The sequence below is a fragment of the Flavobacterium tagetis genome (assembly GCF_016735615.1).
Taxonomy (GTDB): Bacteria; Bacteroidota; Bacteroidia; order Flavobacteriales; family Flavobacteriaceae; genus Flavobacterium; species Flavobacterium tagetis.
Window position 1 is genome coordinate 115,344 of sequence record NZ_JAERSF010000004.1, and the last position, 57,671, is coordinate 173,014.

Annotated in this window: 56 protein-coding genes and 1 pseudogene (1 of these 57 only partly in view); 56 read left to right on the forward strand and 1 reads right to left on the reverse strand. The window is 29.3% G+C overall.

The window, feature by feature from the left end; genetic code table 11:
- Positions 1 to 2 precede the first annotated feature (2 nt).
- The 56 genes and pseudogenes from pseB to JI750_RS18545 all read left to right on the forward strand — a co-directional run bounded on the left by pseB (position 3) and on the right by JI750_RS18545 (position 57,354).
- On the forward strand, positions 3 to 1,013 hold the full coding sequence (pseB, locus tag JI750_RS18270) for a UDP-N-acetylglucosamine 4,6-dehydratase (inverting) (protein ID WP_202005568.1): 1,011 nt from the start codon (positions 3 to 5) through the stop codon (positions 1,011 to 1,013).
- A complete protein-coding gene (gene pseC / locus JI750_RS18275) occupies positions 997 to 2,211 on the forward strand; it encodes a UDP-4-amino-4,6-dideoxy-N-acetyl-beta-L-altrosamine transaminase (RefSeq protein WP_202005582.1) in 1,215 nt (404 codons plus the stop codon). Before pseB ends, pseC begins: the two co-directional genes overlap by 17 nt.
- The gene (locus JI750_RS18280) at positions 2,198 to 2,872 is read left to right on the forward strand and encodes a class I SAM-dependent methyltransferase (protein ID WP_202005584.1); all 675 of its coding nucleotides are present in this window, start codon (positions 2,198 to 2,200) and stop codon (positions 2,870 to 2,872) included. Before pseC ends, JI750_RS18280 begins: the two co-directional genes overlap by 14 nt.
- A 48-nt stretch (positions 2,873 to 2,920) precedes the next feature.
- Positions 2,921 to 3,787, forward strand: coding sequence for an aldo/keto reductase (locus JI750_RS18285; RefSeq protein WP_202005586.1), 867 nt, complete (start codon positions 2,921 to 2,923; stop codon positions 3,785 to 3,787).
- Positions 3,778 to 4,536, forward strand: a complete 759-nt coding sequence (locus JI750_RS18290) for a cytidylyltransferase domain-containing protein (RefSeq protein ID WP_202005589.1) — start codon at positions 3,778 to 3,780, stop codon at positions 4,534 to 4,536. Before JI750_RS18285 ends, JI750_RS18290 begins: the two co-directional genes overlap by 10 nt.
- 3 nt (positions 4,537 to 4,539) lie before the next feature.
- Positions 4,540 to 5,847: an aminotransferase class III-fold pyridoxal phosphate-dependent enzyme gene (locus tag JI750_RS18295; RefSeq protein WP_202005592.1), complete on the forward strand. Its 1,308-nt coding sequence runs from the start codon at positions 4,540 to 4,542 to the stop codon at positions 5,845 to 5,847.
- 3 nt (positions 5,848 to 5,850) lie between these two features.
- The gene (locus tag JI750_RS18300; protein ID WP_202005595.1) at positions 5,851 to 6,411 is read left to right on the forward strand and encodes a GNAT family N-acetyltransferase; all 561 of its coding nucleotides are present in this window, start codon (positions 5,851 to 5,853) and stop codon (positions 6,409 to 6,411) included.
- Positions 6,404 to 6,865 (forward strand): GNAT family N-acetyltransferase, encoded by a 462-nt coding sequence (locus JI750_RS18305; protein ID WP_202005598.1) that lies wholly within the window; start codon positions 6,404 to 6,406, stop codon positions 6,863 to 6,865. Before JI750_RS18300 ends, JI750_RS18305 begins: the two co-directional genes overlap by 8 nt.
- A 3-nt stretch (positions 6,866 to 6,868) precedes the next feature.
- A complete protein-coding gene (gene pseI / locus JI750_RS18310) occupies positions 6,869 to 7,903 on the forward strand; it encodes a pseudaminic acid synthase (RefSeq protein ID WP_202005601.1) in 1,035 nt (344 codons plus the stop codon).
- Positions 7,900 to 9,252, forward strand: a complete 1,353-nt coding sequence (locus tag JI750_RS18315) for a capsular polysaccharide export protein, LipB/KpsS family (protein ID WP_202005604.1) — start codon at positions 7,900 to 7,902, stop codon at positions 9,250 to 9,252. Before pseI ends, JI750_RS18315 begins: the two co-directional genes overlap by 4 nt.
- Before the next feature lie 388 nt (positions 9,253 to 9,640).
- Positions 9,641 to 9,796, forward strand: a pseudogene (locus JI750_RS22255) (chloramphenicol acetyltransferase); the annotation flags it as partial.
- A 430-nt stretch (positions 9,797 to 10,226) separates the two neighbouring features.
- The gene (locus JI750_RS18325) at positions 10,227 to 11,471 is read left to right on the forward strand and encodes an MATE family efflux transporter (RefSeq protein WP_202005610.1); all 1,245 of its coding nucleotides are present in this window, start codon (positions 10,227 to 10,229) and stop codon (positions 11,469 to 11,471) included.
- A complete protein-coding gene (locus tag JI750_RS18330; protein WP_202005613.1) occupies positions 11,461 to 12,351 on the forward strand; it encodes a phytanoyl-CoA dioxygenase family protein in 891 nt (296 codons plus the stop codon). Before JI750_RS18325 ends, JI750_RS18330 begins: the two co-directional genes overlap by 11 nt.
- A gap of 128 nt (positions 12,352 to 12,479) precedes the next feature.
- Positions 12,480 to 12,965: an acyltransferase gene (locus JI750_RS18335; protein WP_236673095.1), complete on the forward strand. Its 486-nt coding sequence runs from the start codon at positions 12,480 to 12,482 to the stop codon at positions 12,963 to 12,965.
- A 9-nt stretch (positions 12,966 to 12,974) separates the two neighbouring features.
- Positions 12,975 to 14,114 carry an NAD-dependent epimerase/dehydratase family protein gene (locus JI750_RS18340; protein ID WP_202005629.1) on the forward strand — a complete coding sequence of 380 codons (1,140 nt, stop codon included), beginning with the start codon at positions 12,975 to 12,977 and terminating at the stop codon, positions 14,112 to 14,114.
- A 6-nt stretch (positions 14,115 to 14,120) separates the two neighbouring features.
- Entirely contained in the window at positions 14,121 to 15,104 is a 984-nt protein-coding gene (locus tag JI750_RS18345) for a WaaS/CpsH family glycosyltransferase (protein ID WP_202005632.1), read from the forward strand.
- Positions 15,105 to 15,268: 164 nt separating this feature from the next.
- A complete protein-coding gene (locus JI750_RS18350; RefSeq protein WP_202005635.1) occupies positions 15,269 to 16,441 on the forward strand; it encodes a hypothetical protein in 1,173 nt (390 codons plus the stop codon).
- Positions 16,441 to 17,235 (forward strand): glycosyltransferase family 2 protein, encoded by a 795-nt coding sequence (locus JI750_RS18355; RefSeq protein WP_202005638.1) that lies wholly within the window; start codon positions 16,441 to 16,443, stop codon positions 17,233 to 17,235. Before JI750_RS18350 ends, JI750_RS18355 begins: the two co-directional genes overlap by 1 nt.
- A gap of 3 nt (positions 17,236 to 17,238) precedes the next feature.
- Positions 17,239 to 17,826, forward strand: a complete 588-nt coding sequence (locus JI750_RS18360) for an LbetaH domain-containing protein (protein WP_202005641.1) — start codon at positions 17,239 to 17,241, stop codon at positions 17,824 to 17,826.
- Between the two features lie 2 nt (positions 17,827 to 17,828).
- Positions 17,829 to 18,962, forward strand: a complete 1,134-nt coding sequence (locus tag JI750_RS18365) for an NAD-dependent epimerase/dehydratase family protein (protein ID WP_202005643.1) — start codon at positions 17,829 to 17,831, stop codon at positions 18,960 to 18,962.
- The gene (locus tag JI750_RS18370; protein WP_202005645.1) at positions 18,959 to 19,999 is read left to right on the forward strand and encodes a WaaS/CpsH family glycosyltransferase; all 1,041 of its coding nucleotides are present in this window, start codon (positions 18,959 to 18,961) and stop codon (positions 19,997 to 19,999) included. The genes JI750_RS18365 and JI750_RS18370 overlap by 4 nt, the downstream gene beginning before the upstream one ends.
- A gap of 2 nt (positions 20,000 to 20,001) precedes the next feature.
- Positions 20,002 to 20,973 carry an MraY family glycosyltransferase gene (locus JI750_RS18375; RefSeq protein ID WP_202005647.1) on the forward strand — a complete coding sequence of 324 codons (972 nt, stop codon included), beginning with the start codon at positions 20,002 to 20,004 and terminating at the stop codon, positions 20,971 to 20,973.
- Positions 20,963 to 21,385, forward strand: a complete 423-nt coding sequence (locus JI750_RS18380; protein WP_202005649.1) for a WxcM-like domain-containing protein — start codon at positions 20,963 to 20,965, stop codon at positions 21,383 to 21,385. Before JI750_RS18375 ends, JI750_RS18380 begins: the two co-directional genes overlap by 11 nt.
- Positions 21,385 to 22,512: a DegT/DnrJ/EryC1/StrS family aminotransferase gene (locus JI750_RS18385; protein ID WP_202005651.1), complete on the forward strand. Its 1,128-nt coding sequence runs from the start codon at positions 21,385 to 21,387 to the stop codon at positions 22,510 to 22,512. Before JI750_RS18380 ends, JI750_RS18385 begins: the two co-directional genes overlap by 1 nt.
- A 15-nt stretch (positions 22,513 to 22,527) precedes the next feature.
- Positions 22,528 to 23,076, forward strand: a complete 549-nt coding sequence (gene rfbC, locus JI750_RS18390; RefSeq protein ID WP_202005654.1) for a dTDP-4-dehydrorhamnose 3,5-epimerase — start codon at positions 22,528 to 22,530, stop codon at positions 23,074 to 23,076.
- Positions 23,076 to 23,921: a dTDP-4-dehydrorhamnose reductase gene (gene rfbD / locus JI750_RS18395; protein ID WP_202005657.1), complete on the forward strand. Its 846-nt coding sequence runs from the start codon at positions 23,076 to 23,078 to the stop codon at positions 23,919 to 23,921. The genes rfbC and rfbD overlap by 1 nt, the downstream gene beginning before the upstream one ends.
- Positions 23,922 to 23,968: 47 nt before the next feature.
- Positions 23,969 to 24,853, forward strand: coding sequence for a glucose-1-phosphate thymidylyltransferase RfbA (rfbA, locus tag JI750_RS18400; protein WP_202005660.1), 885 nt, complete (start codon positions 23,969 to 23,971; stop codon positions 24,851 to 24,853).
- An 84-nt stretch (positions 24,854 to 24,937) separates the two neighbouring features.
- Complete coding sequence (locus JI750_RS18405) at positions 24,938 to 26,905, forward strand: polysaccharide biosynthesis protein (protein ID WP_202005663.1); 1,968 nt, start codon at positions 24,938 to 24,940, stop codon at positions 26,903 to 26,905.
- Between the two features lie 128 nt (positions 26,906 to 27,033).
- Positions 27,034 to 27,897, forward strand: a complete 864-nt coding sequence (locus JI750_RS18410) for an ABC transporter permease (RefSeq protein WP_202005666.1) — start codon at positions 27,034 to 27,036, stop codon at positions 27,895 to 27,897.
- Positions 27,897 to 29,177: an ABC transporter ATP-binding protein gene (locus tag JI750_RS18415; RefSeq protein WP_202005674.1), complete on the forward strand. Its 1,281-nt coding sequence runs from the start codon at positions 27,897 to 27,899 to the stop codon at positions 29,175 to 29,177. Before JI750_RS18410 ends, JI750_RS18415 begins: the two co-directional genes overlap by 1 nt.
- A gap of 7 nt (positions 29,178 to 29,184) precedes the next feature.
- A complete protein-coding gene (locus JI750_RS18420) occupies positions 29,185 to 29,991 on the forward strand; it encodes a class I SAM-dependent methyltransferase (protein WP_202005676.1) in 807 nt (268 codons plus the stop codon).
- A 4-nt stretch (positions 29,992 to 29,995) separates the two neighbouring features.
- Positions 29,996 to 30,916 carry a glycosyltransferase family 2 protein gene (locus JI750_RS18425; RefSeq protein ID WP_202005678.1) on the forward strand — a complete coding sequence of 307 codons (921 nt, stop codon included), beginning with the start codon at positions 29,996 to 29,998 and terminating at the stop codon, positions 30,914 to 30,916.
- A gap of 24 nt (positions 30,917 to 30,940) precedes the next feature.
- Positions 30,941 to 31,906: a glycosyltransferase family 2 protein gene (locus JI750_RS18430; RefSeq protein ID WP_202005680.1), complete on the forward strand. Its 966-nt coding sequence runs from the start codon at positions 30,941 to 30,943 to the stop codon at positions 31,904 to 31,906.
- Positions 31,899 to 32,858, forward strand: a complete 960-nt coding sequence (locus JI750_RS18435; RefSeq protein ID WP_202005682.1) for a glycosyltransferase family 2 protein — start codon at positions 31,899 to 31,901, stop codon at positions 32,856 to 32,858. The genes JI750_RS18430 and JI750_RS18435 overlap by 8 nt, the downstream gene beginning before the upstream one ends.
- A 33-nt stretch (positions 32,859 to 32,891) precedes the next feature.
- The gene (locus JI750_RS18440) at positions 32,892 to 33,818 is read left to right on the forward strand and encodes an alpha-1,2-fucosyltransferase (RefSeq protein WP_202005684.1); all 927 of its coding nucleotides are present in this window, start codon (positions 32,892 to 32,894) and stop codon (positions 33,816 to 33,818) included.
- Positions 33,815 to 34,951 (forward strand): glycosyltransferase, encoded by a 1,137-nt coding sequence (locus JI750_RS18445; protein ID WP_202005693.1) that lies wholly within the window; start codon positions 33,815 to 33,817, stop codon positions 34,949 to 34,951. The genes JI750_RS18440 and JI750_RS18445 overlap by 4 nt, the downstream gene beginning before the upstream one ends.
- Positions 34,948 to 35,970, forward strand: coding sequence for a glycosyltransferase family A protein (locus JI750_RS18450; RefSeq protein WP_202005696.1), 1,023 nt, complete (start codon positions 34,948 to 34,950; stop codon positions 35,968 to 35,970). The genes JI750_RS18445 and JI750_RS18450 overlap by 4 nt, the downstream gene beginning before the upstream one ends.
- A complete protein-coding gene (locus JI750_RS18455) occupies positions 35,967 to 36,767 on the forward strand; it encodes a hypothetical protein (protein ID WP_202005699.1) in 801 nt (266 codons plus the stop codon). The genes JI750_RS18450 and JI750_RS18455 overlap by 4 nt, the downstream gene beginning before the upstream one ends.
- Entirely contained in the window at positions 36,764 to 37,840 is a 1,077-nt protein-coding gene (locus tag JI750_RS18460) for a glycosyltransferase family 2 protein (RefSeq protein ID WP_202005702.1), read from the forward strand. Before JI750_RS18455 ends, JI750_RS18460 begins: the two co-directional genes overlap by 4 nt.
- A 29-nt stretch (positions 37,841 to 37,869) precedes the next feature.
- On the forward strand, positions 37,870 to 38,964 hold the full coding sequence (locus JI750_RS18465) for a glycosyltransferase family 4 protein (protein WP_202005705.1): 1,095 nt from the start codon (positions 37,870 to 37,872) through the stop codon (positions 38,962 to 38,964).
- The gene (locus JI750_RS18470) at positions 38,964 to 39,635 is read left to right on the forward strand and encodes an acylneuraminate cytidylyltransferase family protein (RefSeq protein ID WP_202005708.1); all 672 of its coding nucleotides are present in this window, start codon (positions 38,964 to 38,966) and stop codon (positions 39,633 to 39,635) included. The genes JI750_RS18465 and JI750_RS18470 overlap by 1 nt, the downstream gene beginning before the upstream one ends.
- On the forward strand, positions 39,619 to 40,719 hold the full coding sequence (locus JI750_RS18475; protein ID WP_202005711.1) for an acyltransferase family protein: 1,101 nt from the start codon (positions 39,619 to 39,621) through the stop codon (positions 40,717 to 40,719). Before JI750_RS18470 ends, JI750_RS18475 begins: the two co-directional genes overlap by 17 nt.
- A gap of 24 nt (positions 40,720 to 40,743) precedes the next feature.
- Positions 40,744 to 41,784 carry an N-acetylneuraminate synthase gene (neuB, locus tag JI750_RS18480; RefSeq protein ID WP_202005714.1) on the forward strand — a complete coding sequence of 347 codons (1,041 nt, stop codon included), beginning with the start codon at positions 40,744 to 40,746 and terminating at the stop codon, positions 41,782 to 41,784.
- 4 nt (positions 41,785 to 41,788) lie between these two features.
- Positions 41,789 to 42,910 carry a UDP-N-acetylglucosamine 2-epimerase gene (gene neuC / locus JI750_RS18485; RefSeq protein WP_202005718.1) on the forward strand — a complete coding sequence of 374 codons (1,122 nt, stop codon included), beginning with the start codon at positions 41,789 to 41,791 and terminating at the stop codon, positions 42,908 to 42,910.
- Positions 42,910 to 44,307 carry a UDP-glycosyltransferase gene (locus JI750_RS18490; RefSeq protein WP_202005721.1) on the forward strand — a complete coding sequence of 466 codons (1,398 nt, stop codon included), beginning with the start codon at positions 42,910 to 42,912 and terminating at the stop codon, positions 44,305 to 44,307. Before neuC ends, JI750_RS18490 begins: the two co-directional genes overlap by 1 nt.
- Before the next feature lie 34 nt (positions 44,308 to 44,341).
- A complete protein-coding gene (locus tag JI750_RS18495) occupies positions 44,342 to 45,775 on the forward strand; it encodes an MBOAT family O-acyltransferase (RefSeq protein ID WP_202005724.1) in 1,434 nt (477 codons plus the stop codon).
- Positions 45,775 to 46,656: a hypothetical protein gene (locus JI750_RS18500; RefSeq protein WP_202005728.1), complete on the forward strand. Its 882-nt coding sequence runs from the start codon at positions 45,775 to 45,777 to the stop codon at positions 46,654 to 46,656. The genes JI750_RS18495 and JI750_RS18500 overlap by 1 nt, the downstream gene beginning before the upstream one ends.
- Before the next feature lie 2 nt (positions 46,657 to 46,658).
- Positions 46,659 to 47,822, forward strand: a complete 1,164-nt coding sequence (locus JI750_RS18505) for a glycosyltransferase family 4 protein (protein ID WP_202005731.1) — start codon at positions 46,659 to 46,661, stop codon at positions 47,820 to 47,822.
- Positions 47,819 to 49,363, forward strand: a complete 1,545-nt coding sequence (locus JI750_RS22235; RefSeq protein WP_202005733.1) for a glycosyltransferase family 2 protein — start codon at positions 47,819 to 47,821, stop codon at positions 49,361 to 49,363. Before JI750_RS18505 ends, JI750_RS22235 begins: the two co-directional genes overlap by 4 nt.
- Positions 49,360 to 50,364, forward strand: coding sequence for a glycosyltransferase family 2 protein (locus JI750_RS18515; RefSeq protein ID WP_202005735.1), 1,005 nt, complete (start codon positions 49,360 to 49,362; stop codon positions 50,362 to 50,364). Before JI750_RS22235 ends, JI750_RS18515 begins: the two co-directional genes overlap by 4 nt.
- Entirely contained in the window at positions 50,361 to 51,449 is a 1,089-nt protein-coding gene (locus JI750_RS18520; RefSeq protein ID WP_202005737.1) for a glycosyltransferase family 4 protein, read from the forward strand. Before JI750_RS18515 ends, JI750_RS18520 begins: the two co-directional genes overlap by 4 nt.
- Positions 51,442 to 52,368, forward strand: coding sequence for an FkbM family methyltransferase (locus JI750_RS18525; protein WP_202005739.1), 927 nt, complete (start codon positions 51,442 to 51,444; stop codon positions 52,366 to 52,368). Before JI750_RS18520 ends, JI750_RS18525 begins: the two co-directional genes overlap by 8 nt.
- A complete protein-coding gene (locus JI750_RS18530; protein ID WP_202005741.1) occupies positions 52,368 to 53,483 on the forward strand; it encodes a glycosyltransferase in 1,116 nt (371 codons plus the stop codon). The genes JI750_RS18525 and JI750_RS18530 overlap by 1 nt, the downstream gene beginning before the upstream one ends.
- Positions 53,480 to 54,553 carry a glycosyltransferase gene (locus JI750_RS18535; protein ID WP_202005743.1) on the forward strand — a complete coding sequence of 358 codons (1,074 nt, stop codon included), beginning with the start codon at positions 53,480 to 53,482 and terminating at the stop codon, positions 54,551 to 54,553. Before JI750_RS18530 ends, JI750_RS18535 begins: the two co-directional genes overlap by 4 nt.
- A gap of 1 nt (position 54,554) precedes the next feature.
- Positions 54,555 to 55,895 (forward strand): O-antigen ligase family protein, encoded by a 1,341-nt coding sequence (locus JI750_RS18540; RefSeq protein WP_202005745.1) that lies wholly within the window; start codon positions 54,555 to 54,557, stop codon positions 55,893 to 55,895.
- A gap of 64 nt (positions 55,896 to 55,959) precedes the next feature.
- A complete protein-coding gene (locus tag JI750_RS18545; RefSeq protein ID WP_202005747.1) occupies positions 55,960 to 57,354 on the forward strand; it encodes a sugar transferase in 1,395 nt (464 codons plus the stop codon).
- 3 nt (positions 57,355 to 57,357) lie between these two features.
- On the opposite strand, the gene JI750_RS18550 is transcribed toward JI750_RS18545, so the two are convergent.
- On the reverse strand, positions 57,358 to 57,671 hold the 3' portion of the coding sequence (locus JI750_RS18550) for a lipoprotein N-acyltransferase Lnb domain-containing protein (protein WP_202005749.1). It continues 823 nt past the right edge of the window; 314 of the gene's 1,137 nt are visible here — the last part of the coding sequence; its start codon lies beyond the right edge, outside the window; the stop codon is at positions 57,358 to 57,360.

Consider the following 57,671-nt stretch of genomic DNA (forward strand, 5'->3'; position numbering starts at 1 on the left):
ATATGACTTTTGAGAACAAAACAATATTAATTACTGGAGGTACCGGTTCTTTAGGTAAAGCACTGACTTCACATATTTTTTCTGAATACCCAAATATAAAAAAACTTGTAATTCTATCTAGAGATGAGCAAAAGCAATTTCAAATGGCTCAAGAATATCCAGAAAAAGATTACCCTCAAATTAGATTTTTTTTAGGAGATGTTCGTGATCAGGAAAGGCTAATAAGAGCATTTCAAGGAGTTGATATTGTGATTCATGCCGCAGCAATGAAACACGTTCATTTAGCTGAGTATAATCCGGATGAGTGTATTAAAACTAATATTGGAGGAGCTCAAAACGTTATTCATGCGGCTCTCGAAACTGGAGTTCAGGATGTTGTAGCTTTATCTACAGATAAAGCTTGTGCACCTATCAATTTGTATGGAGCAACAAAGTTAACTTCTGATAAATTATTTGTTGCTGCAAATAATATAAAAGGAAAAAATCCAATAAAATTTTCTGTTGTTAGGTATGGAAATGTTATGGGATCAAATGGTTCTGTAATTCCTTTTTTTATGAAGAAAAAAGAGCAAGGTATACTGCCTATAACAGATGTGGCTATGACAAGATTTAATATTTCACTTCAAGGAGGTGTTGATATGGTTATGCATGCGATTAAAAATGCTTGGGGTGGCGAGATATTTATACCAAAAATTCCATCATATAAAATTACTGATGTTGCAGAAGCTATTGCTCCTGAATGTGAATTAAATATTATAGGTATTAGGCCAGGAGAAAAAATTCATGAAGAAATGATAACTTCTTCTGATTCTTATCACACATTTGATCTAGGTAAATATTTTACAATTCTTCCCTCTATCCCTAATTTTGATTTGTCAAAATTTATTTCAAACTTTAATGCTGTTAAAGTGCCAGAAGGATTCAACTATAATTCAGGTACTAATACAGAATGGGAAACTGTTGATACTTTAAGAAAACTTATTAAAGAGCATGTAGATGGGACATTTAACTAAAATAGATAAACCAATAGCATATGGTAGGCAAAATATAACTCAAGAAGATATAAATTGTGTTATAGAAGCTTTACAATCTGACTACTTAACACAAGGGCCAAAAATTGCTGAATTTGAAAAGAATTTCGCAGAATATATTGGGGCTAAATATGCTGTAGCAGTATCTAATGGAACAGCTGCGCTGCATTTGTGTGCTTTAGCTTTAAATGTTGCAGAAGGAGATAAGGTTATTACTACTCCAATTACTTTTGCAGCGTCAGCAAATTGCATACGTTATTGTGGAGGTGATATAGTATTTTCGGATATAGATCCTCTAAGTTATCTTCTAGATATAAATAAAGTAAGAAATTTGCTTGAATCTTCACCAAGAGGAACTTATAAAGGTATTATACCTGTAGATTTTGCTGGAAGGGCTGTTGATCTTGAAGCTTTCAGAAAGCTTGCTGATGAATATGATCTTTGGATTATTGAAGATGCATGCCATGCACCTGGTGGATTTTTTCAAGATTCTTTAGGCAAATCACAAAAATGTGGCAATAGTAAATTTGCTGATTTAGCAATTTTTTCTTTTCATCCCGTTAAACATATAGCTTGTGGGGAAGGTGGTATGATAACAACTGATGATGAAAAATTGTATAAAAAACTCTTAGCATTGCGAACGCATGGTATCGTTAAGAATGAAAGCGAATATACAAATAGCATTGAGTTTGCTGCTGGTACTGATATAGCCCAAAACTATCCCGCTTGGTATATGGAAATGCAAACTCTTGGTTTTAATTATAGATTAACTGACTTTCAAGCGGCACTTGGTATATCTCAACTTGGAAGAGCTGATGAAGGAGTTGAAAAAAGAAAAAATATTGCTGAGATTTACAATACTGAATTTTCCGGTAAGAATTATATAAAAGGACAATCGGGATTGGTAGAAGGACATGCTTATCATTTGTATGTAATTGAAGTTGAAGATAGATTAGGGTTATACAATTATTTGAGAGAAAATAAAATCTTTGCGCAGATACATTATATTCCTTGTCATTTGATGCCTTATTATAAGCAGTATGGTTGGAAAGAAGGAGATATGCCAATAGCTGAAAGCTATTATAAAAACTGTATAAGTCTTCCTATGTATCCTACATTATCAAGTGTAGAACAGAATTATGTAATAGAATGTATTAATTCTTATTATGGAAGCAAATAATCAAAAAGGCTCTTTTCTTTCTTATGAAGCAAACGCATGGTTTGAGAGAAACAAATCAGTTATTGAAAATTACAGCCTAGAAAGAGATAGGGTAGTTACTCTTATAAAAGAGTACGATTTGAAGGCTGAAAGTATTTTAGAGATTGGTTGTTCTGCTGGTTATAGATTAAATGCTATAAAATCAATTTTTGCTGACAGTGAAGTGTTTGGTGTCGAGCCATCTGAGAAAGCTATTGAGTATGGAGAAAGTCATTTTCCTAGCGTAAATTTTATTCATGGAACGGCTGACAATCTAGAACAATTTGATAAGGAGTCCCTCGATATTGTTATAGTTGGATTTGTATTTTATGTGATTGATAGAAATATTTTGCTAAAAGTTGTTGCTGAAATTGATAGGGTATTAAGAAATGGTGGTATTTTAATTATCGTTGATTTTTTTTCAGAAAATTCCCTTAAAAATGTTTATGAACATATCCAGGAGTTTACAGCTTTTTCATTTAAACAAAATTATGACGAAGTATTTACAGCATCTAAGTTATATTATCTTTTAGATAAATCGACTTGGAATCATTCAGAAAAAAAACTTGATGCATCAAATAACTACTATGACAAATATAGTATTTCATTGTTAAAAAAAGATATTGAATCAAGTTACAAATAAATAATTGTATAATCAAGCTGGTTTTAATGTTGCAAAATTAAAATAAAATTGGAGAAGAAGTTAGTATTAGGTACGGTTCAGATGGGGCTTGATTATGGAATAAATAATAAGGCGGGTAAAATTCCAGTAGAGGAGAGTTTTAGGATTTTGAAAAAAGCTTTTGAATTAGGAATAAATACAATTGATACAGCCGAAGCTTATGGAAGTGCACATCAAGTAATTGGTAATTTTCATAGATTGAATTCGAATATTCAATATAAAATTATTACAAAATTCCCTCATGAAATTAAAAAGGATGAAGTTGAACAAAAGATAGTTTCGTATGTTGAGGAACTTAATGTAAATAATTTAGAGGTTTTAATGTTTCATTCCTTCGATTCTTATCAAAAGAACAAAGAGACTCTTCCTATACTAAATAATTTGAAAAGTAGGGGTTTAATAAAAAATATTGGTGTTTCTGTCTATACTAATTTTCAAATAGAAGTACTTCTTTCTGAGGATGAAGTTTCAGTAATTCAATTACCATTTAATTTACTGGACAATGAGTTTCAACGTGGCGATTTGTTAGAAAAAGCTAAATTAGCAAATAAAGAAATTCATACTCGATCTGCTTTTTTACAAGGTTTGTTTTTTAAGAATCAATTTAATGATGAAGTATCACTGCAATTAGAAGATCATCTCGTTAAGATTAATAATATTTCTGAAAAAGAAGGTATTAGTCTTACTGAACTTGCTTTAAGCTATTGTTTGGCTCAAAGAAATATTGATAAAGTGTTAATTGGTGTAGATTCTGAAAACCAACTTATTGAAAATGTATTGGCCGCTGATTATAAAATCAGTGATGATATTATCGGTAAAATAAAAAATATTAAAGTTAAGAATATAGATTTATTAAACCCATCTTTATGGAAGTAAAGACAATTTTAGTTACTCAGGCTAGAAGTGGCAGTACAAGATTACCTGGAAAAGTATTATTGGAAATAGAAGGGAAATCATTGCTTCAAATTCATCTGGGAAGATTGAAAAGAAGTAAAAAGGCTTCAGAAATAATTGTAGCTACAACTACCAACGAGATCGATGATGAACTATTTGATAAGGTTTGTGATTGGGGATATAACTGTTTTAGAGGTTCTGAAACTGATGTGCTTGATCGTTTTTATCAAGCTGTTAAAGATAAAAAACCCGAATGGATTGTGAGATTGACTTCAGATTGTCCCCTAATAGATCCGGAATTGGTTGATAATATAATAACTTTTGTTCAGGAAAATAATAAGGACTATGGCTCGAATACATTGATTGAGAATTTTCCTGATGGACAAGATATTGAAGTCTTTAAATTTTCTGTACTTGAAAGGGCGTGGAAAGAAGCTAAGCTTCTGTCTGAAAGGGAACACGTAACTCCTTATATTAGAAATAATTCAGATTTTAACGGAGGTGTATTATTTAGCTCTATTAATTTTCCATGCGAATTTGATTTCTCAAAAATAAGGATGACTGTTGATGAAGATAAAGATTTTAAATTAATAGAGACTCTTATAATGGCTTTGGGATTTAACAAAAATTGGATTGAATATACTAATTATATTATTGAAAACAATCTCGAACATATTAATAAAGATATTATTAGAAATGAAGGACTATTAAAGTCTTTAAAAAAAGATTAATAAATGGGAACAGGACAAGAATTGTATAAAAAAGCTAAAAGTTTAATTCCGGGAGGTACAATGTTGTTATCCAAAAGACCGGAAATGTTTTTGCCAGATCATTGGCCATCATATTTTTCTAAAGCAAAAGGATGTAAAGTTTGGGATCTGGATGGGAAAGAATTTTTGGATATGTCAATTATGGGCATTGGAACGAATACTCTAGGTTATGGAAATGATGAGGTAGATGCAGCTGTTTTAGAAACAGTAAAAAAAGGCAATATGAGTACTCTTAGTTGTCCTGAAGAAGTTTATCTCGCTGAAAGACTTATCGAAATGAATCCATGGGCCGATATGGTACGTTTCGCAAGAAGTGGAGGTGAAGCAAATGCTATAGCAATTAGGATTGCTAGAGCAGCATCTGGAAAAGATAAAGTTGCTATATGTGGATATCATGGCTGGCATGATTGGTATCTCTCTGCAAATCATAATGGAGGAGATGATCTTTCAGGGCATTTATTGGCAGGGTTAAATCCTGGAGGAGTGCCTAAAAGTTTAAAAGATACTGTATTACCATTTCACTATAATAATTATGAAGAACTAGTTGACCTTGTTGAGAATAATGATATAGGTGTAATTAAAATGGAAGTAGTCCGTAATTTTGGACCAGAAGATAACTTTTTGCATAAAGTAAGAGAATTGGCAACAAGAAAAAATATTGTGCTTATTTTTGATGAATGTACTTCAGGCTTTAGAGAAACTTTTGGAGGTATTTATAAGAAATATGGAGTTGAACCAGATGTTGCTATGTTTGGTAAAACAATTGGTAATGGATATGCGCTTACTGCGGTTGTTGGAAAAAAATCAGTTATGGAAGCAGCACAAAATACTTTCATAAGCAGTACTTTCTGGACAGAGAGGATCGGACCGACAGCGGCTTTAGAAACTTTGAAAGTAATGGAAAAAGTTAAATCATGGGAAGTAATCACTGAAATTGGATTAAACATGAAACAGGGATGGCAAAATCTTGCCAATCTGCATAAGTTAGATATTACTATTTCGGGAATACCAGCTCTATCTACTTATAGTTTTAATAGTGAAAATGCGTTGGCCTATAAAACATTAATTGCACAAGAAATGTTAAAAAAAGGTTTTTTGGCTAGTACTAATTTTTATGCTGCAACAACACATACAGAGAATGATCTTGATTTGTATTTTAATGCATTAAGTGAAGTCTATAAAACAATTGCTGACTGCGAAAATGAAGTGTTAAAAATTGAGAATCTTTTAGAAGGTCCAATTTGCCATGGTGGTTTTAAGAGATTAAATTAGATAGTGAAAAAATATAAATGTTTAATCCAATCTGAATGGATTTCTGATAATTTTAGTTTAATTCCTATAAGGAATGATGATAAATTAGCAATTCTAAAGATGAGAAATGAGCAGATTTATCATTTAAGGCAAGCAGAGTTATTAACACTAGAAATGCAAGAAGCTTATTTTGAAAATGTTGTAGCTAAATTATTTGACCAAAAAAATCCAAATCAAATTCTCTTCACTTTTCTTGAAAAAGGAGAATTTATAGGTTATGGAGGATTAGTTCATATAAATTGGATCGACAAGAATGCAGAAGTTTCTTTTATAATGCGTACAGAACTTGAAAAGGAAAAATTTTCCTATTACTGGGAAAATTACCTCTCGCTTCTTGAAAAAGTTGCATTCAAAGATTTAAATTTTCACAAAATTTTCACTTACGCTTTTGATTTGCGACCGCATTTATATTCTGTGTTAGAAAAATCTGGATTTCGCGAAGAGGCACGTCTTAAAGAGCATTGCTGTTTTCAAGGCAAATATTTGGATGTTGTGATAAACTCAAAATTAAATAGAAATGCTTAGTTTTAGAAAAGCGACGTTAGATGACTTGGATTTGTATTTTGACTGGGCAAATAATTATGAAGTTAGAGCACAGTCTTATAATTCAGATCCAATAGTTTTTGAAAATCATAAAAAATGGTTTGAAGCTGCTATTAAAAATAGCTTAATAGACATGTTTGTTTTTAAAAATTTAGATAATAATCTAATAGGTCAGGTGCGCATTCAAAAACAAAATGATAGAGAAGCTTTAATTGGAGTATCAGTTAGCCCTGATCAAAGGGGGAAAGGTTATGCGAAAGAAATGTTGTCATTGGCGACAGATTTTTTTTTACAATCTAATAATGGTTTTTTAATCAATGCATATATAAAAGAAAGTAATTTGATTTCTAAGTTTTCTTTCGAAAAAGCAGGATTTAAATTTAAAGAAATGGTTTCGTATGAAAACTTTATGAGTTTTCATTATATAAAACAATAGTAAATGAAAATAGATAATTTCAAGATAGATCAAGATAGTAGGGTTTTTATTATTGCAGAGCTTTCAGCTAATCATAATGGTAGTATCGAAACTGCTATTGAAACTATTCGTGCTGCAAAACGTGCAGGAGCTGATTGTATAAAATTTCAGACTTATACAGCTGATACGATAACAATAGATAGCAATAAAGAAGATTTCTTAATTAAAGGTACAATTTGGGAGGGAAAAAATCTTTATAAATTGTATCAAGAGGCTTATACTCCATGGGAGTGGCATAAAGAATTATTTAAAGTAGCAAAAGAAGAGGGGTTAGTCTATTTTTCTTCTCCATTCGACAAAACAGCTGTTGATTTTTTAGAAACATTGAATGTACCTGCTTATAAGATTGCTTCCTTTGAAATTACAGACATTCCCTTAATTGAATATGTAGCATCAAAAGGAAAACCAGTAATTATATCTACCGGTATAGCTGAATTAGAGGATATCGAATTAGCTTTAGATGCATGTCATAGAATGGGTAATAAAGATGTAGCATTGTTGAAATGTACATCTAGTTATCCTGCACCAATTGAAGAGGCCAATATGTGTATGATAAAGGATTTATCTGAACGTTACAATGTAATTAGTGGTCTTTCTGATCATACAATGGGATCGACTGTTCCAATTGTTGCAACTGTATTTGGAGCTAAAATTATTGAGAAACATTTTATATTAGATCGATCTATTGGTGGTCCAGATTCTTCTTTTTCAATGAATGAAGAAGAGTTTACTTCAATGGTAAAAGCAGTCCGTGAAGCAGAGAGTGCAATAGGTATAGTAGATTACACCTTGACAGAGAAACAAGTAAAAGGAAAAGATTTTTCGAGATCTCTTTATGTAGTTGAAGACATGATGGAAGGGGATATTATAACGGAAGAAAATGTTCGTTCTATTAGGCCAGGTTTTGGTTTGCACCCTAAGTATTATACTCAAATTTTGGGAAAAAAAGTAAATTTTGCCATAGAAAAGGGTACTGCTTTTAATGATAAAATGGTATGATACCAACAGTTTTATTTTTTGCGAGAGATTATCAATCCAAATTGTTCCCTCTACTATCTTCTAATCTTTATCATTCGGTATTTGCTGTTATAAGTAAAAAAGAAAAACAAATTGTTATTGATAACGGAGGAATTGAAGTGATTTGTTTTGAAGAAGAATTTGATAATTTAGAATATGAAGGTACATTAAATTCTTATTTGCAATATTCATATGGTTGCGATAGAAATTACATTGGTTTATCTCTTTTTGAAAGAGAAAAAATATTGCAAAAAACAATTATTTTTTGGAAAAATATTTTAGAACGTTATAGTCCTAAATTAATTATTAATGAAACGGTTGCAATTGAATTTGCGGAGGTCTTGGCAATTGAAGCAGAAAAGAAAGGAATTAAATATCTTTCCTGGATGAGTTTTCCTAAGAATAATACTTTTTATTGGCAGACAAGTCCTTTTCATAATTCTTTGAATGGAGTAATTAATGATGTTATCCCTTGTCAAAGTAATATTGATGAGGCGAAGGAGTTTATTAATGGTGTTAAACAAGGAGCTGAACGTCCTTTTTATGTTAGAAATACTACTTCTCGATATTCTTTAAAAAAATTTATAGGATACTTTAAGTTAATTCTACTTGAATTACGAATGTATTTCATAATGAATAAAATTAAAAGAAGGATTATATATGGTACTTCATTAAAACAAAATTTATGTCATATTAAACGCTATTTTTTATCTTTTTTTTATTCTAAAAGTTATTCTAGAATTGAAGATTTTACTGATTCAGACTTGGTTTTTTATCCATTGCATTATGAGCCTGAGGCAGTTTTATTCTATATGGCTTATTTTTTTGATAATCAGATTTATGTCATCGAAAATTTATTAAAATGTCTAAATCAAAACCAAATTCTAGTTGTTAAAGAACACCCACAGCAGCTTGGAGTGCTATTAGAGAAACGGTTTAGAGATATAAAAAAAAGATACCCTAATTTGATTTTTATTAAAGGAGAAGAGCCTACTGTAAAAATACTTAACAAATGCGATATTATCATCACTCTAGGTAGCACTGCAGGTTTTGAAGCTTTAGCTCTAAATAAAAAAGTTGTTGTTTTGGGCAGGGTATTTTATGATTCATTTGAAGGGGTTAATGTCTGTAAATCATTTAGTGAATTGTATGATTTACTTAGAGGACGTGCAAAATTTCAGATTTCTAGTAATTTTGATTTGTTTGTAGCAAAGATGTTGAAATATGTCAAAGATGGAAATCCGTTTCCACATAATGAATTATATAAAACTAGTAATATCAATTCAATCATAAGTGCTATCGAATATGAAATTGCTAATGAAAATAAATAATTTAGTTAATTTTATTCTTAATAAAATTAAATTGTATTCCTTTAAATTAAGTCTTAAAAGTAGTTTTATTGTAGGCAATAAGCCTCAATTTAAAAATACTTCTAGAATAAATGTTTGGGGTAAAGAAGGAAAAATTATTATTGGAGATAACTTCTCAATGGGATTTAATTCTGAATTATACTCTTGGAATGATAATTTAATTATCGGAAGAGAAACTTCCTTAAATGATAATTGTAAGATTTATGGTGAAGTTTCCATAGGAGCAAATTGTTTGTTTGCTTCAAATATTTTTATTTCGTCAGGGACGCATAATTTTTCTTATAACCCTTATTTGCCAATAAAGCAACAGGATAAATTGAAATCTATAAGCAAAGGAGTTCTCGTAGAAGATGATTGCTGGTTGGGATTTGGTGTTGTTGTAATGCCAGGTGTTTATATTGGAAAAGGTGCAATTATTGGTTCAAATAGTGTTGTTACAAAAGATGTTTTCCCATATACCATAAATGGTGGCGTACCTAGTCGTGAGATAGGTAAAAGGTTGGAATTTAATAATTCATATGATGAGATTAATTGCAATAAGGCTGAGCATTGGCCGTTCTTTTATAGAGGGTGTAATTATAATCAGTTTAATGATTTAAATACATTAGAAGATGGAATTGAGATAATTGATTCAACAGCTGTGTTTTTAGTTTCGCAGAATTTAACAAACAAAATAAGAATAAAAGGTGTTGCTAATTGTAAAATAAAACTTAAGATATTTGTAAATAAGTATCATTTTGAAGAAGTTCAAGTTAATTCAGGTTATTTTGATTTTAATTTAAGTTTAGTATTTCAGGAATTATATTGCTCTAATGTTTTTAATAGGCTTTCGAATGATATCATTAATAAGTTTGACGTAATAGTTGTAGAGACGCATATGTATGATGGAGAAGAATTTAATAAAAAGATATGGAAAGTCTTATCAATAGGATATAATGAAAATTAGAGAATTAATTGTAAACCCACAGTTTAAATACATTTACATAACATTTTTAATAAGTGCAATTGGATTTCTAAAATCTTTTATATTATTAAATTTTTTTGATTTTGATAAGTTAGGAATAGTTGCTTTGGCTCAAACATTTACTTCAACAATAAGTTTAATGCAAATAGGAGTAGTAACAGGTGGGTATAGATTGTTTGCCTACAAAAGAGAAAGTGTTTTAAAAAAGATAAATGCTACGGTTCTGTTTTTTTTTCTTTTCCTTACTGCTTTACTTTGCACTTTAGGATGTTTTGTATGTTATTTTTTTGATATAGGTGTAAGTTTTTTATTTTGTCAGTTATTCATTTTAATTGGCATATTATCGTTATATTCTAATTGGGTTATATGTAAATTACTTGGAACTAAAAATATTAAGATTGTAAATAAAGCTCAAGCTGTATCAGCAATAATTTCTTTTTTAGTTACTTTATGTGCTTATTGGTTTGGGTTAACAGCGGTTTTAATAGCATTGTTTTTACAACCTTTAATTATTATAATAGTTGCTTATTGGTTTTTACCAAGTATGATACCAACTATAAATTTTAAAAGTTTTAAGAAATATATTAAAAAGATCATTTGGCTAGGATTTATTCCTTACTTAACCTCTGCCTTGGCATTATTAAACTCTCAATTTGGAAGATGGCTAATAACATTTAGTTTAGGTACAGTTATTTTAGGTAAAACTTTCTTACCTGCTTTGTTTGTTGTTTTGGTAAGTGTTTTTCCAGGGGCTATTAGTAGTCTGTTTTTTCCTAAAATTATTGAAAATTTTGAGTTGAATAAAAAAGAGAATTTACTTAAAACTTTGAAAAATTATTTCGCTATATTAATTATTTACTATCTTTTAATAATGATAGCAACTTTTTTATTGGCCAATAGTTTGATTAAAATTTTCTTGCCAAAACATATGGAATCTATCACTCTTATATATGCGGCATTGCCTTCAGTACTTTTTATTCATTTAAGTGGACCAGCAATATTTTTATTCAACGCTATGAAAAAGTTTAATAATATATTAATAGGGGGGCTAATTTCTGTTATTAGTTATTGTTCAATTTTGTCGCTGTATCTCTACTTCTCGAAACCACAATTAATTTGGTTTTTTATAATAGAGAGTATTAGTGCAGCTTTATTTTTTATATATAATACCTATTTTTTCATTAAATTAAATAAATCATTAGATTATGCTAATTAAGTTTTTAAAAAAAGTGTCTTTTCGGGTTCATCGAAATGTACACAATGTTCAACTACGTGATGTTTTATGTGCTTTTTTTAAGGTATTTTTACCTAAGATTACTATATCTACTGGAAATACCCCGCTTTCAATTGAATATAGTGAGCAAAAATTGTTAAACGATTTAAATGAAGATGGATTTGCTAATTTAGGTGTTGTTCTATCAGATATTGAAATTAACTCTATTAAGAAAAAATTGGAAGGGCTAGAATGTTATGATACAAGTCAAGTGAATCCTACTCCTGTTAATCTTAGTAGTCCAGGAATTAATGTACAATTAGCTCACTATAAAAGAGAAGACTTAATAGAAATTGATGAAATTTTTGCAATTGCAAATGATTCAAGGGTATTGAATGTGGTTTCAAATTATCTTGGTGTTAAACCTACAATTTCAAATGTTAATTGTTGGTGGTCATTTGGAGATAGGGAATCTGCAAAAGATGCACAATTTTATCATAGGGACTTAGATGACTATAAATTTGTTAAAATGTTCTTTTATTTAACAGATGTGGACGATAATAGTGGGCCACATATATATGTGAAGAAATCTCATCGTATAAATAAATTATTGGAACTTAGAAGATTTAGCGATGAGGAAGTAGTAAATACATTTGATAATCAAAATATACTTGTACTAACAGAGCCTAAGGGCAGTTGTTTTATTGAAGATACGTATGGTATACACAAAGGGCAATTACCAGTTAAGGGTAATAGATTGTTATTGCAAATTCAATATTCTTATTTGCCTTTGCATGTTGAAAATTATAATCCTAAAAAATCAGATGTTCTAGAAAGAATGAAATTTGATAAGTACATCAATAGATTGTTATTTAATGATTAGTGTATTATAATATGTACTTTAGAGTTATAAATAAATTACAATCTAATCTTTTTCGAATATTTTACAAAAGATTTTTTAAATCTTTTGGAGAAAAATCCAATATTTTATTTCCTCTTAATATAAATGGAATGAAGAATATCAGCATTGGAAAAGGAGTTAGTGTAGCTTATAAAACCTGGTTGGCCGCTGTACCGCATACAAATGAAGAAAAATGTGAGTTGGTAATAGGAAATGGATCTAGTATTGGAAATTTTAACCATATTTATGCAACTAAATCTATCATTATTGGAGAGAACGTTTTGACGGCCGACAAAGTTTATATTTCAGATAACCTTCATGAGTATGAGGATATAAATGTTCCAATAATTCATCAACACATAAGGCAAATAGGAACAGTTGTTATTGGTGATGGTACTTGGATTGGAGAGAATGTTTGTATTATAGGAGTAAAGATTGGAAAAAATTGTGTAATTGGAGCAAATTCAGTTGTAACAAAAGATATTCCAGATTATTGTGTGGTAGTTGGATCACCATCTTACGTAATTAAAAGATTTTGTTTTGATACAAATGAATGGAGGAAAACCAATAAAATGGGAGATTTTATAATATCATAGATTAGAAAAATGAAGAATATATTGATTACGGGCGGGGCGGGTTTTATCGGATCAAATTTAGCTTTGGTATTGGTTGAAAAAGGATATAATGTCACGGTTTTAGATAATTTGTCACCACAAATTCATGGCGAGGATGCTTATAATAATTCATTTTTATTTTCAAGAATTAAGAATCAAGTCGAATTTATTAAAGGATGTGTAACTTCAAAAGAGGATTGGATCCGGTCTATTAAAAGTCAAGATGTTATAGTTCATTTAGCAGCAGAAACAGGTACGGGTCAATCGATGTATGAAATCGAAAAGTATACTAGTGTAAATATTGGAGGTACTGCCATAATGCTTGATTTGTTAGCTAATACTTCACATAGTGTAAAAAAGGTGGTAATTGCATCCTCTCGTTCTATTTATGGTGAAGGTAAGTATTGGTCTAGCGAATTGAATAATGTAGTTTACCCTAAACACAGGACGGATGAATTCATGGCTATTAAAGATTTTGAAGTTAAGATCGATGGCTTATCAAGCCCATTGGAGTTAGTTGCTACAGACGAAGATTCAAAAATTCATCCTTCTTCTGTTTATGGTATTACAAAACAAAATCAAGAGCAAATGATTATGACTGTTTGCCCTACTATTGGTATTTCTCCAGTTGCTTTTAGATATCAAAATGTTTATGGACCAGGACAATCGTTATCTAATCCTTATACAGGAATCTTATCAATTTTTTCAACTCTGATAAGGAATGGAAAAGAAATTAACATTTTTGAAGATGGAAAAGAATCAAGAGATTTTGTTTTTATAGATGATGTTGTAGATGCAACAATTCTTGGAATTGAAAAAGAAGAAGCAAATGGACACGTTTTTAATGTTGGTACAGGAGAAGCTATAGATGTAATTACTGTTGCAAATGAATTAATTAAGAATTATAAAATTAATACAGAGGTAATTATATCTGGTAATTATCGCTTAGGAGATATACGTCATAACTTTGCAGATTTGACTAAAATAAAAAAAATACTTGGCTTTAGTCCAATTTATAATTTTGAAAAAGGAATCAAAAAATTTACAGAATGGGTGTTGACTCAGGATCTTATAGAAAGTAAATATGATGTTTCGATTTCAGAAATGAAAAACAAAGGATTATTTAAGTAATTTGTGATGAATTTAGATTTAAGAGATAAAAAAATATTATTTATTGGGCCTGTATTTTATGATTATCATAGTATTATACAAAAGCATTTAGAGAATTTAGGAGCAAAAGTCTTTTTTTTTCCAGAAAGAGATTATTCTATAAAATTTACTGTTGTCAATAATTTATTTAATAAAAAATTAGATAAATTACAGGAGAAGCACTATGATAGTATACTAGAAAGTTCAAAAGAAATATCCTTCGATTTCTTATTTGTAATAAGAGGATATAAAATGACAAAATTTTTTTTGGAAACATTTAAAAAAAGAAATGCTAGAGCCCAAACCATAATGTACCAATGGGATTCAGATAATAATAATAAATTTTTACATTTAATTTCAAGCTTTAACAAAGTACTTTCTTTTGACAGACAAGATGCATTAAATAATAATTTAATCTATTTACCTCTTTTTTACACTAATGATATAGAGAATATAAAAAACACATTAGTCGATAATAAATATGATGTTTTATATTTTGGTTATTTTATAAGAGAGAGATACGATATGATGTTAAAGGTTATTGATTTTGCTAATAAAAATGATCTTGTATTAAAAACATTTTTATATGTTCCGTTTTCGGTTTATATTAAAGAACTATTAAAAGGGAATAAAATTGATTTTAAATTAATAAATTTTAATCCATTATGTAGAGCTGATTATCTTGATTTATTATCTAAATCAAAAGCTATTGTCGACACAAGTAGTTTAACTCAATCAGGTTTGTCAATGCGAGTCATTGAGACTATTGGCGCAGGTAAAAAGCTAATAACTTCAAATAAAAATATAGCTCTCGAAAATTTTTATAATTCTCAACAAGTTTATATCTATGAATCTGAACTAGTGGATACAATTCTCCCTTTTTTGAATTCAGATTTATTTTCTATAGATAGTAACCTTTCTTTGAAAAATTGGATCTGTAAAATCTTTGAAACTGATAATCAAAAAGAATAAGTGAAATTTTTTTAATAAACATTTGAAATCACATGTTTTATATTTAAAGCCTAAAAATTTTTGCCTAAATTTTATCAAATAGAGTAAAGATTTTTAAAGATCATTTTTTTATGCTTAATGTACAATCATTAATAAATACTATCCTTGTTTTATTCCTAATATTAATGAGTGGATCAATGCTACATGTTGGTTTTATTATACCAACATATATTTGTTTTCTATCAATTGTATTGTGTAGTATTGTGAGAATAAAAGTTTATAATAAAAAAAAAATAGAATTAACTTTAATTGGTTTTTCTGCTTTTGTAATAGTGCTTCTCATTAACTTTATATTCTCTGCAAGTACTAGTTTTGGGAACTATGGGACGGTTATTTCGCTTGGATTATTAACTTTCTTGGTTATTTTTTACTTTGTATCAAAAAATGTTGATTTTAAATATTATTTATACAGAGTTTTAAAGTTTATATTGATTCTTTCATTAATAGGATTTGTACTTTCTATTTTTAGATTAGGAACAAGCACTCAAATAGGAGATGGATTTAAAACAATAACAATAGGTTATGTTTTTTATTACTATTGGGATCAAGCGATTGGTCCAATAATTTTTTATAGAAATCAAGGTATTTTTTGGGAGCCAGGAATTTTAGCCGTATATGCAAACATTTTTCTTTTTTTGTCTCTTTTTGTTTATAAAAATAAAAAAAATGTATGGTTAGCAGTTTTATGCGTTTTGACTACTTTTTCTACAACTGGGTTCTTTATTTTATTAATACAGTTGGCAGTCTTTTTAAAAAAAAATAAGTTAGGTTTTTTGAAAAAAATATTTTTATCATTTGGAGTCGTTTTTGTAGTTTTAATTTTATTTTTGTCTTTTTCTGATAAAAAAAACTCTGCCGAAGATGAAGCTGTTTCGTCCTATGGGATGCGTTCTTTCGATCTCTATTCAGGGTTTATGGTTGCGATTTCAAATCCTATGGTAGGGGTTGGATTAAATAAAGAAGCTTTTTTTAAAGAACGTAATAAATTTATACCAGCAGAGATAAGTGAGATTTTTGAAGTGATTGAAGAACGAGGAAATTCAAATTCAATAATGCAACTTTTTTATACTATGGGTTTGGTAATAGCTTTTCTAACTCTTTACATGTTATACAAACAAAGTTTTTTCGAAGAACAAAGAGGTTTATTTTTTGTAATAATGGTAATAAGTCTTTCATCGGAGCCTTTATTACTCTCTCCTTTTTTTATGTTTTTTGTTTTTTCTGTTGTTTTATTTAAAGAAAATGCTATAAATGATGCAATGAATAATGATTTATTAATGATTACTGACAAAAAATAATGAAGATTTCTGTGGTTATACCAATGTACAATTCTAGTCGTACAATTTTAAAAACATTAGATTCGATAAAAAATCAAACAGTGCTTCCTTTCGAAATAATAGTAATTGATGATGGAAGTGCAGATAATTCCTCAATTATAGTTGAAGACTATATAAAAGCACATTCTGATTTAAAAATTAAGTTATTTAAAAAAAATAATGGAGGGGTTTCAACAGCTAGAAATAGAGGTATCAAAGAGGCAAAAGGAAATTGGATAGCCTTATTAGATAGTGATGATGAGTGGTTACCAAATAAATTAGAAAGACAAATTAATATCCTTGAGACAAATCCTAATATTGATTTTCTAGCGACAAACAGAAATGGAGAACATTTTAGCAAAATTTTATGGAAGAATCTAAAACATTTGACCAGGATATCTCCTAAGGTTTTACTGGTTAAAAATTTTTTTTCACCTCCAACCGTTATTTTTAGAACTGATATAGTTTCCAAAATTGGCTATTTTGATGAAAAACAAAGATATGCAGAAGAGGGTAATTATTTTATAAGAATTGCCAAGGAGTATAATTGTTATCTATTAAATGAAAGTTTAGTCATGACAGGTAGTGGGAAATCACATTATGGTGATTCTGGACTTTCTGGAAATCTAAAAGAAATGGAAAAAGGAGAACTGAAAAATATAAAAGATGCCTTAAATTTTAAAATCATTAATAAAATTGAATATTTATTTCTTGTATGTTTTTCCATTTTGAAATTTATAAGAAGAATATTAATCGTTAAGTTAAGGGGAAAGTAGATCATGATAAAAAAATATGGTTTAATAGGCGTAGTAAAACTTATAATATCTTACTTATATACGAAAGTTTTTTTTAGCCAAGCTAGATTAATTAGGTTACCTTTTGATGTTAGAAATAGATCTGCTATACATTTTGGAAAAAATTTTACAACAGGTTTCAACTGTCGAATTGAAGCATATCCTAAACACTGTGGTAAAGTTTTAATTATTGGCGATAATGTTCAAATAAATGATTACGTGCATATTACTGCTATGGAAAATGTTACTATAGGTAATAATGTTCTTATGGCAAGTAAAATTTATATTTCAGATTGTTCGCATGGAAGTTATTCAGGAGACAGTAGCGATAGTAGTCCTAATTTGATGCCAGTAGAAAGGCCGTTGTTTTCTAAACCTGTACGTATAGAAGACAATGTGTGGCTTGGCGAATTTGTTTCAGTTTTGCCAGGAACAACAATTGGTAAGGGCACAATTGTTGGAGCAAATTCGGTAGTTTCAAAAAGTTTGCCAGATTATGTAATTGCGGTAGGCTCACCCGCAAAACCAATTAAGAGATTTAATTTTGAAATTAATAAATGGGAAAAAATATAACAATGAAAAATATATTAATAACTGGAGGAGCTGGATTTATTGGAACAAACCTTGCTCTTAAATTAATAGAAAAAGGATACACAATTACAGTTTTGGATAATCTTTCAAAACAAATTCATGGTAATAATCCAGAATTAACATCACCATTATATAAAAGTATAAAGGATAAGGTTAAATTTATTAAGGGAACGGTTACATCCAGAAGTGATTGGGAGAGAGCACTTCAAAATCAGAATATTGTAGTTCATTTTGCCGCAGAGACGGGAACAGGACAATCGATGTATTGTATAGAAAAGTATACAGAAGTTAATATTCAAGGAACGGCAATAATGCTTGATATATTAGCAAATAGCGAAAATTCTGTTGAAAAAATTGTAATAGCTTCTTCGCGATCTATTTATGGCGAAGGAAAATATAGGCATCCAGAACAAGGAATTGTTTATCCTTCTCATAGAAAAGAAAGTGATATGCTTGCGGGGAATTTTGAATTAACTTATAATGATAATCAAGTTCTAGAGCTCCTTGCAACCGATGAAGAATCGAAGATTCATCCCTCTTCGGTTTATGGAATTACCAAACAAAATCAAGAGCAAATGATTATGACTGTTTGTCCAACAATAGGTATTGCGCCAGTTGGCTTTAGATATCAAAACGTTTATGGTCCTGGTCAATCATTATCTAATCCATATACTGGAATTTTATCAATATTTTCTACACAAATTAGGAATAATAATCCCATTCAGATTTTTGAGGATGGAAAAGAGACAAGAGATTTTGTGTTTATAGATGATGTGGTGGCAGCTACTATTCTTGGAATAGAAAAAGAGGAAGCAAATGGACATGTTTTTAACGTAGGAACAGGTGTTGCGACTGATGTTCTTGAAGTAGCAAACTCATTAATTGCGGCATACAATATTAATGTTCCTGTAACTGTAACTGGAAGATTTAGATTGGGAGACATCCGTCATAATTTTGCTGATTTGACTAAAATTAAGGACCGTTTAGGATTTGAACCTACGGTTTATTTCAATGAAGGAATTAAAAAATTCTCTTCTTGGGTATTAGAGCAAGAAATTCAAGAGGATAAATTAAGTAAATCACTTGAAGAAATGAAAAAGAAAGGCCTTTTAAAATGATAATTGAAGAAGTTCTTAAAAATAAAAATGTATTGTTTTTTTCTGTTCAAACTTTTAATCTCCAAAAACAGATTTCTAAAAAGTTAAATGAATTAGGAGCAAATGTTGATTATTATGATGAACGACCTTCAAACAATAATTTTACCAAAGGAGTTATTAGAATTAAGAGAAGCTTGCTTCAAGTAAAAATAAATAAATATTATAATAAGATATTAGGTGACATTAGTGGGAAAACGTATGATTTTTTATTTGTTAATAAAGGAGAAGTAATTCCAGAGTTTTTTTTAAAAGAATTTCAAAAAATGCAACCAAAATGTCAGTGCATTTTTTATACATGGGATTCTTTTCAAAATAATAAGAATGCTTTAAATATTTTAAAATATTTTCATAAGAAGTTTTCTTTTGATTCTGATGATGCTGTTAAATACAGTTTAGAATTTAGGCCACTTTTTTATTTAGATTTTTATAAAGATATTGATTCAATTTTAGATGCTGAAATCAAAAATGATTTGCTGTTTTTAGGAACAGCTCATTCTGACAGATATCAAATAAGTAATAACATTGTTAGTTGGTGTGAGAAGAATAACCTAAAGTCATTTTGTTATTATTACATGCAAGGTAGATTGGTTTATTTTTATAAAAAGATGTTCGACAAAACATTTAAAGAATTCGATTATAAAAAATTGAGTTTCGAAAGTCTGCAAACAGAGGATTTATTTCAAATCTATCAAAACTCTAAAGTTGTTTTAGATATCAATCATCCTGGGCAAAAAGGTCTTACAATGCGCACTTTTGAAACTATTGGAGCGAAGCGAAAAATGATTACAACAAATAAAGAAGTTCAAAAGTATGCATTTTACAATCCTAACAATATTTTAATAATAGATAGAGAAAACATAGAATTAAATAAAAAATTCTTTGATTCTGATTACATTGATGTTGATAAGGATTTATACGAGCGAATGTCATTAAAAGGATGGCTAGCTTGTTTGTTTATGAGTAGTGAACCAAATATTTGGATAAAAGGAATTAATTAAAAATGCAATACACAATCATAGGAATTATTTTAATGATTATCATGTTACTTTATTTTAAAGTGGCAAATCATTTTAATATAATTGATAAACCCAATCAAAGGAGTTCACACACTGAAATAACTTTACGAGGAGGTGGAATCATTTTTTGGTTTTCTGCGCTGCTTTACTTTGTACAGAATGTTCAAAACAATTATTTTTTCTTTACAGGGATTACTCTGGTAAGTTTGGTTAGTTTTTGGGACGATATTCAGAGTTTATCAAATAAAATTAGAATTGGGATTCATTTTCTTTCGATCACTTTGGTTTTTTATGATTTAAATTTATTCCATTTAATGCCTGTTTGGGGAGTTGCAGTGTCTTATATTTTGGCCATCGGACTAATAAATGCTTATAATTTCATGGACGGAATTAATGGTATTACAGGACTATATACTTTAGTTGTAATGGGATCATTATTGTATGTCAATACAAAAATTCAGCTTTTTACTGATGCAATGTTTATAAAATATGCAATGCTTGCGAGTTTAGTATTTCTCTTTTTTAATTATAGGAAAAGAGCAAAATGTTTTGCAGGTGATGTAGGAAGTATTGCCATAGCTTTTTGGATAATTTATTTGGTTGTAAAACTAATTCTTGTAACTGAATCGCTCATTTGGCTATTGTTCTTAGCAGTATATGGAGTTGATGCGGTTTGTACAATTCTACATAGACTTTATCTAAAGCAGAATATTTTTGAGGCACATAGATTGCACTTGTACCAAATATTAAGCAATGAATATAAAATACAGCATAGATTAGTATCTCTTCTTTACGCTTTAGCTCAGACAGGAATTTCTTTAGTAGTGATTTTTCTTTATCAAAAAGTTCAAGATTCACTTGTATTCTTAATTGTAATTTTACCCTTATTGTTACTTTACTCTTCAAAATTTTATTTGTTAAATAAAAGTAATTTACGATTGAATCATGGAGCCTAAAATAATTAAGGGAGGAAAATTTTCTGATCATCGAGGAAGTATATCGTATGTGAACGATTTTAGTTTTATTGGTGTTGAAAGGTTTTATATTATAAGTAATTCGAAGGAAAATCCAGTTCGAGCTTGGCAGGGGCATAAATTAGATACTAAAAATTTTTATTGTCTTTCAGGTTCTTTTAATATTCATTTTATAAAAATTGATAATTGGGAGAATCCTTCGAAAGATTTAATTATTGAGACTGTTTTTGTTTCTGAATCTGAAAGCAAAATTGTTCATATACCGGCGGGCTATGCAAATGCAATAGAATCTCTGGAAGAAAATTCAAAACTAATATCCTTTTCTACATTGCCATTAGCAAATGTAAGCGATGATGATATTCGTTATCCATTAGATTATTGGCTTTTCAAATAATGAAAGACGAAAGAATTTATTTATCGTTGTCTCAAGAAAGCGGGTTTGAGGAAGAATATATTCAGAAAGCTCTCAAGTCAAATTGGATTACTTCAGGAGGGCCAAATGTAGATGAATTTGAAAATGAACTTCAGAGGTATTTTGAAAATGAAAATTTTGTTGTCGCGTCAAATTCTGGTACATCTGCTATACATTTAGCATTAATTTTGTTAGATGTAAAAGCTGGTGATGAGGTTATTTGTCAAAGCATGACTTTTTCGGCTTCAGCAAATCCAATTTTATATCAGAATGCATGTCCAATATTTGTAGATAGTGAAATTGACACATGGAATATTTGTCCCGAAAATCTTGAAATAGCAATAAAAGATCGAATAAAAAAAGGAAAAAAACCAAAAGCAATTATAGCAGTTCATTTATATGGCATGCCTTATAAAGTAGATGATGTACATTTAATTGCTGATAAATATGGAATACCAATTATTGAAGATAGTGCAGAAGCTCTTGGAAGTACTTATAAAGGTAAAAAATGTGGAAGCTTTGGTTTTTTTGGTATTTTGTCCTTTAATGGAAATAAAATTATAACTACTTCTAGTGGAGGAGCATTAATTACGAATTCAGATGAAATAAAAAAGAAAGCTATCTTTTACGCTACCCAATCAAAAGATATAGCTGTACATTATCAACATAGCGAAATAGGTTATAATTATAGAATGAGTAATATTTGTGCAGGAGTTGGTCTTGGACAAATTAAAACCTTAGAAAGCAATATTAATTTAAGACAAGCAAATCATTTATTTTATAAAAAGATATTTCAAGAAGTTGAAAATGCAAAACTTTTTGAAAACATAAACAATGTTTTCTTTTCTAATTATTGGCTTAATGCAATACTACTAGAGACAGAAGAAATAAAAGAGAGTTTAAGACTCACTTTTGAAAAAGCTAATATTGAGAGTAGGCCATTATGGAAACCGATGCATCTGCAACCAATTTTTAAAGAATGTCCATATTATGGTAATAAGATTTCTGAAGAGTTATTTAAAAAAGGATTATGTTTGCCGTCAGGATCAAATTTAACTAATACCGATAAAAGTAGAATAAAAGAAGTTATCATTAATTTCTTTAAATGAATATAAAATTTTAAAATGAAAATTGAGGAAACATTTATAAAAGACTTAGTAGTTGTAGAACCAACAGTATTTGGAGACGAAAGAGGTTATTTTTTTGAATCTTATAGTAAAACTAAATTTGAAGATTTAGGAATTAATATTGAATTTGTTCAAGATAATCAATCATTCTCAAAAAAGGGAACTTTAAGAGGATTGCATTACCAAAATCCTCCTTTTGCACAGACAAAACTTGTTCGTGTTTTAGAAGGAGAAATTATTGATGTTGCAGTAGATTTAAGAAAAGATTCTCCTACATATGGGAAATCATTTAGTATTTTATTATCAGCAGATAATAAAAAACAATTATTAGTACCGCAAGGATTTGCTCACGGATTTTCAGTTATTAGTGAAACGGCTTCGGTTATGTATAAATGTGATCAATTTTATAATAAAGCTTCTGAAGGAGGAATCAAATATGATGATCCATCTTTGAATATTGATTGGGGAATGAATCTTGAGGAGGCTATTGTTTCGGAAAAAGATCAAATTTTACCATTTATTGAAAACTGTAATAGTTTATTTTAATGAAGAAAATTCTAGTAACTGGCGCAACAGGACAATTAGGATCTGAACTTTCAGTTTTAGCGCCTTTATATACTCAATATGAATGGGTATTTGCAGATAGAACTCAAATTACATTAGATAATTTAGAAATACTTCAATCTCAATTAAAAGTAATTCACCCTGATGTTATATTTAATTGTGGAGCTTATACTGCTGTTGACAAAGCAGAATCAGAAAAAGATTTGGCTTTTAAAGTAAATCATTTGGCAGTAGAGTTAATAGCAAAATATGCTAAAGAAAATAACGCTAAATTAATTCATATTTCGACAGATTATGTTTTTGATGGCGCTTCGTCTATAGCTTTAAATGAAGAAGCTGAAACTAATCCTATAAATGTTTATGGAGAAAGTAAATTGGCTGGTGAAATTGCTTGTTTGAAAGAAAATCCAGAATCTGTTATAATTAGAACTTCTTGGGTTTATAGCAAGTTTGGAAATAATTTTGTAAAAACCATGCAGCGACTAATGCAGGAAAGAGATGAAATTAATGTGGTAAATGATCAGATAGGTTCGCCAACTTATGCGGCTGATTTGGCTCAAGCTATGATTGATATCATCGAATTTCCGAAATGGATTTCTGGAATTTATAATTATTCGAATGAAGGTGAAATTAGTTGGTATGAATTTGCAGAAAGTATTAAAGAACTTGGAGGTCATAATTGTAAAGTTGGAGGGATTTCATCTTCATCTTATCCAACTCCAGCAAAAAGGCCAAGTTATTCATTATTAAATAAGGAAAAGATAAAAGCAATTTATAATTTGAATATTCCAGATTATAAGAAAAGCTTAAAGAAGATGTTTGTTTAAAAATCTAAGAATAGAATTTTTGAAACTGGAAATCTAAAATTAAGATTATGAAAGGAATTATATTAGCTGGAGGTTCTGGCACAAGATTGCATCCATTAACATTAGCAGTTAGCAAGCAATTAATGCCTGTTTACGATAAGCCAATGATTTATTATCCGCTTTCAACTTTGATGATGGCTGGAATCAATGAAATTTTAATTATATCTACTCCACATGATTTACCTCATTTTAAGAAGCTTTTAGGTGATGGAAGCACAATTGGCTGTAAATTCAGTTATGCAGAGCAACCAAATCCAAATGGTTTGGCGCAAGCTTTCGTTATTGGTGAGGAGTTTATTGGTAAAGATAAAGTTGCTTTAGTGCTTGGAGATAATATTTTCTTTGGTACCAATATGCAACAACTCTTAAAAGATAATTCGGATCCAGATGGAGGTGTAGTTTTTGCTTATCATGTTTCCGATCCAGAAAGATATGGAGTGGTTGAATTTGATCAAAACAAAAATGCCATCTCGATTGAAGAAAAACCTCTGGAGCCAAAATCTAATTATGCTGTACCAGGTTTATATTTCTATGATAATTCTGTGGTAGAGATTGCCAAAAATATTAAACCTAGCGCTCGAGGCGAATATGAAATTACAGACGTAAATAAAGTGTATCTTGAAAAAGGAAAATTAAAAGTCGGGATTTTAAGTAGAGGAACGGCTTGGCTGGATACAGGAACCTTTAATAGTTTGATGCAAGCAGGGCAATTTGTACAAGTTCTTGAAGAGAGACAGGGTTTAAAAGTAGGTTGTATTGAAGAAATAGCATGGAGACAAGGATTTATTAATGATATTCAGCTTGAAGAATTGGCCCAGCCATTACTTAAATCAGGTTACGGAAGTTATCTTTTAGACTTTTTAAAGCAAAAGAAAAAAGGTGTTAAAATTTAATTTGCATCGCGAAGTAATTATTTAAAACCTTTAATTTGTATTTTTGTATAAAGTTCAAATTTTACTGACTTAAAAAATGCTAAATTGAATACAGAAAAACCAAATAACATAACCTCTTTGCTGTATAAAACCTTTTCCCCAAGAAATCTTAGGGCAAATATCAATAATTTGAGTTATTTGCCGAGGTGGATTATTGTTGGAATTGACGTAATGGTTTTGTTCTTTTCATTTTCTTTTACCTATTTGCTCTTTGATGGAACCGCAATAGGGTATATTATAACGTCGCATGATTTTTATTTTGTAGCAGGATTACTAACGGTCAATATATTTTTCTTTTGGCTTTTTAGGACCTATTCAGGAATTATCAGACATTCATCATATATTGATGCCATAAAACTGCTTTTTTCTCAAATGTCGGTTTTGGTTTTCTTTCTTTTTATAAATTTAATATTTGAACTATATACAGGACATAAAGCTTTTTTGAATACTGCCCTTTTTATCAATTTAGTTTTATCTTTTTGTGGACTATTTTTATATCGTGTTATTGTAAAACAAACCTTTGAGATGTACTTTTCTGAAAAAGCGACAACCAAGCTTGTACGAACTGTTATCTATGGTACAGATGCAAATGCAATTTCGGTAGCGAACGCTTTAAAATTTGAAACGCCATCACGATTTAAAATTGTTGGTTTTGTTGATAAAAACAACCAGAATGCTTCTAAGCGTATGTTGGACCTTCCTATTTTGATTTTAAGAAAGAAGCTTCCTGCTTTAATGCGTTCTGTTGCAGCAGAAGGTGTAATTATTGCCGATAAAAGTTTGACAAAAGATGAACAACTTATTATTGTTGATCAATGCTTAGAATTTAACTACAGAGTATATACAGTTCCATTGATTTCTGATTGGGAAAATCAAAAAGAAATTTCTCAAAAAGTAAAAAATATACAAATTGAAGACTTATTAGAAAGAAAACCTATAGTCCTTGATAGTAAATCGATTTCAAAACAATTAAAAGACAAAACAATTCTAATTACAGGTGCTGCAGGTTCAATTGGTAGTGAGATTGTAAGACAGGTTTTGAATTTTAATCCGAAAAATGTTATTGTTTTAGATCATGCTGAGACACCATTGCATAATTTATGTTTGGAAACTCAAACCATGAGTTTCAGCACTAAAATTGTAGCCGTAATTGCCGATGTAAGAAGTAAGAAAGCGCTTGAGAAAGTCTTCAAAAATTATAATCCTCACGTTGTTTTTCATGCGGCTGCATACAAGCACGTACCTTTAATGGAAGAGAATCCTTCTCAGGCAATTCAAACTAATATAAAAGGAACAAAGAACCTTGCCGATTTAGCTTGCAAATATCATGTAAAGAAATTTGTAATGGTTTCTACAGATAAGGCCGTAAACCCAAGTAATGTAATGGGGGCGAGTAAACGTATTGCAGAGAAATATGTACAATCTTTATTCTTAAAAAATCAAAGGGAAAATGTAGAAGGCGGTACAAAATTTATTACAACTCGTTTCGGAAATGTTTTGGGTTCGAACGGTTCTGTTGTACCATTGTTTACTAAACAAATTGCAGAAGGAGGTCCAGTAACAATTACACACCAAGATATTATACGTTACTTTATGACAATTCCAGAGGCTTGTCAGCTTGTATTAGAGGCTGGAGCAATGGGGAATGGAGGCGAAATTTATATTTTTGATATGGGTAAACCAGTTAGAATTATTGATTTAGCAAGAAAAATGATTAAGTTAGCTGGGTTCATACCAGACAAGGAGATTAAAATTAAAATCGTTGGATTAAGACCTGGAGAAAAACTTTATGAAGAATTATTAAATGATACTTCTAAGACGCTTCCAACATACCATAATAAAATTATGATTGCACAAGAAATTCAAGATGAGTATGAAAACCTTCATAATGAAGTTAATGAATTAATTGGAATTGCAGATTTTTATGAAAACGATGATATTGTTGCTAAGATGAAAAAAATCGTTCCAGAATTTAAAAGCATGAATTCAGCTTTTGAAGTTTTAGATAAATAAGATCAAAAATATAAAATCAAATATAATCAAGAGGTGTTTTTTTAAACGCCTTTTGACATTTTTAAACAAATTCTAAAATGTTAAAAATCTTGTTAAATTTTTAAATTAAGATTTCTAGCCCCTCTTAAATGGATTCTAAAAATACAAATGACTGGTTGTTTGAGATAACACCCAAGAATAAATTTTTCTCGCTTAACTTTAAAGAAATTTGGCAGTATAGAGATTTATTAATGCTTTTTGTTAAGAGAGATATTATTACAGTTTATAAGCAAACTGTTTTAGGTCCTCTATGGTATTTAATACAGCCTTTATTTACTTCTATTACTTTTACGATTATTTTTAATAACGTTGCAGGGATCAAGACAGGATCTATTCCACCATTCTTATTTAACCTTGCAGGAATAATGGTCTGGAATTATTTTACCGCTTGTCTGAACGGAACTTCAGATACTTTTAAATCTAATGCCAGTATATTCGGAAAAGTATATTTTCCTAGAATTATTACTCCTTTGTCAATAGTGATTTCGAATTTAATAAAATTTGGAATTCAATTTGGCATATTTATTTTCTTTTACATTTTCTTTTATTTCCAAGGAGCAGATCTAAGTTTAAATTTATCAATCTTGTTTTTTCCAATCTTAATTGCATTTATGGGGATTTTGGGACTGGGATTAGGAATGACTATTTCCTCTATGGTGACAAAATATAGAGATTTAAATAATTTGGTTGGGTTTGGAGTGCAGTTATTAATGTATATTTCTGCTGTAATGTATCCGATGGAATTAATAAAAGAAAAACTGCCAAAATTTGGTTGGATAGTGCAGTACAATCCATTAGCTTATGTAATAGAAACTTCTCGATATATGCTTTTAAATATTGGTAATATTTCAATTTTAGGTTTGTTATATACAATGATAGTTACAATTGCGGTTTTCTTTATTGGATTATTAATTTTTAATAGAACAGAAAAAAGCTTTATAGATACTGTATAATGAAAGACATCATATTAAAAGCTGAAAATATTTCTAAACAATACCGTTTAGGTCAAGTTGGAACAGGTACTTTAAGTCACGATTTAAATAGATGGTGGCATAAGATTAGAGGAAAGGAAAATCCATATTTAAAAATTGGCGATACTAACGATCGTTCTACTAAAGGGACTTCAGATTATGTTTGGGCTTTACAGGATATAAATTTTGAGGTAGAGAGAGGTGAAGTTTTAGGCATTATAGGAAAGAATGGAGCAGGAAAATCTACGCTTTTGAAAATTCTTTCAAAAGTAACAGCTCCTACAACGGGTGGTATTAAGTCTCGTGGACGCATCGCGTCTTTATTAGAAGTTGGTACAGGTTTTAATGGAGAAATGACTGGCCGAGAAAATATTTTTCTTAATGGTGCCATTTTAGGAATGACCAAAAAGGAAATTACGTCAAAGCTTGATGAAATTATTGAATTTTCTGGTTGCGAACGTTATATTGATACTCCAGTTAAAAGATATAGCTCTGGAATGACAGTTCGTTTAGCATTTGCTGTTGCTGCTTTTTTGGAACCTGAAATTTTAGTAGTCGATGAGGTTTTGGCAGTCGGTGATGCCGAATTTCAAAAGAAGGCTATTGGAAAAATGCAGGATATTTCTAAAGGAGAAGGGAGAACTGTTTTATTTGTGAGTCACAACATGGCAGCCGTGAAAAGTCTTTGTACAAAAGGAATTGTTTTAGAACATGGAAAAGTAATTTTTGAAGGAAATGTTGAAGAAGCTGTCAATAAATACTTTGATGATGAAAAGCAATTTGCCCAAAAAGAATGGAATATAGAATCGAGTCCTAAAACTAATTTTTTGCGTTTATTAAATGCAAAAGTCTTAAATGAGAATGATGAGTTAGAATTAAACCATTCAATAACAAACTTTATAACAATACAGTTTACATACGAAATCTTAGAGGAAGGAAATACTTTTACACATGGGTTTAATTTATTTAACAATGAAAATATTCATATTTTAAGTTCTCACGATAAAAAATCCTTAACGCTCGAGCAAGCACCAGCTAAAGGGATTTACTCAAAAAAAATAATAATTCCAGGGAATCTATTAGCAGAAGGTACTTACTCATGTAGTTTTGCAATCATGAGATATAATCCATTTGTTGTTGAATTTCATGAAATGGATATAGTAGGATTTAACGTAATTGATGAATTTGGAGGCGATACAGCTCGCGGGAATTATAATGGAAATTTTCCAGGAATTGTGAGGCCAATTTTAAATTGGAAATAGAATATTTATGAAAAACTGGACAGGAGAAAGATTAGAAACTTTTATATATAACCGAGTTGGCATAGAGCATTTGCATAGATACGCAATTACAAATACTTATGTAAAAGATAAAATTGTGCTTGACATAGCTAGTGGTGAAGGTTATGGTACGAATTTAATGAGTAAACATGCTTCGTTTGTGTATGGAGTTGATATTGACAAAGAATCTATTGCTCGTGCTAAATTAAAATATAAGACAAATAATATAAAATTTTTAGAAGGAAGTACAAGTAATATTCCTTTAGCAGATAACAGTGTAGATGTAATAGTTAGCTTTGAAACAATTGAGCATCATGATGAACATGAAAAAATGATGTTAGAGATAAAAAGAGTTTTAAAATCAGAAGGTATATTAATAATATCTACCCCTGACAAATTACACTATTCTGAGCTTCGAGATATCGCAAATGAATTCCATGTTAAAGAATTATATAAAAATGAATTTACTAGTTTAATTTCTAATTATTTCAATAATTTTCAATTGTTATCTCAAACTTATAACAATGGAAGCTCAATTATTCAAGATGATACTACTGTAGAAAATTCAAACTATTTTTATGGTAATTATACTATGATAAATAGGCGAACAATAAATCCAATGTTTTTAATAGTTATTGCATCTGATTTTGTTTTTGAAGAACAGAATATTTCTTTTTTTGATGGGGGAGATTTTATTAAATATGAATTATTAGCTGATATCAGATCCAGCAATACCTATAAAGTTGGACACGCAATTTTGTTGCCATTTAAGTTTCTGAAAAGAATACTAAAATAAAAATATGAATAATAAAATTTTTGTCATTGTTGTAACTTTTAATGGAATGCGATGGATTGAAGACTGTTTAAATAGTATTTTAAATAGTGCCGTTTCATCTAATGTCATTGTTATTGATAATTGTAGCACAGATGGTACCATTGAATTTATTAAATTAAATTTCAAAAGTGTTCTTTTAGTACAACAAAATAAAAATTTAGGTTTCGGGGCAGCAAATAATATTGGACTAAACATTGCTTTAGAAAAAGGAGGTGAGTATTTTGTTTTATTGAATCAAGATGCCTATTTAAAAGAAAATACAATAGGGCTTCTGGTTGAACAAATGAAAGCAAATCCAGAATATGGTGTCTTAAGTCCTGTACATTTAAATGGTCAAGGAAACAGAATGGATTTATTATTTCAAACGTATGTTACTGTTAATAATTGTAAAGATTTTTACTCAGACCTTTTTTTAAAAAAAGATTTGAAAAATATTTATGATGTTAGTTTTGTTAATGCGGCAATTTGGCTTCTGTCTAAAACAACATTGCAAAATGTAGGAGGGTTCAATCCATACTTTTTTCACTATGCAGAAGATAATGATTATATTAATAGATGTCAATTTAAAAAACTAAAAGTAGGCATTGTACCTAAATCAGTTGCTTTACATGATAGGAATGTAAGTGAGAGAAAGCTTACTCTAAAAACTTTTGATAATATCAATGATGTAAAGCTTTTGAATCCTAACAATTCATGGACAGTAAATAAAATGCTCAAGTTTATTTTAAAGAAAATTTTATTATCAATTCTATTATTTAACAAAAGAGATTTTACATACAATTTCAGTTATTTTTCAAAGACTTTAAAAAATTATAAAATTGTTAAAAAACTTCAGCGAGAGAGTATGTACAAAGAATATTCTTTTCTTACTTCATCACAAAGTTAAGAGATGAGTAATAATTTATCAATTATGAGTAAAGAACTCGTTTCCATAATAATCCCTACTTTCAATCGTGCACATTTAATAGGAGAAACACTTGATAGCATATTAGCACAAACTTATCAAAATTGGGAATGTATTATTGTTGATGATGGCTCAACTGATAATACTGTTGGGATAATTAATGATTATGTTAAAAAAGATAGTCGTTTTCAATTGCATCAGCGTCCCCTAGATAGATCACCAGGAGGTAACGCTTCTAGGAATTATGGATTTGAATTAAGTAAAGGTGAGTTTATTAATTGGTTTGATGATGATGATATAATGATTAATACTTTTATTAGTAAAAAACTTGAATTATTTTCAGAAGGGATTGATCTGGTCATCTGCTCAGGAACTTATACTGACCAAAATTTGAAAGCATTGAAAGATATCGATTTGGATATGAAATCTTTTTTATTTAAAGATTATATTTTATGGAGACTCCAAATCCTTACTCCATCTATTCTTTTTAGGAAAAGTTTTTTAAAAAATAAAGAATTATTCAATGTTAATATTGCAAGAGGTCAAGAATCGGAATTTTTCTCGAGATTATTTTACAATTTGAACCCAAATAAATATATAATTTTAAATAAATCATTGTTTTTGTATCGTCAGCATGAAAACACAAAGACTTTTGCCAACAATAATTATATAAAATTATTTGAGGAGTCTAAAATGATAATTGCAATAGAGAATTTGAAAAGAAGCATTCAATTAAATGATAAAGAGTTAATAATTCAACATTATTCAAGTATAGTGCATTCATTTTATAGAGGGTTGGAGCAAAAACATTTTAAAAATTGTTTTTTTATAACAAAAAATGCTACTTCTCAATTCTACCTAATAAATAAAAAAATAGGAATTGAGTTTTTTCTAAGTGCATGTTTCTTTATTTTAATTAACAAGGGGAGTTATAAAATGGAAAAATATTTCAAAAAATCTCTTTATGCATAATCCTACTATTTCAATAATAATTCCAACATATAATAGGGCATACCTTATAAGAGAAACGTTAGATAGTATATTAGCACAAACGTATAGAAATTGGGAATGTATAGTTATAGATGATGGTTCTACTGATAATACTGAAGATTTGTTAAGAGAATTTATTGATAAAGATAATCGTTTTCAATATTATAAAAGACCAGCTGAAAAATTAAAAGGTCCCAATTCCTGCAGAAATTATGGATACGAGAAAAGCAAAGGAGAATTAATACAATTCTTTGATAGTGATGATATAATGAAAGCAAATTGTTTGGAAATAAAGTCATCATTTTTTTTAGAATCGATTGATTTGGTAATTTGTAAATTAAGTCTTTACGATTTTGAAAGAGATATTGAAATAAAACAAAGTAATATAGTTTCTGATGATTTAATCTTTGATTACTTTTCAGCTAAAGTAGCTCTATATATTTCTGGGCCTTTATGGAGAAAGTCCTTTTTGGGAAAAAGATCTGTTCTTTTTGATGAAAGTATAATTAATTGCGATGATTGGGATTTCAATATGAAAATGCTTTATTTCGATCCTAAATACATTATTTGTGATAAAGCTCTTATATTATACAGAAAACATCAAAAATCTTTATCTGTAGAAGTAGAAGTAGAAGAACATTTTGCGGAGGTAAAAAAAGTATCAGATTTATTAGACAATCATTTAATCCTACTTAAAAATAATAAAACAACAGAATTGAATAAGTTTTATAAATATGCTGTTGATTATAATAAAAGTCATTTAAAAAAAGCTATACTTCAAAATGACAAAGTGCAGTTTTTTTTGTTATTTAGAATTTCTAGATATAGTTTAGAGTATAATTTTTGGCTCATTTTTTTTGAGGTGTGGATAATAAAGATTTTTCATTTTTTCTTTTGGAAAGCTTATTGCTTTTTAAAGCAAAGTTTTAAATAGATTAGATGAAAAACAAAAAACTAATTTTAATTTTTGCTTGATAAAAGATACGGATTGATTACATTTAAAAGTTTAGGGAAAAAGGGGAATTTAGGAAATCAGCTTTTTCAAATTGCGTCAACTATTGGAATTGCCAAAAAAAACGGACATGAGGTTGTATTTCCAGAATGGCCTTACGCGAAAAATTTTAATTATAATTTTCAATTTTATAAAGAGGATGATTTTCAGTTTAAGCAGATAGTTGAAAACTCATATGCATTTCACGAATGGAATTTAGATTCGGGAAATTTTGATGTGAACGGAGCATTACAATCTGAAAAATATTTTGAGAGAGCTTTTACAAAACAAGTATTTGAATTTAAAAGAGATTTTTTAAATAAAATTCTAGAGAAGCACCAATATTTATTTAAAAAGAAAACAATTTTTATTTCTGTAAGAAGAGGTGATTTTGTTTATCATCCAGATTACTATCAACTGCCTTATCAATATTATTTTTTGGCATTAAAAGAAAATTTTCCAGATTGGAAAGAAAGAAACTTAATTTTTACCAGTGATGATATTAAATACTGTAAGTATCATTTTGGTTTTTTAGACAATGCAATTTTTCTAGAAAATCTTTCTGCTATCGAGCAATTAGCAGTTAGCTCTCAAGGGGAAGATTTTATTATTAGCAATTCAACATTTTCGTGGTGGTGTGCATGGCTTGGAGAAAAAGAAAACAGCAAAATTATAAGACCTTTAAAAAATTTCAGAGGAGAAATAGCCAAAATTAATGACGATTCAGACTATTTTCCAGAAAGATGGATACCATTTGATTTTAAAAAAAGGAATATAGAATTAAAATATCTTGGTTTGATAATCAAGGGAAGAAGTTTTCAAATATTTGATTTTACGCATTTTGCTTTAACACAAAGTGTTTTATTTCTGAAAAAAATAATTAATAAAGTTTTCCATAAATGAAAATCCTTTTAGTTTCAATGCCGTCAATTCATGTAATTAGGTGGATAGAAAATCTCAAAGACACAAATTTTGATCTATATTGGTTTGATGTTTTGGACAGAGGAAAATTAAAAACGCTTGATTCCGTTACTCAATTTACAGGTTGGAAAAAAAGGAAAAAGGCATATATAAAAGGAGAGTATTTTCTAAGTAAAAAACTTCCTAATTTGCACGAAAAAATTCTTCCACTTCTTGAAGTAACAACAAATGATGCTTTAAAAAAAATAATTGAAGATATTCAACCAGATATTGTTCATAGCTTCGAAATGCAGAGTTGCTCGTATCCTATTTTGAAAATAATGAGAAAGTTTCCAAAATTGAAATGGCTATATTCGTGCTGGGGCAATGATCTTTTTTATTATATGAATTTTAATGATCATAATTCGAAAATAAAAAATGTATTAAAAAGGGTTGATTATTTGCATACAGATTGTAAAAGAGATTTCAATTTGGCAAGTAAATTAAACTTTTCAGGAAAATATTTAGGTGTAATACCAGGCGGTACTGGATACAAAATAAAAGAATTAGAGCCTTTTAGATTACCAATTCAAGCTAGGAAAATCATTTTGGTTAAAGGTTATGAACATATTTTTGGGCGAGGTATAAATATTGTTAAAGCACTTCATTCGTTAATATCTGAAATAAATGATTATGAGGTTGTCATTTTTGGAGCACACCATAGTGTTATAGATTACATTAAGACCTATCAACTGGGCTTTAGGGCCTATGATAGGCATGAATTGCCTCACGATGAGTTAATTAAATTAATGGGAAAATCTTTAATTTACATTGGGAATAACATATCAGATGGAATGCCTAATACTTTATTGGAAGCTATTGTTATGGGAGCTTTTCCAATACAATCAAATCCAGGCGGGGTCACAGAAGAAATAATTTGTAATAATGAAAACGGACTTTTAATTCAAAGTCCAGAATCGATCGAAGAAATCAAAGAGAATATTTTAAAAGCAATTTCAGATATAAATTTACTGGAAGAGGCATCATTAAAAAATCAAAAAATAGCTAGCGAAAGATTGGAGTATTCCAACAACAAACAGAAAGTGATTGAAATGTATAAAACTATTATGAAATGAGGTTAGGTTTTAATCCAAACAAAGATCAGGAAACGGCTAGTTTGACATATTCTCATCAAATTATTATTCCTGTTTATATTCCTAACCAAAATGATTATTTTAAAAATGGTTTGGTGATTCTTAAACTATGCTTAGAGTCATTATTTCTTACCATTCATAAAAAAACTTTTATAACTGTTGTCAATAATGGAAGTTGTGACGAGGTGAAGAATTACTTGCAGGAATTGTATTTAGAGAAAAAGATTCATGAAGTTTTAGAAACAATAAACATTGGAAAATTAAATGCGATTTTAAAAGGCATAGTTGGGCATAATTTCCCGTTAATTACAATTGCAGATTCAGATGTTTTATTCCTGAATGGCTGGCAAAAAGCCACGTATTCTATTTTTGAAAATTTTCCTAAAGCTGGAGTAGTTTGTCCTACGCCATCATCTCGCTCATTAAGAACTTATACTTCAAATATTTATTGGGATAATTTTTTTTCAAAAAAACTGGCTTTTTCAAACGTTAAAAATCCTTCGGCTTTAAAAAACTTTGCTGTTAGTATTGGAAATCCTGAATTTTACAATAAAAATCATTTAGAAAAATATTTTACAATTTCGAGTAACAACAAAAAAGCTGTGATTGGAGCAGGGCATTTTGTAGGGACTTACAGAGGAGAAATTTTTAATAGCTTGGAAGCAAAATATTCTAATTATAAATTAGGAGGAGATAGTGAAAGCAATATTTTAGATATACCGGTAGTAAAAGAAGGCTTTTGGCGTTTATCTTCAGAAGATAATTATGCTTATCATATGGGCAATGTTGTAGAGCAATGGATGTATGATGAAGTTTCTAAATTAGAAAAAGTTGACAAAGAAATTGATTTTAAACTCAAGCCGATAGGATCTAGTCCAAAATGGCTATACATTATTAAAAGTAAAGCTTTTGGTAAATTTATTTTAAATAAAAAAATAATGAAGTATTTCTTAATCTTCAAAGGATTACCTTCTAAAGATGCTGAAAATTACCTGATATGATTGATAAAACAAAAATTGCTATTCTTACTACTGTTGCAAATTTTGAATTGTATAAAAAAACGGCAACAATTTTTCCAGAAAACATCGATAAGATAGCTATTGATGGTACTACTGGATTATATGGTCTAAACAGTATTGATTTTATGTTTCAAAAACTTAAAAATAAAAAATACGAATGGATCATAATGGCAGATGAAGATGTGTTTTTTTACGATTCTAATCTTATTTTTGATTTAATTGACCATATGGACAAAAATGATTATCAGATATGCGGGGTTAGAGATGGAGGGCTAATCAAACATAGATTTCATAATCCTGAAGCAATAAATACTTTTTTTTCCATACTAAATTTTAAGAAATTGGCTGAAAATTATAATTTTCAGTTAGTTAAAACATATCAAAAATTTATTCCTGAAATTTATACTAATAAGGATTATTCTTTTTTAAAATATAATTACGATATACAAAGTCTGAAAGAACCATATTATTGTTTTTATTTCTGGGCTATTCTAAATGATTTTAAAATTCTTTATCTCGATACTATAAACCCAGTTAACGACGATCAGACTGGAAACATAATTCTTGATTTAAATGGGAACAAAATTGCCTTTCATAGTTGGTATGCTCGAGCGTATAAAGTTTATGAGGATCAAACGATAAGAATTGATGCTTTTTTAAATGAATTTCAAATTCAAGCAGCATATCTAAACATGAAAAATGTGATTGTTTTTAAGAAAAGATTTTTCAATTTGAAGAAGAGGCTTAAGGGAATTATCAAAAAAAGTATCAAAAAATGATAACCATAATTTTTCCTTATCGAGATAGAGACCTTATTAGAATTGAAAAATCATTGGATTCTTTGAGAAATCAAACAAATCAAAATTTTAAGGTATTGTTTGTTGATTACGGATCTAAAATTCAATTTTCAAATCAGGTTCGTAGTTTAGTTGATTCCTATAGTTTTGCAGAATACTTTTATAGTTACAACAATAAGCAGCCTTGGTCTCGTTCTAAAGCAATAAATGTAGGTTTGAAATTAACTGAGACTCCTTTTGTTTATATTGCTGACATCGATCTTATTTTTAGAAATGATTTTGTAGATATTCTTTTCAAATTGCAGGATCCTAAAAAAGCTTATTATTTTAAAGTAGGTTTTTTAAGTAAAGAGGAAACAGCCCTTACAAAGGATTTTTTAGATTACCAAATTTCGTTTTCTAGTGAGGCTAGTGCCCAAGGATTATCACTGTTTCCTATGAAAGAGATAAATGATGTTCAAGCCTTTGATGAATTTTTACATTTTTGGGGAGCAGAAGACAATGACCTTCATTGCAGATTAACAAGAGCTGGAGTCGAAAGTATTTTTTATGACAAGGAAATCACGCTTTTACATCAATGGCATGAAAGTTATCGGAAAAGCGAAAGAAATACTTTAACGAAAGAACTTCAATTGAAAGGAGTTGTCAAATTAAATCAACAGCATTTAATCAACAACCTAAAGAATGAGGTTATTAAAGTTAATAGCAAAAATTGGGGGATGCCAATTTCTGAAAAAGACTATTATGAATTAGAAAACTATGACTCTTCGATAATTCTGACTAATAAAATAGAAGTAGTTAATCATTTTTTATTTGTAGAATTACCTAGATATGAAAAAAGAATCTTGTCAATTCAATTTGTAGAAGACTCTTTTCAAAGCACCTTAAAATATAGGGTAAAAAAAATATTAGGGAAAACGGTGCCTAAATACTACTCTTTGAAAGAAATTAATGATTTGTTGCTGCTTCATATTATTTCCTTTTATCACATTTTTCCTTATTCTTATGAAATAAGCAGTGATTTAAAAAGCATTAATTTTAAAATAAAAAAATAAATATTTATTGTTTACTCAAATCTCACCAAATGTCTAAAGTTATTCTAATCTCGCAAATACCTTTACCGTATTCAGGTATAGGAAGTTGGACGACACTATATCATAACTATTTGAGTGATGATCATAGGGTAGATTATATAATTTGTGGAAAGCCAGAGGAGACTTATCCACAAATAAAATATGGAATTGTTAAAGATACTAATTGGTTAAAATTTCAAAAGAGAGTTTTAAAAAATAAGTATATCAGTTATTTTAATGAGCTTGAAAAGATTCTCGAGAAAGACGAGAAATTTATAATTCAAATTATTGATAATTTCGGAATTGTTAAACCATTAATTGAGTTTTTAGACAAACAAAAGAAAAGAAAGAAGTGCTACCTTCAGTTTTTTTACCATGGTTTTCCACCTTTTCATGAAAATTTTTATGGCAGATGGTTTTTTGAGGGCATCGATGAAATGGTTTTATTAACAAATGACTCCTACAAAGCGCATAAAGACTATTACACTGTTTTGCCTACAAAATTTTCAGTTTTACACAATGGAATAGATACTTCTAAGTTTCATAAAGTAGATTTGAAAGAAAAGCAAAGTTTAAGAAAACAGTTAGGCATTACAAATAAAAAAATATTTATCTGGTGTTCTCAGGATCGTCCTAAAAAAGGATTAGATTTTATTTTAGATGTTTGGAAAAGAATTAATGCTATCCAGAATGACACCATTCTTTTAGTAATTGGTGCAAATCGAGATATAAAAATAGAAGGAGTTTCTTTTTTAGGAAGATTACCCAATAATGATTTGCCAAAGTATTATCAAATGGCAGATTGTTATTTGTTTCCAACACTTTGGCATGAAGGTTTTGGATTGAGTTTAATTGAAGCTTTACATTGCGGCTGCTATTGCATTGCTTCTGCAAATGGAGGAGTTCCTGAAGTTTTACAGTATGGGAAACTAGGCAAACTGATTGAAAATCCCAATTTTATTGAAGATTGGGTACAGGCTATCGAATTGTTTCTGGAAGAAAAGGGAACTCATAATATTTCAATTCCTGAAAATTTATACTCCACAAAAAGTTGGAATCAAGGAATGAATACAATTATTGAAAACGCAAAATTGAATTTTAGCTAATGAAAACTATTGCAATAATTCCTGCGAGAGGAGGCTCTAAACGATTGCCAGAAAAAAACACCAAATTACTTGGTGAAATTCCTCTTTTGGCTCATTCAATTTTGTATGCAAAACAAAATAACGCAATAATTGATGAAATTTATGTTTCGACAAACGATGATAAAATCAAGAAAATTGCATTAGAATATGGTGCAAAAGTAATCGATCGCCCAGAATCATTATCAGGAGATTTGGAACCAACAGTGACAGCATTAAAACATGTGTTAGAATCAATAGAGTATGATGTCGAAAATGTAATTTTATTGCAACCTACAAATCCGTTGCGTCCAGAAAACTTACTTAAAGATGGGTTTGATTTTTATTTAAAAGGAAATCATGATAGCTTATTTACAGTTTCTCGAAATCATCAGAAATTTGGAAAAATAACCGATGGTAAGTTCGTGCCATTTAATTATGAAATAGGACAAAGAAGCCAAGAGCTTGAACCTCTTTTCTTTGAAAATGGTTTACTTTATATTACAAAATCTGAAAAAATTTTAAGTGATGTAATTATATCAAAAGATGCTTGCCCATTTGAGATAAATCATATTTTTGCGAGTCTTGATATTGATACGCAAGAAGATTTTGATTATGCACAATATTTATATTTATTAAATGACAAAAAACAATAATTTTTTTTCTAATTTGAATGGCGTTCGATTTATAGCCGCGGCTATGGTAATAATTAGCCATATAGAGTTAGGCAAGTCTTATTTCGGAATTGAAAATGAATTTAGTAATCTGAAACAATTAGGAGTCTTAGGAGTATCTTTGTTTTTTGTTTTGAGTGGGTTTTTAATAACTTTTTTACTTTTAGAAGAGAAAAATAAAAACGGTCAAGTCAATCTTAAGTTTTTTTATTTAAGAAGAATATTAAGAATTTGGCCTCTCTATTTTCTAATTGTGATTCTTTCTGTTTTTATACTGCCTCATATAGAGATGTTTAATATTCCTAATATGACTTTAAAGTTTGACTATAATTCAGAATTTATAAAAGTCATTGTTTTATTTCTTTTTTTTCTAACGAACATTCTAATTTCAATAAAATTGGTTCCTTTTGCGACTCAAACATGGTCAATTGGAACAGAAGAACAATTTTATCTAATATGGCCGTTAGTCATAAACAAGATAAAAAAATTGGAGAAGTTGTTTATTGTGATAATTGTACTTTATAATATTCTCCTTATTTTATTAAAAAGCAATATTCTTCCAGAGATCAAATATTCAAATATATTTCAAGCCTACATTAGGTTAATTCAGTTAGATTCACTTGCTTTTGGAGCACTAGGGGCATGTTTTCTTTATAAAAGAAGTAATATTCTCTCTAAAATAGTAAATAATTTTTCTTTTTATATATCACTTATTACTTTAATTTTTGTAGTTGTATTTCATTCAGATGTCATATATTTTAAATCTTCATTTGTTGCAATTTGCTTTATCGTTATTATATTAAATTTGGTTCATAATAAAACACTTCATAATATACTTGAAAATAAATTCTTTTTCAAGATGGGAGAAATTTCATATGGTTTATACATGTATCATCAAATGGTAATTGCATTTTGCATTAATTTTTTACTAAAGTATAGTAGTTTTAATAATACTGTCTTGTACATTTTTACATTTGTAGTAACTATCCTAATTTCAATTGCATCATACAAATTCTTAGAAAAACCTTTCATCTTAAAGAAAGATAAATACTCATTTAGAAATTAAACAGTTAATAGAATTTAAGACATAATGAATCCATACATAGAAATAGCAGGCCGCAAAATTGGCCTAGATTACCCACCATTAGTGATTGCTGAAATAGGAATTAATCACGAAGGATCTCTTCAGGTTGCAAAAGAAATGGTTGATGCAGCTCAGAGAGCTGGGGTAGAAGTTGTAAAACATCAAACGCATATCGTTGAAGACGAAATGACCGGTGCTGCAAAAAAAGTTATTCCAGGAAATGCAGATGTTTCGATATATGAAATTATGGAACGTTGTTCACTTAATGAAGAAGAGGAGTTGGAACTTAAAAATTATGTAGAAAGCAAAGGCATGATTTTTATTTCGACACCATTCTCACGTGCGGCAGCAGAAAGATTAAAGAAGTTTAATATTCCAGCCTATAAAATAGGATCCGGAGAATGCAATAACTATCCTCTATTAGAACATATTGCTTCTTTTGGAAAACCAGTAATTGTAAGTACTGGAATGAATACAATTGAAAGCATTCGAAAAGCAGTAGCTATATTTGATAAACATAATGTTCCTGTTGCTTTATTGCATACTACAAATTTATATCCAACACCAATTCATTTGGTTCGTTTTGGAGCTATGATAGAATTGAATCAAGCTTTTCCAAATAAAGTTTTCGGTTTAAGCGATCATACACTGAATAACAATGCTTGCTTAGGCGCGGTAGCTTTAGGCGCAAGTATTTTAGAGAGACATTTCACAGATCACATGCAACGTACTGGACCAGATATTGTTTGCAGTATGGATGAGAATACTTGTCGTGAACTAATTGTTTCAAGTGCAGAAATTGCTCGAATGCGTGGTGGCTCAAAAAAACCTGCTGATGAAGAACAAGTAACTATTGATTTTGCTTTTGCAACAGTTTGCTCAATTACTTCAATTAAAAAAGGAGAATTTTATACTAAAGAAAATATTTGGGTTAAAAGACCTGGAACAGGAAAAATTTTAGCAGAAAGTTTTAATGATATAATTGGTAAAACAGCAACAAGAGACATTGAGAATGATGAGCAATTAACCTGGGAGGATATTCTGTAAATAGATGAAAAAAATCCTTTTTTTAACGGGTACACGAGCAGATTTCGGAAAAATAAAATCATTAATATCAATTCTTGAAAAACAAAAAGAATTTGAAGTTTTTGTTTTTGTAACAGGTATGCATTTGCAACAAGAATATGGATATACCTTGATAGAAATTGAACGTTGTAAATTTAAAAATATCCACACTTTCGTGAATCATACTCATGAAACCACAATGGATCTTACTCTTGCAAAAACTATCGAAGGATTTTCTAGTTATTGTAATACTATAAAACCAGATATGATTGTTGTTCACGGTGATCGTGTTGAAACTCTAGCAGGAGCAATTGTAGGTTCACTCAATAATATTCTTGTGGCACATATAGAAGGGGGAGAAGTATCAGGAACAGTAGATGAATTAATAAGACATAGTGTGAGTAAATTGAGTCACATTCATTTTGCATCAAATGCTGAAGCCGAAAAAAGATTGATTCAAATGGGAGAAATTAAAGAATCTGTTTTTACGATTGGTTCTCCCGATATTGATATCATGTTTTCAGAACAGCTTCCAGATTTAGCAACCGTAAAAAAGTATTATAATATTTTATTCGAAGAATTTTCAATTGTAATGTTTCATCCTGTAACAACTGAAATTAATGCAATGAAACAGTATACAGAAAATTTTGTCGCTGCACTGCTACAAGACAATCATAATTATGTGGTCATTTATCCAAATAATGATTTAGGAAGCCATTTTATTTTAGATAGCTATGAGAAGTTAAAAAATAATGAACGATTTAAAATTTTTCCTTCACTTCGTTTTGAGTACTTTTTAACTCTTTTAAAAAATAGCAAATTCATTATTGGAAACAGTAGTGCAGGTATTCGCGAAGCGCCTTATTATGGCATTCCGATTATTAATATTGGCACTAGACAGCAAAATAGAGCAATACACGCTGATATAATAAATGTGGATTATTCGGAAAGCGAAATCGAGGAGGCTCTTTCAATTATAGACTCTCATAAAGTACAAAAAACAGAAAATGATTTTGGACAAGGAAATAGTGCAGAATTATTTCTTAATTGCCTCCAGAAATCGGATATTTGGCAGCTCAATCACCAAAAACAATTTAGAGATAGTTAATGCCAAATAAAAAAGTTTTTATTTTACTTCCAGATGGTGTTGGACTTAGGAATTTTGCTTTTTCTAATTTTTATAAGATAGGATTAGAATGCAAATTCAATATAGTCTATTGGAATAATACACCATTTGATTTGACAAGTTTAGGTTTTAATGAAATTAAAATTAAAAACGCTAAAACAAATCCTCTAACAGACAGTTATAAAAATGCTCGAAAGCACATTGAGCTGAATCTTAACATAAAAAGAGCAGGAGATGCTGTTTATGATTCTTATCGTTTTCCTTTTTTCTTTAAAAGTGTAAAAGGAGCAGTCAAAAGTTACGCTGCAAAACTATTTATTGCAATAAATAATTCAGAGAGAGGTTTAGAAAAGGTCAGAGAAAAGATAAAATTCCAAGAAAAGAAAACGAGGTTTTACCAAGATTGTTTGCAAACACTTCAAGAAGAAAAACCTCACTTTGTATTTTGTACAAACCAGCGTCCGGTTTTAGCAATTGCCCCAATATTAGCTGCTAAAGAACTTAACATACCAACAGGAACATTTATTTTTTCATGGGATAATTTGCCAAAAGCGACGATGGTTATAGAAACCGATTATTATTTTGTGTGGAGTGAGCACATGAAGGAAGAACTTCTGAAATATTATCCATACATACTAGAAAATCAGATTTTTGTTGTTGGAACCCCACAATTTGAAAGTCATTTTAATCCGGATGATATTATAGACAGGATTAAATTTTTTAATGATCATAATCTTGATTTAAGTAAAAAATACATTTGTTATTCTGGTGATGATTTTACGACCTGTCCAGATGATCCCAAATATTTATCGGATGTTGCAGATGGAGTAAGAAGGTTAAATGAACAAAATAATCATTTATTAGGAATCATATTTAGGCGTTGTCCAGTTGATTTTTCAACTAGATATGATGAGGTTCTTGAGAGAAATGAAGATTTGATCGTACCAATTGATCCGATATGGAAAAAAAATGGGACTGAATGGAATACCATTTTGCCAACTCAAGAAGATGTTAAATTATTGACTAATACAATATTTCATACCGAAATGGTGGTAAACCTTGGGTCTTCAATGGTATTTGATTATGCTTGTTTTAAAAAACCATGCGCGTTTTTAAAATATGATGTTCCAAATAAAATAGATATGAATTGGTCAGTATCTAAAATTTACAATTACGTACATTTTCGTTCGATGCCAGATCAAAATGCAGTTATTTGGTTAAATTCAGCAGATGAAATTACAGATAAAATTCGAAACGGATTGAATACAAATGGAACATTAGAAAGTGCCCAAAATTGGTTTAAGATTATTAATCAGGAACCGCCAGAAATTTCCTCAGCTAGAATATGGAAATCAATTGAAACAATTCTTAACTACTAAAAACTTTTTAATTTAGATAAAATTATTTTAATTTATGTTTTTTAACTCATTGACTTTTGCCATCTTTTTACCAATCGTTTTTTTACTTTATTGGTTTGTCTTCAATAAAAATAAAAATACGCAAAATGCTTTATTAATTGTTGCGAGTTATTATTTTTATTCTTGTTGGGATTGGAGGTTTCTTTTCTTATTAGTTTTTTCTACATTTTTAGATTATTTCACTGGAATTCAAATCGAGAAAAGTAACTCTGAAAAAAGCCGGAAATTTTGGTTTTGGCTTAGCATTTTAGTGAATCTAGGTTTTTTGGGAATTTTTAAATACTATAACTTCTTTGCAACATCATTTGCAGAAATGTTTACTTCATTTGGATTTAAAGTAAGTCCATTTTTATTGAATGTAATTCTGCCTGTTGGAATTTCATTTTACACTTTCCATGGATTGTCTTATGTAATTGATATTTACTATAAAAGAATAAAAGCTGAATATAATTTTATTGATTATTCCTTGTTTGTGAGTTACTTTCCTCTTTTAGTAGCTGGACCAATAGAAAGGGCAACACATTTATTGCCGGAGTTAAAGGAAAAACGCGAGTTTAATTTAAAAAAAGCAAAAGAAGGAGTTTATCAAATTGTTTGGGGTTTAGTTAAAAAAGTAGTTATTGCCGATACTTGCGCAGTATATGCAAATGCTATTTTTGATCATTATCCTTCAATGAATTCATTTTCATTGATTTTGGGAGCAATTTATTTTGCGTTCCAGATTTATGGAGACTTTTCAGGATATTCAGATATCGCCCTAGGCGTTTCTAAATTATTTGGTTTAGATTTATTAAGAAATTTTAATTATCCTTATTTTTCAAGAGATATTGCAGAGTTTTGGCGCCGTTGGCATATTTCGCTTTCTTCTTGGTTTCGAGATTATTTATATATTCCGTTAGGAGGAAGCAAAGGTGGTCTTTGGATGAAAATTAGAAATACTTTTATCATCTTTATTGTTAGCGGATTTTGGCACGGTGCCAACTGGACATACATTGTTTGGGGATTTATAAATGCAGTCTATTTTCTTCCTTTATTGTTGTCCAATAGTAATAGAAACAATATGGATTCTGTTACTTTAAAATGGAATTTTGATTCCGTTCGAGTATTATTTAGCATTTTAACCACTTTCTTATTGACTTGTGTAGCTTGGGTATTTTTTAGAGCAAAAACAATAACTGATGCCATTTTATATTTAAAAAAAATATTTACTAATGGAGAGTTTAGCGCTCAATATTTAGATAACGAACGATACAATTATGAATTATTATTAATGATTGGTTTGTTTGTTTTGGTTGAATGGAATAATAAAACCAAGGTCGAGCCAATTTCTGGGAAAAGGAGTATACTTAAAATGGCTTTAGCTATTATGGCTATTATAGCTTTTGGGACTTATTCAGATTATAAAGAATTTATTTATTTCCAATTTTAATGAAGAAGTTTTTATTGTACATATTAGGGGTTTTTATTTTAACAATTTCAATAGCAGTTATTTTAGACGGATTGTATACTTATGTTTTTATGCAGTCAAGAAACCGTGGAAAAATCGAAACCGTTTTTAATTCTACAGCAAAAAAATATGATGTAGTAATTTTAGGTTCTTCAAGAGCGAATAATCATTTTGTGTCGCAAATGTTTGAAGACAAGGGGTTAAAAACATTTAATTACGGAATCAGTGGCGGGCATTTGTTTGAAGCTTCATTAATATTGAAATTGATGATTGAAAGAAAATATGAAATCAAAAATGTAATTCTTGAAGCAGATTTGAATTTAGCAAGTGATCGTCAAGCCGAAGGAATTGCTGCGTTGTTTCTGCCATATATTCATAATTCAGAAATAATTAAAGAACATTATAGAAATCAAAGTAATTTCAATGAGTTATACTATATACCATTTTATAGATATATAAAAAATGATAGTAAAATTGGTTGGAGGGAAACATTTTTTACAGCAATACGCAAGAAAACAAATTCCTTAGAAAATTTAGGATATCATCCATTAGAAAAACATAAAAATGGCAATATGAAAAACAATATTGTCAATTTGAATCCACTGCCAAACAATAAATATTACGAAGAGATTAAAGATATATGTAAAAAGAATGGGATCAATTTTATTGCTGTTATGACGCCAATGTGCGAGAATGTGGTGGGTATGAATTATTTTGACAAAGTAAAAAAAGCATATCCAGAAATTTACAATTACGAAAATACAGTTATTGAAAACAAATATTTTTCTTCATGTGGACATATGACAGATGAAGGAGCAAGATTGTTTACCGCTAGAATTATTAAAGATTTTTTTAATAAATAATTATGCATATAGCGTTTCTAACTCCAGAATACTCTCATCTTAGTGTTACACAATCAGCAGGAATCGGTACAAGTATTAAAAATCTGGCAACATCACTGCATAACTCAGGAAATGATATTAGTATTTTTATTTATAATCAGGCTGTACAAGAAATTATAGATGACAATGGAATTAAAATTTATTGTATAAAAAAAATAAAATATAAATTTTTAGGATGGTATTTGTATCGTAAATACATTGAGAAATTCTGTAATCAAATTATAAAACAAGAGAATATTGAAGTAATTGAAGCCGCAGATTGGACTGGAATTACGGCATTTATGCATTTTAGAATTCCTTTAGTAATTCGTTTTCATGGAAGCGACACCTATTTCTGTCACTTAGAGAATAGAAAACAAAAACTTAAAAATTTCTGGTTTGAAAAATTGGCAATAAATAAAGCTCAGGCATTTATAGCACCAACAACTTTTGCTGGAGAAGTTTCAAAAAAACTTTTTAAGATAAAAGGAAAAGAAACTCAGACCATTCATAATGGTTTAGATATAAATGAATTTGAAAATAAGGAGCCAGAAAAATTTGAAAAATATACAATCCTTTATATTGGTACCTTAATTAGAAAAAAAGGTGTTTTAGAACTACCAGAAATTTTCGGCAAAGTACGGAATGTTTTTCCAGAAACAAAACTTCTTCTAATAGGGAGTGATTCTTTCGATATAAAAACCAACTCTAAATCAACTTGGGAATTAATGAAAAATTTGTTTGCAAAGAATGATTTAAATAATGTACAATATTTAGGGAAAATTCCATACAATGAGATTCAAGAGCATATAAAAAAAGCAAATGTATGCGTGTTTCCAACTTATGCAGAGACTTTAGGGATGGTAACAATAGAAGCTATGGCCATGCACAAAGCAATTGTAAACAGTAATATTGGTTGGTCTCAAGAACTTATAACAGACGAACAAAGTGGTTATCTTGTATATCCTTCAAATCACGATTTGTATGCTGAAAGAATTATGCAATTATTTGAAAATGATTCTTTGGTCTTACAATTAGGAAAAAAAGCTAGAGAACGAGTTGAAGAAAAATTTAATATAAATAAGCTTGCTATTGAAAACATTAGTTTTTATCAAAATATTATAAACTCCAATAAAAAGACAACGTGATCATTGTTTATCATCAAAATAATAAAATAGTTAAAGTTGGAGCACAAACAAAAAATGTTTTCTCTGAAAATAAAAGTATTGGTAAAAATCTAATTGAAATTGCACAGCAATTTCCTCAAGATTTAATTATTTGGAGTCATATCTCGTTAGAATCGCATCTGAATGTGGAGAAAATTGATGAAATTTTTCATCAAGAAAAAATAATGGCTTCCTATAATTTATCTCCAAATAAATTTATTTCTAATGATATTGGATATGTAGATTCGTCACCTTTTTTAAAAATAAATAAAGAAGTAAGTTACCCCACTTGGATGATGAGCAGCAATGTAGGAGGAATTCATGCTTCTGTTTTATTACTTTTAAAGAATCAGATAAAGATAGATGCAGATTTTGACTATTTTTTAAACTCAATAGCAAAATTAGGAATGTCAAAAGGACTATTGTGCTATTCTGATCCTAAATTATTAAACGACTGTTCGCAAATTTTTCCAAAGCATAAAGAAAATAAAAGCCTTCTTTTTAGATTTGTAAAACAACATTATAAAACGCGTTGGATATTTTTACTTTTTTTAGATCTGTTTCTTTATAAAAGAACATTGGCTGTTTTTCCCTTTTTAATGTCTTTTTTTTACAAGAAAAGAGGTCTGAAAATAGATACATTCCATGAAATTAAACCCGAATCTAAAAATATAGTAATTGAAAAAGGAACTATAGATGTAATTATTCCGACAATTGGACGAAAAAAATATTTATATGATACCCTAAAAGATCTTTCCTTGCAAACATTTTTGCCTACCTGTATTATTATTGTGGAGCAAAATCCTGTTCAAGACAGCATCACAGAACTTGATTATATTTTAAATGAAGATTGGCCATTTCAAATTAAACATATTTTTACGCATCAAACTGGAGCATGTAATGCAAGAAATTTGGCCATGAAAGAAGTGAGGAGCGAATGGGTATTTATGGCAGATGATGATATTCGAATACAATCAGACTTTTTGGAAGAAACATTTCAGGTAATTAAAAAAGAAGGAGTAGAACAAATTACTTTAGGATGCTATCAACTTGATTATTCTTCACATAAAAAAATAAAACAGAAATTTCAATGGGGCAGTTTTGGTTCAGGTTGCAGTATTGTAAAGGCAGAGAATATAAAAACACTTTCTTATAATATGAGTTTTGAATTTGGTTATGGAGAAGACAGTGATTTTGGAATGCAACTTAGAAATTTAGGGCATGATATTCTTTATTCCCCAAAACCAGAAATCCTTCATCTAAAGGCACCAATAGGCGGTTTTAGAACAAAACACATTTTAGCTTGGGCAGATGAGAAAATTCAGCCAAAACCTTCGCCTACAGTAATGCTAAATAAGGTTTTAAATTTTACTCAACAGCAGATTGAGGGTTATAGAACCATTTTATTCTTTAAATATTATAAAGTTCAAAAAATTAAAAACCCATTACGATATTATTCTTGTTACAAAAAACAATGGTCAAAAAGCCAATATTGGGCTAATAAATTAAATGCTAAAAAATGAAATTTTCACTGATTATTTGTACATATATGCGTCCTGAGCCATTAGTTACACTATTGAACTCAGTAAACATTCAAAGTAAATATCCAGATGAAATTTTAATCATTGATGGATCATTAAATGAAGAAACAAAAAAAGCTCTAGACAAAAATAATTTTAAGAATTTAAATTATTTTTTAGTTTCTGAGGAAGATCGGGGGTTAACAAGACAACGCAATTTTGGAATCTCGAAAGTAAACAGTGATACAAACGTGGTTTGTTTTTTGGATGATGATACGGTTTTGGAGTCAGATTATTTTTATGAAATAATTAAAACATTTCAAGATAGACCTGATGTAATAGGTGTAGGGGGGGTATCTTTAAATCAAAACAAATGGAAGCTTCAGGAAAGTAGTGGAGAGTATAACAAAAATAAATATTATTTATTTGAAGGATATTTTTATCCCGAAGGATTGAGAAATGTTGTAAGAAATTATCTTGGACTTGCTTCTGACTTAGGCCCAGGAAGAATGCCGGCATATTCTCATGGAAGAACTTGCGGATTTCCTTTAACTGGTAAGATCTATGAAGTAGATTTATTGATAGGAATGTCAATGTCATTTAGGAAGGATATTTTTGATAGAATTAAATTCTCAAAATTTTTTGAAGGTTATGGTTTGTATGAAGATGCTGATTTTAGCTTAAGAACTTTACAATTTGGTAAAAATGTAATTAATACTAGGGCAAAATTATATCATTTTCATGATCCCTCTGGAAGGCCTAATAAATTTAGATATGGTAAAATGGTAGTGAAAAATGGTTGGTATGTTTGGCGCATTAAGAACCCAAATCCTAAATTTATAGATCGTTATAAGTGGAATTGCATAACAATTTTATTAATTCTAATAAGATTTAGCAATGCTATTACAAGTAGTACTGAAAGAACTCAAGCTTTTACTGAAGCATTAGGAAGGCTTAACGCCTATTTTAGCCTTGTATTTAATAAACCACATCATATTAGATGAAAAAAACAATTTTTATCTCATTTAGCTTAGGGACAGGTTCTGTCTCGGATTATTTTTTGGCGTTGGTAGAAAATCTAAATAAAAAATATCAGGTAATTATTTTTTCTGACACAAAAACTAACGAAGCAATTGCTGTACCGAAAGATGTTGTCATAAAACATTGGCCATCAACACGTCCAACCAAATGGGTAGATGGTGTTTTTCTTTACCGAAACATCAAAAAATATCGTCCTTCAATGACAATATCTATTTTTGGATCGGTAAATATTTTTTTGATTGTTGGATTTTTATGCGGAGTAAAAACAAGAATAGCTTGGATCAGGACTTTAAGCTCTCAGTTCAAACAGAAAAACATACTAGTCTTTAGAAAGAGATTGTTATATAAGTTAGCAACTAATTTTGTTACAAACTCTAATGCAACAAAAGAAGATGTTAATAAAAAATTTTACGTTCCGATTTCTAAAATAATGGTTTTACCAAATTCAATTAGAGATTTTTATTCAGATATTCAATCTGTTAATTATGCGAATATAAAAGTAATAACATATGCTGGAAGGTTACATAAGTCGAAAGGGGTTGAAGTTCTCATAAAAGCATTCTCCAAAATCTGCGCTCCATTTGCAGATGTAAAATTAATAATCATTGGATCTGGAGAAGAAGAAAGTAATTTAAAGAAACTGGTTAAGGATTTAAAGTTGGAGGAATTTGTGGACTTTAAAGGAAACTTATCAAGAAACAAAGTTTTAGAAATGTTTAAAAGTTCTTATCTAGCTGTTGTACCAAGCCATTCTGAAGCATTTGGTTATACGGTTATAGAAGCAATGAGTATGAAAACATTAATAATTGGAGCAAATAATACTGGTATTAAGGAAATAATCCGAGATAATAATACAGGTTTGCTTTTTGAAACAAATCAAGTTAATGATTTACATGAAAAAATTAGTAGTGCTTTATTAAATCCTGAAGTAAGAAATAAATTAGCAATAGAAGGTTATAATCATTTTAAAAATAATTATGAGACATCAGGCGCAATAAAAAGAGACTTATATTATTTTGATAATTTAATGATGCATATCAATGAATAATTTTACTAAAGCACAAGTAGTTTGCAGATTTCTCCCTCCGATAATTTCGCAATATGTTAGAAATAAGATTTTTACATTTAAGGAAGGGGAGGTTTTATCTATTAATTTTAGAAAAAAAGCTATAACCGGAAGTCAATTTATAGGAAATACTAATGATTTCCATGCTTTAAAATTTGGAGTACATGGATACTTTGATTGGAGAAACGTTATTCTTGTCAATGAAATTTTAAAATATTACAAAGGGACTATTGTAGAAATAGGAGCAAATATAGGTACTGAGACAATTTGTTTTGCGGATATTGCAAAAAAGCAGCAAGTTAATGTAATTGCTTTTGAACCCGTTCCAGCAAATTACGATGCAGTATGTACCATAAAAAAAGAGAATAATTTAAATGAGTTAACAATAATTAATAAATTGGTTTCTCATGAAATAGGTTATTCTTTTTTTAAAATGCCAGATGGAAATGAATCTGGTTCAGGTTTTATTGCAAATCCTATATCCAAAGAAGGCTTTCAGGAATTTGAAGTTACAACCTTAAATGTTGAATTGTTAAACAAAAAAAAGAGTGCTGTTTTTGCAATTGATGTAGAAGGATTTGAATATAATGTGCTTTTAGGTGGTATTGATATTATCAAAAGAGATAGGCCATTTCTCATTTTGGAAGTAAACGAGAATTACTTAGAAAAACGAGGAAATACTACAATAAAAGAGTTAAATGCGTTTTTGGGTGAATTAGAATATAAGCCATTTTATATTGATAAATTAGGATTGAAAGAAGTTGATATATATAATTTTAAAGTGAAATCCAATAAAAATTGGATTTGTATACCAAAAGAAAAAATGGCAATAAAAGATAAATTATCAAATAGTATCTTTTATAATGCATTAAATCCTTTTATAAATTATAGAATTCTGTAATGAAATTTGCTATTATTACTCATGTAAATCACATTCAGGTTAAGAATCAATATTTTGGTTACGCACCTTATGTTCATGAAATGAATATTTGGTTAAAATATAGTAATGAAATAATACTTGTTGCTCCTAATATAAAAGCAGATTTAAGCTCTATTGATATGGCTTATGATCATTCTAGTGTAAAGTTTAAAACTATCCCCTCTGTAAAATTTACAAATTTAAGAAGCTGTCTTGTATCGCTATTAAAGTTGCCTTTAATATCTTGGAAATTGTTTTGGGCGATGAAAGAGGCAGATCATATACATTTGCGTTGTCCTGGTAATATCGGATTGATAGCATGTTTTATCCAGATTTTATTTCCTGCAAAAAACAAAACAGCTAAATATGCTGGGAATTGGGATCCTAAAAGCAAACAGCCATTGACATATAATTTACAAAAATGGATTCTGAAAAACACCTTTTTAACTCATAATATGAAGGTCTTAGTCTATGGTAAGTGGGAAAATCAAACTAAAAATATACTACCTTTTTTTACTGCAAGTTATTCAGTTGCTGAAAAAGAAATTGTAGAAAAAGAAGACATTTTAACTACTGTTAAATTCATTTTTACAGGAACTTTAGTTGAAGGGAAAAATCCCTTGTACGCTATTAAATTAGTAGAAGAACTTAATAAAAGAGGCATAGATTCGACATTGGATTTATATGGTGAAGGTGTTGAAAGAAAAGGTCTGGAGGAATATATTTTACAGAATACGCTAGATAAATTTGTGTTTTTACACGGTAATCAAACCAAAGAAGTCCTTAAGAAAGATTATCAAAAGAGCCATTTTGTTATTTTACCCTCTAAAAGCGAAGGTTGGCCTAAAACAATTGCTGAAGGAATGTTTTGGGGATGCGTTCCGTTGGCGACAAATGTTTCCTGTGTTCCTTATATGCTAGATTACGGAAAACGAGGAGTATTATTAAAAATGAACATTAAGGAGGATGTTGATCAATTGCAAATGTTAATTTTAGATAGAACTGTATTTTTAGAAAAAAGTAAATTAGCTTCTGATTGGTCTGAACATTATACAACAGAGTTTTTCGAATCTCAAATAAAAGAACTGCTTAAATGAGAGTATTACAGTTAATAGATTCATTAGAAGCAGGTGGTGCAGAACGAATGGCGGTTAATTATGCCAATTCTTTGTCAAATGAAATTGAATTTTCGGGATTAATAGCAACTAGAAAAGAAGGGCAACTGGTTTCTCAATTAGATGAAAAAGTTTCTTATTCGTTTTTAAATAGAAAGAAATTAGTGGATTTGTCAGCTGTATTTAAGCTAAGAAATTACATTAAAGAAAATAAAATCGAGATTATACATGCTCATAGTTCTTCATTTTTTATTGCCACTTTAGTAAAAATTACCTTTTTTAGGATAAAAATTGTATGGCATGATCATTATGGATCGCGCGCTAAAGAATCTATAAAACAAAATAGAGTTTTAGTCCTTTGTTCTGCCTTTTTTTCTTCTGTTTTTGTTGTTAATCTCCAATTGAAAAAATGGAGTGAAAATAATATGTTTTGTAAAAAAGTATTATTTATACCAAATTTCAGTTTGAGCCTTAATGAGTCATGTGAGATTACAAAGTTGAAAGGAACAGATGGTAAAAGAATTGTCTTTTTGGCTAACTTAAAAAATCCAAAAAATCATATACTAATCCTGAGAGCATTTGCGGAGCTAAAACTCAAGGAGTTTGGGTGGAGCTTACATTTGATTGGAAAAGATTATATGGATTTATATTCAGATAAATTAAAAAACTTTATAGTAGCAAATTCTTTAGAGAATCACATATATTTGTACGGAGAAAAAAATGATATTAAATATATTTTATCTCAATCTTCAATTGGAGTTTTGGCCTCAACTGATGAAGGATTTCCGGTTACACTTTTAGAATACGCATCATCAAATCTGGCTGTTATATCTACAAACGCAGGTTATTGCTCAGAAATTATTAATGATGGTGTTGAAGGATTTCTTTTCGACCCTCTATCTGAAGTTGATTTAATTGAGAAGTTAAAAAAAATAACTCAAGATGATCAGCTTAGAAAATCTTTCTCAGATAACTTTAATAAGTCGGTTAAAGAAAACTATGCTGAGAAAATCATTATTCAAAAATTAATTTCAGCATATAAAATTGTTTAGAGTGAAAAGTAAGACATCTTCATATAACCTTTTGATTTTTATTCATGTAATAATTGCTGTGGTAATTTTTGTGATACCTTTTTTATCGAAACTATATGCTTTATTAATCGCTTTAGTAGGGACTATTATTATCGTTAAAAGTAAAAACAAAAATAACGAAGTGCTTTTTGTTAGTGCGTATCTGGTGGGAGCTGAGGTTTTCCTTCGAATGACGGGAGGAAATTTTAATAATGAATATGCAAAATTTTGTGTTGTTGGTTTTATGTTCCTTGGAATGATATATAGTAATTTCTCCAAAAGCGCATTAATTTACTTGTTTTTCTTTATGCTTCTAATTCCTTCTATTCTAATTACTGTCAATTATCAAAATATAGCAATAGATGTTAAAAAAGTTTTGTTCTTTAATTTATCAGGATCAGTTTGCTTAGCAATATGCTCTATATACGCTTTTGGGAGGAAAATTACTCTCGATAATCTCCAAAAGCTATTATTAGTTATGGGATTTCCTATTATTTCTACAACTGTATATTTATTTTTGTATACTCCTAATATACAAGATGTTATAACTGGTACTCAGTCAAATTTTGAAACCTCAGGTGGTTTTGGACCAAATCAAGTGTCTACAATATTGGGGTTAGGAATGTTTATTTTCTTTACGCAAATGATCTTGTTTTCTAAAACTAAAATAGAATTATTAATAAATGGAGGACTATTAATTTTCGTAAGCTATAGAGGAATTGTCACCTTTTCTAGAGGAGGAATTATTACTGGTGTAGTAATGATTATTTGTCTTTTATTTTTATTGTATTATTTTTCAAATGCAAAAGGTAGGAGTAAATTTGCTCTAGTTTTTGTTTTGACAATTACTTTAGGAATAGGAATTTGGGTGTATAGCTCTTTTCAAACAAGAGGTCTTATAGAGAAAAGATATGCTAATAAAGATGCTATAGGAAGAGAAAAGAAAGATAGGCTAGGAGGTAGAGAGCAAATAATGGATGCAGATATTGCGCTTTTTTTAGATAATCCCGTTTTTGGTGTTGGCGCTGGACTTAGTAAAGAAAAAAGAGCAGATCAACTTGGAGTGGAAATTGCTTCACATAATGAAGTAACTAGACTTTTTTCTGAACATGGATTAATGGGTATTTTTGCACTATTAATAATTGGAGTTACTCCCTTTGTTTTTTATATAGAAAATAAGCAACATTTATATTTTTTATCATTTTATTTTTTTTGGTTGCTAACAATAAATCATGCGGCATTGCGAACAGCAGCCCCTGCATTTGTATATGCATTATCGCTTCTTTTTGTGCAAGTGAAAATCCCTGAAGAAACAGAAAATTAATAGATTAGTTATATTTTTTTGCGATACATTTGCTTTGCCCTAACCAAATTAAAACCTACAAGTGATGTTCTCAAAAAAGAAAATGCATTTTGAAATTTCAGAGAGGAAGATATTGCTCCTTACTTTCGATGCTGTTTTTGTTCTATTTGCTTTATATTTATTAAGCGCAATCTTTGATTATCATTATTTCGCCTTTGATCTAAATAGCTCTCTCAGTATACTTCTATTGGTCAGCTACCTTTATGCTTTTGGTGTAATATTCGAAATCTATAATCTACAAGTAGCTAGCAATCATCTTCAAATTCTGCAGAATGTTGTTTTTACTGCTACCGCAACTGTTTTGGCTTATTTGCTTACGCCAGTTCTCTCTCCTGTACTGCCCAAACAAAGATTAGTAATCTTAATATTTTATTTTACGGTACTAATTACATTATTGCTTTGGCGTTTATTTTATTGCTATTTCTTAGCCTCTCATCGATTTTCTCAAAATGTTGTTTTGATTTGTGATCAGAGTGAAGTTGAAGAATTAGTTTTAGGGCTGGAGAGTGTTGATCCACATTACAAAATTGTTGGGTTTGTTAATTCTGATTCTATTGCAGATGAAAATTTAGATTTTCATTATGTAAACGAAATAAAGAAAGAAGATTTAGAACGTTTTGTTTCTACACATAATGTCTCAGAAATTGTAATTGCTTCTCAGAAAACAGATGGTATTACTCCAGATTTATATCAGCAATTGCTCCATTTATTAGAAAAAGGAAATATTATACGGGAATATACTCAAGTATACGAAAGCAAAACACAGAGAATACCAGTTCATCACATAGAAAAAGATTTTTATAGATTTTTTCCTTTTAGCAGAAGCAATAGCAATAAACTTTATTTGTCTTTTGTTCGGCTTATAGAAGTTATATTTTCTATTCTAGGCCTTTTAATATCACTGGTTTTTATTCCAATAATTTTTCTCTGTAATTTATTTGCCAATAAAGGCAGTCTTTTTTACACTCAAGAAAGAGTTGGGAAAAATGGAGTGGTTTTCGAGATTTATAAGTTTAGAACCATGACAGCAAATTCGGAAACCAATGGGGCTGTTTTTGCTGCTCATAATGATAAAAGAGTCACTCCGTTTGGTAAATTTATGCGAAAGTCAAGAATAGATGAATTTCCTCAATTTATTAATGTTTTAAAAGGAGATATGGGCGTAATTGGTCCAAGACCAGAACGTCCTTTTTTTGTTGAAGAAATTGCTGCCGTAATGCCTTTTTATGAAACACGTCACGTAATCAAACCTGGACTCACTGGTTGGGCACAGGTTAATTATTCTTATGGAGAATCAATTGACGAAAGTTTGGTTAAACTTCAGTACGATTTGTATTATATCAAGCACAGAAGTGTATTTCTTGATCTTAGTATTACTTTCAAAACCATTACTACGGTTTTATTCTACAGAGGTCAATAAAATTTAGATTATAATCGGAATTGGTTTTTTGTTGCGAATTCCAGTTCGGACTAAAACCACTCCGCTTGTAATAATCAATGGTAAAGTGATAAAGAAATGTGCTTTATTAATTAGAAATAAAAAGTAAATCACAAGCATTACAAAGTTAATCAACGAAAATCTATAAGCCCATAGTTTGTTTTTGAAAATAGAAAACAAAACTAAAACCAATAAAAGCGGACTAAAAAGTAATACGTTATAATTCATCGCCAGTTCTTGGTGAAATGAATAAAATCCCATAATCACGAAGAATATCCCAATTAAAGATAGAATTAGAA

Bases quoted from the DNA above. Each gene is read 5' to 3' on its own strand.
- pseI (WP_202005601.1), top strand. From the start codon at position 6,869: ATGAAAATAGATAATTTCAAGATAGATCAAGATAGTAGGGTTTTTATT.
- JI750_RS18370 (WP_202005645.1), top strand. From the start codon at position 18,959: ATGATAATTGAAGAAGTTCTTAAAAATAAAAATGTATTGTTTTTTTCT.
- JI750_RS18495 (WP_202005724.1), top strand. From the start codon at position 44,342: ATGTTTTTTAACTCATTGACTTTTGCCATCTTTTTACCAATCGTTTTT.
- JI750_RS18330 (WP_202005613.1), top strand. From the start codon at position 11,461: ATGCTAATTAAGTTTTTAAAAAAAGTGTCTTTTCGGGTTCATCGAAAT.
- JI750_RS18360 (WP_202005641.1), top strand. From the start codon at position 17,239: ATGATAAAAAAATATGGTTTAATAGGCGTAGTAAAACTTATAATATCT.
- rfbD (WP_202005657.1), top strand. From the start codon at position 23,076: ATGAAGAAAATTCTAGTAACTGGCGCAACAGGACAATTAGGATCTGAA.
- JI750_RS18290 (WP_202005589.1), top strand. From the start codon at position 3,778: ATGGAAGTAAAGACAATTTTAGTTACTCAGGCTAGAAGTGGCAGTACA.
- JI750_RS18430 (WP_202005680.1), top strand. From the start codon at position 30,941: ATGAGTAAAGAACTCGTTTCCATAATAATCCCTACTTTCAATCGTGCA.
- JI750_RS18305 (WP_202005598.1), top strand. From the start codon at position 6,404: ATGCTTAGTTTTAGAAAAGCGACGTTAGATGACTTGGATTTGTATTTT.
- JI750_RS18445 (WP_202005693.1), top strand. From the start codon at position 33,815: ATGAAAATCCTTTTAGTTTCAATGCCGTCAATTCATGTAATTAGGTGG.
- JI750_RS18340 (WP_202005629.1), top strand. From the start codon at position 12,975: ATGAAGAATATATTGATTACGGGCGGGGCGGGTTTTATCGGATCAAAT.
- JI750_RS18450 (WP_202005696.1), top strand. From the start codon at position 34,948: ATGAGGTTAGGTTTTAATCCAAACAAAGATCAGGAAACGGCTAGTTTG.
- pseC (WP_202005582.1), top strand. From the start codon at position 997: ATGGGACATTTAACTAAAATAGATAAACCAATAGCATATGGTAGGCAA.
- JI750_RS18515 (WP_202005735.1), top strand. From the start codon at position 49,360: ATGAAATTTTCACTGATTATTTGTACATATATGCGTCCTGAGCCATTA.
- JI750_RS18280 (WP_202005584.1), top strand. From the start codon at position 2,198: ATGGAAGCAAATAATCAAAAAGGCTCTTTTCTTTCTTATGAAGCAAAC.
- JI750_RS18435 (WP_202005682.1), top strand. From the start codon at position 31,899: ATGCATAATCCTACTATTTCAATAATAATTCCAACATATAATAGGGCA.
- JI750_RS18500 (WP_202005728.1), top strand. From the start codon at position 45,775: ATGAAGAAGTTTTTATTGTACATATTAGGGGTTTTTATTTTAACAATT.
- JI750_RS18465 (WP_202005705.1), top strand. From the start codon at position 37,870: ATGTCTAAAGTTATTCTAATCTCGCAAATACCTTTACCGTATTCAGGT.
- JI750_RS18365 (WP_202005643.1), top strand. From the start codon at position 17,829: ATGAAAAATATATTAATAACTGGAGGAGCTGGATTTATTGGAACAAAC.
- JI750_RS18410 (WP_202005666.1), top strand. From the start codon at position 27,034: ATGGATTCTAAAAATACAAATGACTGGTTGTTTGAGATAACACCCAAG.
- JI750_RS18425 (WP_202005678.1), top strand. From the start codon at position 29,996: ATGAATAATAAAATTTTTGTCATTGTTGTAACTTTTAATGGAATGCGA.
- JI750_RS18380 (WP_202005649.1), top strand. From the start codon at position 20,963: ATGGAGCCTAAAATAATTAAGGGAGGAAAATTTTCTGATCATCGAGGA.
- JI750_RS18420 (WP_202005676.1), top strand. From the start codon at position 29,185: ATGAAAAACTGGACAGGAGAAAGATTAGAAACTTTTATATATAACCGA.
- JI750_RS18460 (WP_202005702.1), top strand. From the start codon at position 36,764: ATGATAACCATAATTTTTCCTTATCGAGATAGAGACCTTATTAGAATT.
- JI750_RS18355 (WP_202005638.1), top strand. From the start codon at position 16,441: ATGAAGATTTCTGTGGTTATACCAATGTACAATTCTAGTCGTACAATT.
- JI750_RS18530 (WP_202005741.1), top strand. From the start codon at position 52,368: ATGAAATTTGCTATTATTACTCATGTAAATCACATTCAGGTTAAGAAT.
- JI750_RS18505 (WP_202005731.1), top strand. From the start codon at position 46,659: ATGCATATAGCGTTTCTAACTCCAGAATACTCTCATCTTAGTGTTACA.
- pseB (WP_202005568.1), top strand. From the start codon at position 3: ATGACTTTTGAGAACAAAACAATATTAATTACTGGAGGTACCGGTTCT.
- neuC (WP_202005718.1), top strand. From the start codon at position 41,789: ATGAAAAAAATCCTTTTTTTAACGGGTACACGAGCAGATTTCGGAAAA.
- rfbA (WP_202005660.1), top strand. From the start codon at position 23,969: ATGAAAGGAATTATATTAGCTGGAGGTTCTGGCACAAGATTGCATCCA.
- JI750_RS18475 (WP_202005711.1), top strand. From the start codon at position 39,619: ATGACAAAAAACAATAATTTTTTTTCTAATTTGAATGGCGTTCGATTT.
- rfbC (WP_202005654.1), top strand. From the start codon at position 22,528: ATGAAAATTGAGGAAACATTTATAAAAGACTTAGTAGTTGTAGAACCA.
- JI750_RS18295 (WP_202005592.1), top strand. From the start codon at position 4,540: ATGGGAACAGGACAAGAATTGTATAAAAAAGCTAAAAGTTTAATTCCG.
- JI750_RS18535 (WP_202005743.1), top strand. From the start codon at position 53,480: ATGAGAGTATTACAGTTAATAGATTCATTAGAAGCAGGTGGTGCAGAA.
- JI750_RS18335 (WP_236673095.1), top strand. From the start codon at position 12,480: ATGAAGAATATCAGCATTGGAAAAGGAGTTAGTGTAGCTTATAAAACC.
- JI750_RS18350 (WP_202005635.1), top strand. From the start codon at position 15,269: ATGAGTGGATCAATGCTACATGTTGGTTTTATTATACCAACATATATT.
- JI750_RS18545 (WP_202005747.1), top strand. From the start codon at position 55,960: ATGTTCTCAAAAAAGAAAATGCATTTTGAAATTTCAGAGAGGAAGATA.
- JI750_RS18385 (WP_202005651.1), top strand. From the start codon at position 21,385: ATGAAAGACGAAAGAATTTATTTATCGTTGTCTCAAGAAAGCGGGTTT.
- JI750_RS18455 (WP_202005699.1), top strand. From the start codon at position 35,967: ATGATTGATAAAACAAAAATTGCTATTCTTACTACTGTTGCAAATTTT.
- JI750_RS18490 (WP_202005721.1), top strand. From the start codon at position 42,910: ATGCCAAATAAAAAAGTTTTTATTTTACTTCCAGATGGTGTTGGACTT.
- JI750_RS18325 (WP_202005610.1), top strand. From the start codon at position 10,227: ATGAAAATTAGAGAATTAATTGTAAACCCACAGTTTAAATACATTTAC.
- JI750_RS18315 (WP_202005604.1), top strand. From the start codon at position 7,900: ATGATACCAACAGTTTTATTTTTTGCGAGAGATTATCAATCCAAATTG.
- neuB (WP_202005714.1), top strand. From the start codon at position 40,744: ATGAATCCATACATAGAAATAGCAGGCCGCAAAATTGGCCTAGATTAC.
- JI750_RS18375 (WP_202005647.1), top strand. From the start codon at position 20,002: ATGCAATACACAATCATAGGAATTATTTTAATGATTATCATGTTACTT.
- JI750_RS18520 (WP_202005737.1), top strand. From the start codon at position 50,361: ATGAAAAAAACAATTTTTATCTCATTTAGCTTAGGGACAGGTTCTGTC.
- JI750_RS18470 (WP_202005708.1), top strand. From the start codon at position 38,964: ATGAAAACTATTGCAATAATTCCTGCGAGAGGAGGCTCTAAACGATTG.
- JI750_RS18525 (WP_202005739.1), top strand. From the start codon at position 51,442: ATGAATAATTTTACTAAAGCACAAGTAGTTTGCAGATTTCTCCCTCCG.
- JI750_RS18345 (WP_202005632.1), top strand. From the start codon at position 14,121: ATGAATTTAGATTTAAGAGATAAAAAAATATTATTTATTGGGCCTGTA.
- JI750_RS18415 (WP_202005674.1), top strand. From the start codon at position 27,897: ATGAAAGACATCATATTAAAAGCTGAAAATATTTCTAAACAATACCGT.